This is a genomic window from Bradyrhizobium sp. WSM3983 (assembly GCF_000473045.1).
GTDB lineage: Bacteria > Pseudomonadota > Alphaproteobacteria > Rhizobiales > Xanthobacteraceae > Bradyrhizobium.
In genome coordinates this window covers 55466-113136 of the sequence record NZ_AXAY01000016.1, presented here as the reverse complement: position 1 = coordinate 113136, position 57671 = coordinate 55466, and the positions used below count along the sequence as shown (strand labels likewise).

At 64.1% G+C, this 57671-nt stretch carries 45 protein-coding genes, 2 tRNA genes and 1 pseudogene (2 of these 48 running past the window's edge); 22 read left to right on the top strand and 26 right to left on the bottom strand.

The features are described 5' to 3' along the window. Positions 1–395, top strand: the 3' portion of a protein-coding gene (gene mobA / locus YUA_RS44770) for a molybdenum cofactor guanylyltransferase MobA (RefSeq protein ID WP_051383339.1). The gene continues 280 nt to the left of window position 1, outside the view; only the last 395 of its 675 coding nucleotides appear in the window; its start codon lies beyond the left edge, outside the window; the stop codon is at positions 393–395. 158 nt (positions 396–553) lie between these two features. Here mobA and YUA_RS0123110 read toward each other — a convergent pair whose 3' ends face one another. Genes YUA_RS0123110 through YUA_RS0123100 form a run of 3 tightly spaced genes read right to left on the bottom strand, consistent with a single transcriptional unit; the run spans position 554 to position 4512 of the window. Beyond that, positions 554–2503 carry a molybdopterin biosynthesis protein gene (locus YUA_RS0123110; RefSeq protein ID WP_027532836.1) on the bottom strand — a complete coding sequence of 650 codons (1950 nt, stop codon included), beginning with the start codon at positions 2501–2503 and terminating at the stop codon, positions 554–556. A 13-nt stretch (positions 2504–2516) separates the two neighbouring features. Continuing rightward, complete coding sequence (locus YUA_RS0123105; protein WP_027532835.1) at positions 2517–3623, bottom strand: molybdopterin-binding protein; 1107 nt, start codon at positions 3621–3623, stop codon at positions 2517–2519. A 55-nt stretch (positions 3624–3678) separates the two neighbouring features. Continuing rightward, positions 3679–4512 (bottom strand): extracellular solute-binding protein, encoded by an 834-nt coding sequence (locus YUA_RS0123100; protein ID WP_027532834.1) that lies wholly within the window; start codon positions 4510–4512, stop codon positions 3679–3681. A gap of 29 nt (positions 4513–4541) precedes the next feature. Between YUA_RS0123100 and YUA_RS50105 the strand changes: the two genes are divergently transcribed. The 3 genes from YUA_RS50105 to YUA_RS0123090 all read left to right on the top strand — a co-directional run bounded on the left by YUA_RS50105 (position 4542) and on the right by YUA_RS0123090 (position 7106). Next, complete coding sequence (locus YUA_RS50105; protein ID WP_156947197.1) at positions 4542–4856, top strand: hypothetical protein; 315 nt, start codon at positions 4542–4544, stop codon at positions 4854–4856. A gap of 38 nt (positions 4857–4894) precedes the next feature. Next, on the top strand, positions 4895–5788 hold the full coding sequence (locus YUA_RS0123095) for a helix-turn-helix transcriptional regulator (RefSeq protein WP_027532833.1): 894 nt from the start codon (positions 4895–4897) through the stop codon (positions 5786–5788). Positions 5789–5891: 103 nt separating this feature from the next. Continuing rightward, positions 5892–7106, top strand: a complete 1215-nt coding sequence (locus YUA_RS0123090; RefSeq protein WP_027532832.1) for an ABC transporter substrate-binding protein — start codon at positions 5892–5894, stop codon at positions 7104–7106. A gap of 70 nt (positions 7107–7176) precedes the next feature. Here YUA_RS0123090 and YUA_RS0123085 read toward each other — a convergent pair whose 3' ends face one another. Continuing rightward, on the bottom strand, positions 7177–8139 hold the full coding sequence (locus YUA_RS0123085) for a TAXI family TRAP transporter solute-binding subunit (RefSeq protein WP_027532831.1): 963 nt from the start codon (positions 8137–8139) through the stop codon (positions 7177–7179). A gap of 107 nt (positions 8140–8246) precedes the next feature. Between YUA_RS0123085 and YUA_RS0123080 the strand changes: the two genes are divergently transcribed. The 3 genes from YUA_RS0123080 (at position 8247) to YUA_RS0123070 (ending at position 11101) form a co-directional block, all read left to right on the top strand. Beyond that, entirely contained in the window at positions 8247–9224 is a 978-nt protein-coding gene (locus tag YUA_RS0123080) for a tripartite tricarboxylate transporter substrate binding protein (protein WP_027532830.1), read from the top strand. A gap of 308 nt (positions 9225–9532) precedes the next feature. Continuing rightward, a tRNA-Ile gene (locus tag YUA_RS0123075) sits at positions 9533–9608 on the top strand. Positions 9609–9760: 152 nt separating this feature from the next. Next, positions 9761–11101, top strand: a complete 1341-nt coding sequence (locus YUA_RS0123070; protein WP_027532829.1) for a hypothetical protein — start codon at positions 9761–9763, stop codon at positions 11099–11101. A 275-nt stretch (positions 11102–11376) separates the two neighbouring features. Here the strand turns inward: YUA_RS0123070 and YUA_RS0123065 are convergent, their stop codons facing one another. The 3 genes from YUA_RS0123065 to YUA_RS0123055 all read right to left on the bottom strand — a co-directional run bounded on the left by YUA_RS0123065 (position 11377) and on the right by YUA_RS0123055 (position 13244). Further along, positions 11377–12513 (bottom strand): hypothetical protein, encoded by a 1137-nt coding sequence (locus tag YUA_RS0123065; RefSeq protein ID WP_027532828.1) that lies wholly within the window; start codon positions 12511–12513, stop codon positions 11377–11379. Between the two features lie 69 nt (positions 12514–12582). After that, entirely contained in the window at positions 12583–12903 is a 321-nt protein-coding gene (locus YUA_RS0123060) for a helix-turn-helix domain-containing protein (RefSeq protein WP_084292809.1), read from the bottom strand. A gap of 11 nt (positions 12904–12914) precedes the next feature. Then, on the bottom strand, positions 12915–13244 hold the full coding sequence (locus YUA_RS0123055; protein ID WP_245285233.1) for a type II toxin-antitoxin system RelE/ParE family toxin: 330 nt from the start codon (positions 13242–13244) through the stop codon (positions 12915–12917). 733 nt (positions 13245–13977) lie between these two features. On the opposite strand from YUA_RS0123055, the gene YUA_RS52675 reads away from it, so the two are divergent. The 4 genes from YUA_RS52675 to YUA_RS0123035 all read left to right on the top strand — a co-directional run bounded on the left by YUA_RS52675 (position 13978) and on the right by YUA_RS0123035 (position 16744). Continuing rightward, positions 13978–14757, top strand: a complete 780-nt coding sequence (locus YUA_RS52675) for a hypothetical protein (protein ID WP_063627813.1) — start codon at positions 13978–13980, stop codon at positions 14755–14757. Between the two features lie 65 nt (positions 14758–14822). Next, positions 14823–14937: transfer RNA gene (locus YUA_RS50100), tRNA-OTHER, on the top strand. Positions 14938–15068: 131 nt separating this feature from the next. Then, a complete protein-coding gene (locus YUA_RS52350; RefSeq protein WP_256374932.1) occupies positions 15069–15197 on the top strand; it encodes a hypothetical protein in 129 nt (42 codons plus the stop codon). Between the two features lie 518 nt (positions 15198–15715). Beyond that, positions 15716–16744 carry a hypothetical protein gene (locus tag YUA_RS0123035; RefSeq protein WP_027532825.1) on the top strand — a complete coding sequence of 343 codons (1029 nt, stop codon included), beginning with the start codon at positions 15716–15718 and terminating at the stop codon, positions 16742–16744. Between the two features lie 48 nt (positions 16745–16792). Here YUA_RS0123035 and YUA_RS0123030 read toward each other — a convergent pair whose 3' ends face one another. The 5 genes from YUA_RS0123030 to YUA_RS0123010 are packed head-to-tail and all read right to left on the bottom strand — an operon-like array spanning position 16793 to position 22076. Further along, on the bottom strand, positions 16793–17908 hold the full coding sequence (locus YUA_RS0123030; RefSeq protein ID WP_245285232.1) for a Gfo/Idh/MocA family protein: 1116 nt from the start codon (positions 17906–17908) through the stop codon (positions 16793–16795). A 3-nt stretch (positions 17909–17911) separates the two neighbouring features. Then, the gene (locus YUA_RS0123025) at positions 17912–18919 is read right to left on the bottom strand and encodes a Gfo/Idh/MocA family protein (RefSeq protein ID WP_027532823.1); all 1008 of its coding nucleotides are present in this window, start codon (positions 18917–18919) and stop codon (positions 17912–17914) included. Between the two features lie 49 nt (positions 18920–18968). Next, positions 18969–19841, bottom strand: a complete 873-nt coding sequence (locus tag YUA_RS0123020) for a carbohydrate ABC transporter permease (RefSeq protein ID WP_035971673.1) — start codon at positions 19839–19841, stop codon at positions 18969–18971. Next, positions 19834–20766, bottom strand: a complete 933-nt coding sequence (locus YUA_RS0123015; protein ID WP_051383343.1) for a carbohydrate ABC transporter permease — start codon at positions 20764–20766, stop codon at positions 19834–19836. The genes YUA_RS0123020 and YUA_RS0123015 overlap by 8 nt, the downstream gene beginning before the upstream one ends. Before the next feature lie 17 nt (positions 20767–20783). Then, complete coding sequence (locus YUA_RS0123010) at positions 20784–22076, bottom strand: ABC transporter substrate-binding protein (RefSeq protein WP_027532820.1); 1293 nt, start codon at positions 22074–22076, stop codon at positions 20784–20786. Positions 22077–22125: 49 nt separating this feature from the next. Between YUA_RS0123010 and YUA_RS52670 the strand changes: the two are divergent. Next, positions 22126–22803 (top strand): annotated as a pseudogene (locus YUA_RS52670) (tetratricopeptide repeat protein); the annotation flags it as partial. A gap of 288 nt (positions 22804–23091) precedes the next feature. Then, positions 23092–25416, top strand: a complete 2325-nt coding sequence (locus tag YUA_RS47020; RefSeq protein WP_245285230.1) for a tetratricopeptide repeat protein — start codon at positions 23092–23094, stop codon at positions 25414–25416. Here YUA_RS47020 and YUA_RS0123000 read toward each other — a convergent pair. From YUA_RS0123000 to YUA_RS0122985, 4 genes are all read right to left on the bottom strand, one after another. Continuing rightward, positions 25413–26210, bottom strand: coding sequence for an adenylate/guanylate cyclase domain-containing protein (locus YUA_RS0123000; protein WP_027532819.1), 798 nt, complete (start codon positions 26208–26210; stop codon positions 25413–25415). The genes YUA_RS47020 and YUA_RS0123000 overlap by 4 nt on opposite strands. A gap of 113 nt (positions 26211–26323) precedes the next feature. After that, positions 26324–27520, bottom strand: coding sequence for an adenylate/guanylate cyclase domain-containing protein (locus YUA_RS0122995; protein WP_027532818.1), 1197 nt, complete (start codon positions 27518–27520; stop codon positions 26324–26326). Positions 27521–27625: 105 nt separating this feature from the next. Then, positions 27626–28210: a HutD family protein gene (locus YUA_RS0122990; protein ID WP_027532817.1), complete on the bottom strand. Its 585-nt coding sequence runs from the start codon at positions 28208–28210 to the stop codon at positions 27626–27628. Positions 28211–28303: 93 nt separating this feature from the next. Next, positions 28304–30403 carry an adenylate/guanylate cyclase domain-containing protein gene (locus tag YUA_RS0122985; RefSeq protein WP_027532816.1) on the bottom strand — a complete coding sequence of 700 codons (2100 nt, stop codon included), beginning with the start codon at positions 30401–30403 and terminating at the stop codon, positions 28304–28306. Between the two features lie 310 nt (positions 30404–30713). On the opposite strand from YUA_RS0122985, the gene YUA_RS0122980 reads away from it, so the two are divergent. The 5 genes from YUA_RS0122980 (at position 30714) to YUA_RS0122960 (ending at position 34161) form a co-directional block, all read left to right on the top strand. Continuing rightward, positions 30714–31019, top strand: coding sequence for a DUF2282 domain-containing protein (locus YUA_RS0122980; protein ID WP_027532815.1), 306 nt, complete (start codon positions 30714–30716; stop codon positions 31017–31019). A gap of 46 nt (positions 31020–31065) precedes the next feature. Continuing rightward, a complete protein-coding gene (locus YUA_RS0122975; protein WP_027532814.1) occupies positions 31066–31983 on the top strand; it encodes a DUF692 domain-containing protein in 918 nt (305 codons plus the stop codon). Then, positions 31973–32749 (top strand): DNA-binding domain-containing protein, encoded by a 777-nt coding sequence (locus YUA_RS0122970; RefSeq protein WP_027532813.1) that lies wholly within the window; start codon positions 31973–31975, stop codon positions 32747–32749. Before YUA_RS0122975 ends, YUA_RS0122970 begins: the two co-directional genes overlap by 11 nt. After that, on the top strand, positions 32749–33258 hold the full coding sequence (locus YUA_RS0122965) for a DoxX family protein (RefSeq protein ID WP_027532812.1): 510 nt from the start codon (positions 32749–32751) through the stop codon (positions 33256–33258). The genes YUA_RS0122970 and YUA_RS0122965 overlap by 1 nt, the downstream gene beginning before the upstream one ends. 90 nt (positions 33259–33348) lie before the next feature. Further along, positions 33349–34161: a class I SAM-dependent methyltransferase gene (locus YUA_RS0122960; RefSeq protein ID WP_027532811.1), complete on the top strand. Its 813-nt coding sequence runs from the start codon at positions 33349–33351 to the stop codon at positions 34159–34161. Here YUA_RS0122960 and YUA_RS0122955 read toward each other — a convergent pair whose 3' ends face one another. From YUA_RS0122955 to YUA_RS0122920, 8 genes are all read right to left on the bottom strand, one after another. Next, complete coding sequence (locus tag YUA_RS0122955; protein ID WP_027532810.1) at positions 34162–35733, bottom strand: L,D-transpeptidase; 1572 nt, start codon at positions 35731–35733, stop codon at positions 34162–34164. It abuts the gene before it with no gap. Positions 35734–35993: 260 nt separating this feature from the next. Beyond that, the gene (locus YUA_RS0122950) at positions 35994–37181 is read right to left on the bottom strand and encodes a CaiB/BaiF CoA-transferase family protein (protein ID WP_027532809.1); all 1188 of its coding nucleotides are present in this window, start codon (positions 37179–37181) and stop codon (positions 35994–35996) included. Between the two features lie 138 nt (positions 37182–37319). Then, positions 37320–38015, bottom strand: coding sequence for an ABC transporter ATP-binding protein (locus YUA_RS0122945; RefSeq protein WP_027532808.1), 696 nt, complete (start codon positions 38013–38015; stop codon positions 37320–37322). Then, positions 38015–38764 (bottom strand): ABC transporter ATP-binding protein, encoded by a 750-nt coding sequence (locus tag YUA_RS0122940; RefSeq protein ID WP_027532807.1) that lies wholly within the window; start codon positions 38762–38764, stop codon positions 38015–38017. Before YUA_RS0122940 ends, YUA_RS0122945 begins: the two co-directional genes overlap by 1 nt. Continuing rightward, the gene (locus tag YUA_RS0122935) at positions 38761–40053 is read right to left on the bottom strand and encodes a branched-chain amino acid ABC transporter permease (protein ID WP_027532806.1); all 1293 of its coding nucleotides are present in this window, start codon (positions 40051–40053) and stop codon (positions 38761–38763) included. Before YUA_RS0122935 ends, YUA_RS0122940 begins: the two co-directional genes overlap by 4 nt. Beyond that, positions 40050–40997 carry a branched-chain amino acid ABC transporter permease gene (locus YUA_RS0122930; protein ID WP_027532805.1) on the bottom strand — a complete coding sequence of 316 codons (948 nt, stop codon included), beginning with the start codon at positions 40995–40997 and terminating at the stop codon, positions 40050–40052. The genes YUA_RS0122935 and YUA_RS0122930 overlap by 4 nt, the downstream gene beginning before the upstream one ends. Positions 40998–41116: 119 nt before the next feature. Beyond that, on the bottom strand, positions 41117–42349 hold the full coding sequence (locus YUA_RS0122925) for a branched-chain amino acid ABC transporter substrate-binding protein (protein ID WP_027532804.1): 1233 nt from the start codon (positions 42347–42349) through the stop codon (positions 41117–41119). 255 nt (positions 42350–42604) lie between these two features. Beyond that, a complete protein-coding gene (locus YUA_RS0122920) occupies positions 42605–44041 on the bottom strand; it encodes a lipopolysaccharide biosynthesis protein (RefSeq protein WP_027532803.1) in 1437 nt (478 codons plus the stop codon). A gap of 304 nt (positions 44042–44345) precedes the next feature. Between YUA_RS0122920 and YUA_RS0122910 the strand changes: the two genes are divergently transcribed. Together YUA_RS0122910 and YUA_RS0122905 are read left to right on the top strand one after the other, a co-directional pair. Beyond that, entirely contained in the window at positions 44346–45428 is a 1083-nt protein-coding gene (locus tag YUA_RS0122910) for a glycosyltransferase (RefSeq protein ID WP_027532802.1), read from the top strand. A gap of 100 nt (positions 45429–45528) precedes the next feature. Continuing rightward, positions 45529–46596, top strand: coding sequence for an endo-1,4-beta-xylanase (locus YUA_RS0122905; RefSeq protein ID WP_027532801.1), 1068 nt, complete (start codon positions 45529–45531; stop codon positions 46594–46596). Between the two features lie 3 nt (positions 46597–46599). Here YUA_RS0122905 and YUA_RS0122900 read toward each other — a convergent pair whose 3' ends face one another. Further along, positions 46600–47397, bottom strand: coding sequence for a protein-L-isoaspartate O-methyltransferase (locus tag YUA_RS0122900; RefSeq protein WP_027532800.1), 798 nt, complete (start codon positions 47395–47397; stop codon positions 46600–46602). Continuing rightward, complete coding sequence (locus YUA_RS0122895; protein ID WP_027532799.1) at positions 47394–50858, bottom strand: AAA family ATPase; 3465 nt, start codon at positions 50856–50858, stop codon at positions 47394–47396. Before YUA_RS0122895 ends, YUA_RS0122900 begins: the two co-directional genes overlap by 4 nt. Positions 50859–50993: 135 nt before the next feature. On the opposite strand from YUA_RS0122895, the gene YUA_RS0122890 reads away from it, so the two are divergent. Together YUA_RS0122890 and YUA_RS51145 are read left to right on the top strand one after the other, a co-directional pair. Next, positions 50994–57431, top strand: a complete 6438-nt coding sequence (locus YUA_RS0122890; RefSeq protein ID WP_027532798.1) for a non-ribosomal peptide synthetase — start codon at positions 50994–50996, stop codon at positions 57429–57431. 146 nt (positions 57432–57577) lie between these two features. Next, positions 57578–57671 carry the 5' portion of a hypothetical protein gene (locus tag YUA_RS51145; protein WP_198029491.1) on the top strand. It continues 71 nt past the right edge of the window, so only the first 94 of its 165 coding nucleotides appear in the window; the start codon lies at positions 57578–57580; its stop codon lies beyond the right edge, outside the window.

Below are 57671 nucleotides of genomic sequence, written 5' to 3'. Positions count from 1 at the left end.
CGAACCGGCCCGACATCGAATGGGTGCTCAGCGCCGCCGGCGACTGTCCGTTCCTGCCACGCGATCTCGTCGCGCGCCTGCACGAGGCACGAGCGCGACAGAACGCGCAGCTCGCAGTCGCGGCTTCAGGCGACCAGTCGCATCCGGTGATCGGCCTGTGGCGCGTCGCCTTGCGCGCTGAGCTGCGTCACGCGCTGGTCGTCGAGGATCTCCGCAAGATCGATCGCTGGACCGCGCGCTACCCGCTCGCGACGGTGACGTGGCCGGCCGAGCCGCTCGATCCGTTCTTCAACGCCAACACGGTCGAGGACATCGCCGAGGCCGAGCGGCTCGCGGCACTGGATGACGCGGCTCAATCAAGCTCAAGCCGCCAGTGCACCGACCAGGCGTCGTAGCCGTAAACCCAGCTCGTATGGGTCCGCTCATGCGCCTGAGGGCCGCAGCGGTCGCAAGCCCGCCCATGCCGGCACCGACGATCGCAACCGAAAGCGGCCCTAGCATCGCGTCCCCCACCCTTTCTGTCGCGCGGCTTGAATGCCACGTCGTCTGTCGTCTACGCGGGCCGGAAGCCCGCCCGCTCCAGTGCCGCTCTCGCCTCGTCCGAGCCGAGTGCGTCGAGAAACGCCTGCACGGCCGGCCGCTGCTTTCGTGCCGTCACCAAGGCAAAGTCATAATGCTCCTCCGCGAGCGGAATGAAACCGAGGCCGACCGCATGGGCGACCGGCGCAATGGTCATGCCCCAATCGGCGCGGTGCTGCGCGACGGCCGCCGCAACCGCGTTGTGCGAACGCGGCTGGTTCCAATAACCTTCCGGACGCGCGCCGCCGAGCAGCCGGTCGATCAGGATACGCGTTCCGGCGCCCTGATTGCGGTTGACCATGATGCAGGTGGCATCGGCGAGCGCAGCCGCGACCGCCTCCTTCGCGCCGAGCCCCTCGAAACGTCTGTCGCCGTCGCGAAAGACGATGCCCTGCATCCGCCGCCAGCCCGGCACGAGTTCGAGCCCCTCGGCGAGGTAAGGCGCGTTGTAAGTCTCGCTCTCGTCGTCGAACAGATGGATCGGTGCGAGATCGCACTCGCCGCGCTTCGCTGCCGCAAGCCCGCCAAGGCTGCCGACGGCGATCGAGCGCACGGTCAGGCCCGCATGCGCGAGCGGTGCGGTGACGAGGTCGAGGCCGGTACAGTGACTGCCGACGATGACGAGATCGGGCACCCGCACATGCGGGGTGAACAGCGTCACCTCGGCGCCGGTGCCGGCCGGCATCTGGTCGGCGAGCGCTTCGATGCGCAGAAAGCCGTCGGCCTGGGCGAACGACGTGATCGCGCCAGAACCCTTGCCGGAGGGATAGGCGATCAGACCGTCCTTGCCCTCGACCAGCGAGACCATGATGAATTCGGTGCGGCCGAGCTCGGAGGCGATGCGCACCGGCACGGTCGCGCTCACCTTGGTATCGGAGCGCGGTGGCAGGCCGGCCATCTTGCGCAGCGCCGGCACGACCACGTCGTGGAAGGTGAACATCGCCGAGGTCGGAAAGCCCGGCAGGATCACCACCGGCTTGCCGTCGCACATTGCAAGACACAGTGGCTTGCCTGGCTTGAGCGCAACGCCATGCGCGATGATGCCGGGCTGGCCGAGCCGGCCGATGATGCGATGGGACAGATCGCCCGCGCCTTTCGACGTGCCGCCGGAGAGCACCAGCATGTCGGCATCCGCCAGCGCGTGGCGCATCGCGGCTTCGAGCTTGGCTTCGTCGTCGGGAATCGCACCAAGGAAGATCGCCTCACCACCATTCTCGTCGATCGCGGCTGCGACGATGGCGCCATTGGTGTCGTAGATCGCGGCCGGCGCAAGAGCCTCGCCGGGCTGCACCAGCTCGTCGCCGGTGGAGATCACGGCAACACGCGGCTTCCGCGCAACTCTCACCTCGGCGATGCCACAGGCCGCCAGCATGCCGATCTCGCGCGAGCCGATGATCGTGCCGGCGCGCAGCAGCGCCTCGCCGCGCGCGATGTCGGATCCGGCATAGGACACGAATTGCCCCGGCGAGACCGCGCGACGGACCTCGAGCGCATCGGAGCCGGCCGGCTGAGTGTGCTCGACCATGACCACAGCATCGGCGCCTCGCGGCAACGGGCCGCCAGTGGCGATTGGCGTTGCGGTCCCGACTGCGACTTGCAGCTTAGGCGCGATGCCGCAGTGAATGGTCTCGCCGTTCAGCGCGAGCCGCGCGGGCGCGCCTTCACCAGCGGCGGAAAGATCCGCCGAGCGGACGGCAAAACCATCAACATTGGAGCGGTCGAACGGCGGCACGTCGATCGGTGCGGTGATGTCCTCGGCGAGTGCCGTGCCGAGCGCATCGGCAAGCTTGCGCCGCTCGCTCGGGATCGCGCGCGGAAATAGGGCCGCCGCGAAGCGCGCCAGCGCCTCCTCACGCGAGAGGATATTGAGGAATTGCTCCTGTTCGAGCGCGCTGCGATCTCGCGCTTTTGGGATCATCGTCATGCCGGAACCCATATCATTCCCGCATCAAATAAGCACCGACCGGCTCGCTCGCCGCAAATCCCTCGTGGCTGGCGGGAATGAGCAGCCATGCATCCGCTCTGGCAATGGCGTGGAGCGGCCATTCACCGACTGCAAGCGGCATCCACGTTTTATGTTCCTCGGCCAGCAGAGCGACCTCGGCAATGCCGACGCTGGAAGCAATCTTGCGCGCAAGTGGCAAGGTCACCGTGCGGCGCGGCTGCCGCGCCGACAATCGATCGATGAGTGGAAGCACCAGCGCGAACCAAACCGCGAGCGCCGGACCGGGCGCCCCGGGCAAGGCAGCGACGGGAACTTTTCCGAGCCGCCCAACGGCTGCGGTGCGTCCAGGCTGGAGCGCAAGGCCATGGGCGAACTCCGCCCCTCGCTGGGCCAGCGCAGTCACCGCGACATCCGCGCGACCGACGCCGCTGCCGCCGATCGTCAGCAGGAGATCGCAGGCGGAGACATCAAGCGCCTCCGCGATCGATACTGCATCGCGTGTGCTGGCTTCATGCGCGACCACATCCAATCCTGCCGCGCGCGCGAGGTCGGTGATCATCTGCATCGTCGTTGTTGCGCCCGGCACGTTGACGATGCGCAGCCGCGGTCGCCTGACGCTCAGCTTTTCTGTACCGGCGACACGCGCAAGCAAGAGGGCCGCCGCACCAACGGGATATCCCGCTGTGGCCACGGGCGCGCTTTCGGCCACGTCACTACCGCTACGCCCGACGCCTTGTCCCGGAAGGCCCTCCGCCAGCACCAGAGCGAGCGCGCCCGACACTTCGACCGCACCGGCATCGAGCACGCAATCGCATCCTGCCGGCATCGCGTCACCTGCGTCGACCCACGCGGGAGGCTCGGTCAGAGGCAGCGGCGAATAGGAGGACGCACCGACGAGATCGTTGGCGCGCAACGCCCAGCCATCGACGGCGGCGATGTCGCACGGCGGATAGGCTGATAGCAACGGCACTCCGGCGGCGGTACAGCCGGCCGCTTCCGCCAACGGCAATTCGATCGGCATGACCGGATCAACGCCGCGCAGCAGCGCGGCGAGCGCGGTCTCGAGCGGCGTCAGCGAGGGCGGCAGGCGCTGGGTCATGCCTCATGATGGATCACGCATCGCGCGGTTTGGCAACCGCTGGTGCCTCGACCAATCAGCCGCCCGGCTTGTCCGCATTCGGAAAGAACACCTGTTGCCCGTCGACCTTGTAGCCGGCGATCGCCGCTTGCCCCTCCGGCGAGGTCAACCAGTCGATGAAGGTCTGGCCCAGTTCCTTCCTGACGTTCGGATGCTTCTCCGGGTTCACCAGCATCACACCGTATTGGTTGAGCAGCCGCTTGTCGCCCTCGACGACGATGTCGAGATCGCCACGATCCCTGAAGGCGATCCAGCTGGCTCGGTCCGCGAGCACATAGGCATTCGCCGTGCGTGCCGTGTCGAGGGCGGCGGTCATGCCCTGCCCGCTCTCGCGATACCAGGCGCCCTTGGTACTGGCGATGTCGATGCCGGCGACGATCCACAGTGCAAGTTCCGCTGCGTGGGTGCCGGATCGATCGCCACGCGTTATGAACGGTGCACCCTTGGCCTCGATCGCCTTCAGCGCCGTTGCGATGTCCTTGCCCTTCACGCCGGCAGGATCGCTCTTCGGCCCGATCAGCACGAAGTCGTTGTACATGACGTCGTAGCGTTTCGTGGCAAAACCGTCGGCGACGAATTTCTCTTCCTGCGGCCGGGCATGCATCAACACGACGTCGACCTCGCCCCGTCGTGCTACGTCGAGCACCTCGTTGCTGCGGCGCGCGATCACCGTCACCTCGACACCGGTCTTGTTGCGGAAGATCGGCAGCAGATAGTCGAGCAGGCCGGAATCCTGCGTCAATGTCGTCGAGGCCAGGACAATCGCACGCTCCTCGGCAGACGAGGCCGCGATGCCCCCGGTGAGGCCGCAGAGAAGCGCAAATGCAACGGTCAGTCGGCGAACGGCCATGACGGGTTCCCATTGAAGATGACGCGATCATGATGATCGATTGCGCCGCACTCGTGACGGAGTTGAGCGAGCGGAAGCAACATGAGATAGAGCTCGGCTTCATCTGCTACCGAGAGGCAAGCTCACGACGTGTCGGTGACCGCGCTGACGCGAATTATTCGGGATATTTCGGCAATCAATCAACCGGCACGTTGCAATCATGCCGCAAGGCCCGCGCCATTCGAGCCTCGCAAGATCGTCAACCAAAACCAAAACACGTGTCAGGATGTGTTGCAAAGCAACGAGATCATCGGGCATGGTTCGCGCGGACAAAAAATCGAAGTGCAGAATTCCACCTGCGTTGAACGTCAAAAAGAAGCAAGAATTTGCATAGGAATGCAGGATGGAATTCCTGACGACCAGCGAAGCCGCGGACTATCTCCGTCTCGGCGAACGCAAGCTCTACGAACTCGTCACCAACGGCGCGATCCCCTGTACCAAGGTGACCGGCAAATGGCTCTTCCCGCGGCATGAGCTCGATCTCTGGGTGCTGTCGGGAATGGCGCGTCCGGCCGGCATGCTGACCGCGGAGCCGCCGCCGGTCGTGGGCGGCAGCCAGGACGAGCTGCTGGACTGGAGCCTGCGTGAATCCGGTTCGGGCCTGGGATCGATGACCGAAGGCAGCGCGCGCGGGCTCGAGCGCCTGCAGCGCGATGAAGTTATGGCGGTCGCGGTGCACTTCCACAGCCTCGACGCCGAGGGCAATCTCGCCTCCGACGCCAGCGCGACGGCGCTGCGGGACGCGCCGGACCTGCATGACGCGCTGCTGATCGCCTTCGTGCGCCGCGAGCAGGGTCTCGTGCTGCCCCCGGGCAATCCGAAACGGCTGCGCGGTCTCTCCGACGTGCTCGCGCTCGGCTCGCGGATGGCGATGCGGCAACAGGGCACGGGCGCGCAGATGCTGCTCGACGTGCTGCTGACGCGCGCGGGGGCCTCGGCGCGCGATTTGCGCCGAGTGGAGACCCCTGCCCTCACCGGGCCGGATTTCGCCGAAATGGTCCGCGCCGGACAAGCCGATTGCGGCGTTGCGACGCGCGCGGCGGCGCGCTCGGCGGGCCTCGATTTCGTACCGCTGGTCTGGGAGAATTTTGACCTCGCGATGCGGCAGCGCAGCTATTTCCGCCCGGCCATGCAGGCCCTGATCCGGTTCCTCAGCGAACGGCGGCTGCTCCAGCGGGCCGAGGAGCTCACCGGCTACGATGCCTCGCCCGCCGGGCAGATCCGTTTCGCCGCCTGAGATTGACGCCCACCCCTGAATAGTTGCAAAAGAAACCAATTCAGCCGGGCCGTACCCGGGACAAGCAACGCCGGCCAACGAGCCGGATCAGGGGAGGACAAGCGTGAATCCAGCGAGATTTGGACTGCCGGTCGCGGCCGCCTTGGCGGCGGCGCTGCTGGCGGGCACCGCAATGGCGCAGGTGTCCGACGATATCGTCAAGATCGGCGTGCTCACCGACATGAACGGCCCGGCCTCGGCACCGACCGGCCAAGGCTCGGTGACGGCGGCGCAGATGGCGATCGACGATTTCGGCGGCACCGTGCTCGGCAAGCCGATCAGCATCGTGATCGGCGACCACCAGCTCAAGGCCGATGTCGGCGGCGCGATCGCGCGGCGCTGGTACGACGTCGACCAGGTCGATCTGATCGTCGACGTGCCGGTCTCGGCCGTCGGCCTCGCGGTGCAGAACGTCGCTAACGAGAAGAAGCGGCTGTTCATCACCCACTCCACCGGCACCGCCGACTTCCATGGCAAGTTCTGCTCGCCCTACGCGATGCAGTGGGTGTTCGACACCCGCGCGCTCGCGGTCGGCACCGCGGATGCCGTGGTCAAGCGCGGCGGCGACAGCTGGTTCTTCATCACCGACGACTACGCTTTCGGCCATTCGCTGGAACGCGACGCCTCCACCGTCATCACCGCCAATGGCGGCAAGGTGCTGGGCTCGGTACGGCCACCGCTGGCAACGCCGGACCTCTCGTCCTTCGTGCTGCAGGCGCAGGCCTCCAAGGCCAAGATCATCGGCATCGCGGCCGGCCCACCCAACAACATGAACGAGATCAAGACCGGCTCTGAATTCGGCGTGTTCAAGGGCGGCCAGCAGATGGCCGCGCTGCTCGCGCTGATCACCGACATTCACGGCCTCGGCCTGCAGGCAGCGCAAGGGCTGTTGCTGACGACGTCGTTCTACTGGGACATGGACGACAAGACGCGCGCATGGTCGAAGCGCTATTTCGCCAAGATGAACAAGATGCCGTCGATGTGGCAGGCCGGCGTCTATTCCAGCGTGATGCACTATCTCAACGCCATCAAGGCGGCCGGCACCGACGATCCGCTCAAGGTCGCGACGAAAATGCGCGAGACGCCGGTCGAGGATTTCTTCGCCCGCAACGGTCGCTTACGCGATGACAATCTGATGGTGCACGACCTCTGGCTGGTGCAGGTGAAGACGCCGGAGGAGAGCAAATACCCGTGGGACTATTACAAGATCCTCACCACCATTTCCGGCGACAAGGCGTTCGGGCCGCCGGACCCGGCGTGTGCGATGGTGAAGAAGTGAGATAAGCGAGTGGCGAATCGGGAGTAGCGAATGGGACTAGCTCCATTCGCTATTCACCACTCGCCATTCGCTACTTCACAACGCCAATCTCGCGAAAATACTTCATCACGCCCGGATGAATCAGTTCCGGCTTCGGCGCGGCGGCGATCGTGTTCGCCGCGGTGGTCTCGCAGGCCTGCGCGAGCTTCTTGCAGAATGTCGCCTCGGCGCCGTGCAGCGTCGTCGCGAGACGATAGGCGACATCGTCGGGCAGATCCTCGCGCGTCAGCACAAAGCTCCAGGAGCCGAGCGAGGCGATCGGCTCGGACTGTTTTGGATAGGAGCCGGCCGGCACGGTCAGCGGTTTCAGGAATGCGTGCTTGGCGCGGATGCGCGCGATCTCGTCAGCGCTCGGAGCGATGAAGCGCGCGCCCGATGCGCTCGATGCGACCGCCGCAAATCCGGGCCAGCCGATGCCCGCGCCCCAGAGTGCTGCGACGCGGCCATCCTCGACCATGGCGGGGCCGTCGCCAGCGCGGTCGAGATAGATCGCCTTGAAATCCTCGTCCTGCTTCAGGCCGAGGCCATCGAGCACATAGCGCGCCAGGATCGGCAGGCCCGAGCCTTTGGCGCCGAACGCGACCGGCTGGCCGACGAGATCAGGAATCGTCTTGTAGGGACTGTCCGCCCGCACCACGAACATGCCGGGGTTGGAATAGATCGCGGTCAAGATCTTCAGCGCGACCTTCGTCCGCCCGATGCCGGCGAAAGCTTCATAGGCCGGCTCGCCCGCCACCAGCGCGAGATCGAGCTCGCCCTTCTCCAGCAGCGGAATGTTCTCGTTGCTGCCCTTGGTGTTGCGCGGGGCGATGGTCAGCGACGCATCCGCCGCATTCATCACCTCCGCAAAGGCGTTGCCATAGAGCGGGAAGCCGCCGCCCGGCGTCGCGGTCCCGAGGCTGAGCGTCGTGGTGGAAATGGCGTTGCCTCCGGTTTGAGCGGTGGCGGGGCTGAATAGCAGCGCCGCACTGAGAAGGATGATCGCGAATCTCATGGTCGGTCCCGGCGGACCCGCGTCAACACCGACTTGCGGCGATGTAGGCAGCGGGCGTTTTTTGTGAAAGCATGCGGCCCAACGACAATAGAACAATGGGAGGCGTCATGTTGCGAATTTTGCGTAGCACTGTTTTCGGGCTGGTTTTTCTTCTCGGTCTTTTCACAGCCTCCCCTCCCGCCTCCGCCGCCGACTACCCCAACCGTCCCGTGCACTGGATGATCGGCTTTGCCGCCGGCGGCCCGGTCGACATCGTCGCCCGCATCATGGCGCAAGCGCTCTCGGATCGCCTCGGCCAGCAGTTCATCGTCGAGAACCGCGCCGGCTCCGGCGGCAACATCGCGGCCGCCGCCGCGATCAATGCGCCCGCCGACGGTTACACGCTGCTGTTCGTCGCGCCCAACAACGCGATCTCGACCTCGCTCTACAAGAAGCTGCCGTTCGACTTCCTGCGCGACACCACCCCGGTCGCCAGCATCATGCAGCTCACCAACATGCTGGTCGTCTCCAACGCGATGCCGGTGAAGACGGTTCAGGAGTTCATCGACTATTGCAAGGCCAATCCCGGCCAGATCTCGTTCGCCTCGTCCGGCAACGGCACCTCGGTGCACATGTCTGCGGAGCTGTTCAAGGCGATGACCAAATGCGACATGCAGCACGTGCCCTATCGGGGCTCGGCCTTGGCCTTCCCCGACATCATCTCCAACAAGGTGCAGCTGATCTTCGACAATTTGCCCTCGGCGCTCGAGCAGTCGCGCGGCGGCAATGTCCGCGCCATCGGCGTCACCTCACCGCAGCGCTGGCCGAGCGTGCCTGACGTGCCGGCGATCGCCGAGACCGTGCCCGGCTTCGAATCGGTCGGCTTCTACGGCATCTCCGCGCCGAAGGGCACGCCGCCCGAAATCGTCGAGATCCTGAACAAGGCCGTCGGCGAAGCGCTGAAGGACCCGAAGGTGGCGGCGCGGCTGACCGAGAACGGCGGCATCCCCAAGCCGATGACGCCAGCCGAGTTCGGTAAGCTCGTCGCTAACGAGACGGACAAGTGGCGCAAGGTGGTGGAGTTCGCCGGGGTCTCGGTGGACTGAGTGGGCGACGGAGGGGGACCTCCGGGTCCCCTCCGGTCAAAACTCGAAAACAACCCCATGCACGGTAGAAAAGTCTGCGATTCCCGCGGGTTACGGAAACGAAAATCAGCGCGTCGCGGATAACGGTTGACACGTCGGGCAAAACAGGAGCATAACGGCATCATCGCAAAATTCGGTAATTCGGAATACTTCGATGGCAGCGCCGACGTCTTCGGTTCGCCAGACCCGGCATTGCACCTCCGCCCCCGGCCCTGTAAACGAACCGCGCACCGTTGCCGGCCGCAGCTTCCCGCGGCCGTCTCGCGGCGGGGCCTGTAGCTCAATGGTTAGAGCCGGCCGCTCATAACGGTCTGGTTGCAGGTTCGAGTCCTGCCGGGCCCACCACGCCGTTTGGCGCGGCCCTTCGGACCACGTGGTTATGTCCAACACACGCGACGCCCCGCAGCGTTCAGACGCGGCCCCTCCGGAGCGGCTTTCGTATCCCCACAGGTTGCGCTACTCTAAGATACTTCACGAAAATTGTAGCGAGCAACCTGATGTCAATTCCGATAGCATCGACGTCCACAGCACTAGCCTTGCCAAACTCAACCGCCCTTACCGGCCAGATGTTGAATGATCTAACGAAGGCGCTCGGCGTCGCCCGAACATCGCTCGCTAGCGACACGCAGATTGCTCACGCCTGGTCAAACCTACCGCGGCTACTGGAAAAAATTCCCCCGCATCACAGAAACGAGACGATGGTGCGAATGTGCGTGGCCGTCTCAACGGGCCTATTTGATGCCGCTATCAATTATATCTGGAATTCGGCGGTAACCGAACTTCGCGATAAAGTCCGAAGTTTTGGGTTGACGGTCGTACATCACGTTACAGGAAATACGTTTGACGAAGACTCGCTGCTTGACCTCAAGGATGCGGATCTACTGAACCTCTGCTTAAAACTGAATTTGATATCGGAAGATGGATTCTTCTTCCTTGATCAATGTCGGGCCACACGAAATAATTTTTCGGCCGCTCACCCGTCAATGGGGACATTAGACGAGGATGAGTTCCTCAATTTTCTGAGCCGCTGCGCTAAGCACGCGTTATCGAACGAATATAACGCGCGCGGTGTGGACATCCCGGCCTTCATCGCCGCGATCAAGGCGTCCAGCTTCACCCAAGAGCAACTCAACACCTGGATTCAACGTTTGCAGCAAACGTTCGACGCCCAACGCAACGCTCTTTTCGGAACTTTTCACGGAATCTACTGTGACCCTGCATCTGGTGAGGAAGCCCGTCAAAACGCGATAAAGGTGTTCGCGCCGTTCAAGACCACACTTTCTCCCAGAGTTCAGTCCGACCTGATAGATCGCCACCAAGAATATAAGGCGAAAGGCGACGACAAGAGAAGCAAAGCGTCTTTGCAGTTCTTTGAGAACCTCGGCCTGCTAGCACTGCTCGGCGACGCCGAACTGCACGCGATTTTTACTACCGCAAGCTCAAATTTGCTTACGGTCCACAATGCGATGAATAATTTTTACAACGAGCCCCCCTTCGCTCGACGGTTAGCTGAGATTATGAACGGCAGTGCCGTGCCGGCCAGCGCCCAATACGCCGTGGTCGAGGCGGTAACAACGTGCGCCATCGGAAATCCCTATGGCGTTTCGAACGCTGCAGTTCCTTCGTACGATAGGATGATCCGGTCCTTTTCGCCGAATGAAGTCGCGATACTACTAAATTTTGGATCTCAGCCGAAAACGGTTATCGGACAGCGGATAAATAATTACCCAAGTTGCCGCAAACGGTTTGCGGCGCTCACATCAATGATCGCTGCGAGCAGCGTGCCAACTCAGTCGAAGGCGCAGTACGATTTTTGGGCCGCCGAGGCGAAGAAGTAACGACAGAAGGGCACCGATGAAGGGGAAGATGACTGACCGGCCATACGAGGGTACGGTGACACCCATTAGGATTACGGTGACAGTGGCTGGTTGTGGTGACAGTGCACTCAATTTCGGCCTTGGTACCATCTTGCGGGCGTGATCACGACGTTCGCAAGTAGTCTCAGGTCGGCGCCACACGGCAACGATCGCAGGTGCCGTCAATTGAATGCACTCCGTAGTCCGGCGTACCTGGAGCGAAGCCAAAGCGAAGACGGACTGTCCCGCAAACTGCGTCAATCAGTTCTCTCGCCATCGCCGCGTCCAAGCTTGTTCAGCCGCTCAATGAACTTGCTCTTTTTCTCGTGGCGCGCCCGGATCGCGCGGACACGGCTGCTGAAGTCATCCTGAGATCCCTCTTCTTCGGCCAGCGCCTGAAGATCGGAAAGAAGGGCCATCGCTTGGTCATAGCCGGCCGGGTTGCGACGTTCGATCCCATCCTCGATCTCGCGCCAGACGTTCGCGCCGCGTTGCTTGAGCGCCTTCAACCGCACGCGGCGCGCCTTCTCGGCCTCCGCCACCTGGCGCCGCCGCTCCGTTTCGCGGCGTTCGGCGTCGGCACGTTCACGCGCTTCCCTGATCTTCAGCGCACGCATTCGCAGGATGCCGGCTGTACGGCGTGTCGCCGGCGCCTGGGCTTTGTCACGAAGCCTGCCTCTGAGCTCGACGCCCACATACGGATCTCCGTCGACAACGCGCAGCAGTAGCTTCGTTTTCTCATGGTCGGGAATCGTCGCCAACGACGTCTGCAAATCGTCCCTGGATATTGCACCATCATTTGCGCCAACCTCGGCAGCCGCCGCGACGAGATCCCGGTCGATGTAGAAAAAATCGGCAAACGCTTCGAGCGGGCCAGTCAGCGGAGCTATCCCCGGCAGCGGTTCGACGTCCTCGTCGGGGACATATTCATCCTGAACCGCCGACAACCAAAGCAGATAGAACAGCCTGAGATCTCCCGACAACACATCGTTTCGCAGCGGCGCGAGCCCGGCAAGCCGACCCGAGCCATCATCCCAGTCGTCGGCGCCCTCTTCGTCACGTTGAATATCGACGACCAAATTATCTCCGGAGTTCCATACCCGAACGCAATCGACCTCGCGAATAATGCCGTCGATGTCGCCGCATTTCACCAACCGCGCCGGCATACGGAGCATCAGCCGCTGCGTGCCCCAATTCGCCACATAGAGATGGAGATCGAACCAGTTCTCCATGAACTTGCAGGGGTCACCCTTGAGGTCCCCCCATTCGTAGTGATTGCTGAAACTCGTCGCGGTGATCCGCGCCCGGGACGAGATGGCCCGCAGAGCATCCTGCGCCGCATTATCGAGCGGTCGATCGATCGCCTGAAATTCGTAATACTGATATTCGCTCATGCGGGTTGCTTGCTAGACGTCATCCGATCCTACATGGACTGCACGCATTCGACAGCAGAGCGCCGCCTCTCAAACCAGCTCCAGCCGCAACGACCGCCCGACCATGCGCGCGGCGCGTTGAAGCGTGGTCAGCGTGACATTGCCGTCCTTGGGGTCGAGCAGGCGCCCAATCTGGCTGCGCGAGGTCTTCATGCGCTGGGCCAGGTTGTTGCGCGATATGTTCTTCTCCTTCATCGCCTGCTCGATCTGCCACGCGAGGACTTCCTTGACGGCGATGGCCTCGAACTCGTCGCGCTTGCCTTCCTCGCCGAGGACATCATCGAGCGTGGTGAGCTTGGCGGTGGAGCGGATGACTTTCTTCTTTCTGACCACATCGTTCTTCCCGGCCATGTCGGTCTCCTTCATTTTTCAAATTCACGGTTTCTGCGGCGTGCCAGGGCCAAGTCATCCGCCGGGGTCTTCTGGGTCTTCTTGATGAACCCGTGAAGGACCAGAATGCGGCCCTGCTGCACGCTGAACAGGACGCGAGCGATCCGGCTGCTTGGCAGCGACGTGCGCACCTCCCACAAGCCGTCACCCAGCGCGCGGCAAAGCGGCATGCCCACTGGCCAGCGGTATTGAACGCGCATGAGGTCGAGCCCCACGGCTTGACGATCGGCATCGTCCAGGCTTCGCAGCCAGTCCCTCACGACTTCCGCCCCGCCACGCGTGCGGTAGAACACGACGGGCATCTTTTGGGGACCGCTAGCCGACATACCGCCCCATATAATGAACATGTACCATATAATGGACAATTCTGCAATAGCATTCCGACTTCCGTCCGCTCATCGAGCGTATCAGGCAGCCGCGCCAATTTCGCACCGGAAATAATGCGAACGAAACGCAACGAATGCGACCAAAAGCAAACAGAGACATAGCAAAATCAACGAACCCAACCTTATCCTCCCGCTCATAACGGTCTGGTTGCAGGTTCGAGTCCTGCCGGGCCCACCAATGGATTCAGGGTTATTGGGTTTCGTTGCACCACCTCTTGGGCAGCCGCACCAGAAACGCCTCGCCTCCCATGCCCACCGCCATACGTTGGCAATCCGCAACCTACAGCGTCACAGACACCCTGCCACAGCCTCTCGAGGCGAATCGTAGATTCGGACATTACGGTGAATGTGCGCTAAACCCTTCGTCCGGCGCTACAGCGACACTGAATTGCCTCGCCCGGATCGGGGCCGAAACTGCGTCGCTCGCCTGCGTGTCTAGATTCGGTTCTTTGTCGATCGTGTTTTGACGGGGTTACGGTGACAGTGCACTCAATTATCCCGGCCCGCGCTCGTGGACTCGAAAAGCAAGCCCGCTGCACTCAATGATCTGATCCGGCTTTTTGAGCGCCTCAAAAGCGTCGTTTCCGCAGACATTTCAGATATTGCAGTTAGAGGCTCCAAGCTATATATTTCCTTCGAAGGATCTCGCATGACCACCCACGTCCTGCAATTCGTCGAGTTCTCGGACCAGGACCGCAAGGCGGCCAAGGCCTTCGACAAGCTCGGCAAGGGCGATCGGGTCGAGGTCCGGGTCCGACGCAAGTCGGGCGGGGATCAGATCGTCAGGTTGCCGCTGAAGGCCGCGGCGCTGCTTGAGACGGCACTTGGCCATCTCCTCCAGGGAGAGCGCGTCGCCATCCTCGCCGAGGATCAGGAACTCAGTCCGAACGACGCGGCAGATATCCTTGGAATCTCGCGACCTCTCGTCGTCCATCGAATGGACGTCAGCGATCTGCCTTTCCGATATGTCGGCAAGCACCGCCGCGCGAAGCTCAAGGATGTATTGGCGCTAAAGTCGCGGATCGACGCCCAACGGGTGGCGGCGGAGGCACTCACCGGGAACACCAGAGACCTCGCTCAGCGCCATGGCGCAAGCCCAGCGAAGAAATCGAAGAGCGTCGGACGCGCTTCAAACCGCGGCTCCGCGCCGAAGGACGTTGATCAACTCGTTCTCGGGACAACCAACGCCCCGTACCGCCGGACGATCAGCTCAGCTGACCTTGTGGCTCGCCTCACATCGAGAGATTGGCAAAATTGGCTCGCACATGTCGTCACATTCTTCACGGAGGTACGACCTGAACTTGTCTTAAGGTTCGCCCGGCTTCACGCTATTCCCGTTCGAGATTTGGTTGCCGCTTATCGATCGATGAAGTCGGCCACTGGCGAAACCAACCCTGCATTGGAGAGCGCATTTGAGCGGCTGGCTTAGGCTGCTTGGTCGAACGCTCGATGGGCTTTCCGCCCTGGAGCAGCAGGGCCGGCCGGTGCCCGACTGGGTGCTAGGTGGCGGCACGGCCCTGATGCTCTACGCCAATCATCGATTCAGCCGGCCGTTTTCCTCCCGCTCATAACGGTCCGGTTGCAGGTTCGAGTCCTGCCGGGCCCACCACGCTTCGCCCTTCGGGCTATGCGTGTCCGGCGTAGCTGGAGCGAAGCGGAAGCGAAGACGGACTATCGCCCTCGCCGGGCACAGCCCATACTAAGCATCCGTTGACCGCTCTCTCGCGGCAGGAGAATTCCATGGTCAGTGAAAAAGGTCCGAACATAAAGAAGAAACAGAAATGCAAAAACTGTGAGGGCAAGGGCTTGCTCAAGAAGGGCGACAAGGTGGTGAAGTGCCAGCGCTGCAAAGGCACGGGGGTTCGGTGATTTTATATTCGATCGGCGAGGCTGGACCCTGCCGAAGACGTCAATTTTCGATCTTCCCGGCGCTCACCGGATTTAACAGCCCGGCGTCCCGGTCATGAAGCCGGGCTGGCCAAGGCTGGCGGCCAGGGCCTGCCACGGCCGCGCAAGGAGTTCGGCGCGTATCTGCAGCGCGCACTGCGGCGTTAGCCCGCGGCAGATTCCCAGCGCGCGTTTGCCTTAACAAGAATGGTTACTCAGTCATTGACGCTCCGCAGGATTCCCCGCGTCATCGCCCCTTCGTACTGGAGCACGCCGCTGCGTCGGGCCTCGAAGTGGTGATCGAGCAGCGCCAGCCAAGTTGGTGAATCTGCCGCGGTTTATTAACGACGCAGTGCGAATTGGCTGCCACGGAAGGCCGTCTTTGATAATTTGCGGATACAAGCGCCACGCACCCAACGGGCCGCTTCCCTTGGACAGCAAATTCAGGCGCGAGCTGTTCACGGACGTGATCAACCAGTTCACCGGCAAGGAGAGATGAGATGCAGGTTAGATCCGCGCTTCAGATCAATTTGCATCCGCTGGACGTACGCCATGCGGTCCACACACTTCCGCATCAGCTCGACGTATGGGGCGATCAGGTCGATCGGATCGTATTCACGGTTGACACCAAGCAGAGCAAGAGCGGCCGCTACAGCGGTCATGCCTACGACGAGTGCCGCGGACGCCTGTTTGCAATCCTGGAGGCAATCGCGCGACAGTCGCCTAAGGCGGAAATTGCCGAGGTTGACTATTCGCCGGCGGCGCTCGAGGCCGTGCGGCAGCGCTATTTCTCGACAAGCCGCGCTTATCCGGAAAAAGCCTTCGATGGCGGACCGTTCCATGCCTATTTCTACGGCCTGCTGAAGACGGACGCGGACTATGTGGTGCATATGGACAGCGACATGCTGTTCGGCGGCGGCAGCCAGGTCTGGCTGGAGGAGGCGATCGGCTGGCTGAAGACGACGCCGGATGCGCTGTTCGCCGGACCACTTCCTGGTCCGCCCCGCGCTGACGGCACACTCGGCGATTTGCATGGAGCGTTCCCGGGGTTGACCGGTATCCGACCGCCCGAGCGGCTAGCCGCCGCCTACCCGGCTTACCGCTTTCGCAGCGTGAGCACGCGCATCTTCGTTCTTGATCAAAACCGGTTCGATGCGGCGGTCGGGGCGCTGGACCTGGTGCGTCCGAATCTCCGTCGCCGGATCCGCTCAAGATTGTTCCGCCAGTCGCCGCTGTCGATGCCGGCCGAGGAGATCATCACCGCGGCCATGATGCGCAAGGGACTTTCCCGAATCGACTTTCTCGGTTCAGGAGCCGGGATCTACTCGCTCCATCCACCGTATCGCTCGGACGCATTCTATCGGGAATTGCCACACTTGATCGCACGCGTCGTGGCCGGTGCGATACCGGAAGCCCAGCGGGGCGACTATGATGTCAATTCAAGCATGTTCGACTGGACGGAGGCACTTCGGCAGAAGACCGTCAGTCGCCGCCTTGCCCGCGCCGCACGCACGCTGCTGTCGAGCTAAGCGTCGCAGTTCGGGCGAAGGTAAGTCCAAAAGGAAGCTTTCCGAGCCTCACCGCCCCGCCGCGGTCGCTGCTCCCGGGCGCCACCCGCCATATTTCGGATGCTCCTTGCCGATCGGCAGCGCCACTGCCGTGCCGGTTTCCGCGGCGTGATAGAGCGCTGTGATCAGCTCCAGCGAACGCCGCGCGTCCTGGAGCGTCACAGGCAACGGCCCGTTGGTTTCCAGCGCCTGATGATAGGCCGCCATCAAGCCTTCGAACCGCGATGGCACGAACGTAAAACCTTCCAGCGCCTTGGCGATCCGCGCCTCGGCTTCGGGCGAGGTGGCGATGATCTGCCAGGGATCGTCGCCGGGGGCATAAGGCGCAAGCGAGCTCTCAAGGGTGACGTGCTCGAAGCACAGCCGAAGGCGGCTGATTTCCAGGGCCGAGCCCAGCGTCGCGGCCAACGAGGCCAGCGCGCCGCTTTCCATCACAAGGCTCGCCACCGCGCAGTCTTCGACCTCGATGTCATTGACGCGCGTTGCGGCGCGCGCAAACACCGAAACGACGTCGCCCATCAGCCAGGTCAGGATGTCGTGGGCGTGGATGGCGTGGGTGAGCAGCGCGCCGCCCAATTCGGTCTCGAAGCGGCCACGCCACGGCACCGAATAGTATTTGGCGCCGCGCAGCCAGGCGGTCTCGACGGTCGCGAGATACGGCTTGCCGGCGAGGCCAAGTTCGACAATGCGCCGCGCCTTCTGCAGGCCATTGCCGAAGCGATATTGGAACACCGGCATGATGCGCCCGCGCGCCCCGGTCTCGGCAGCGGTGAGTTGGTCGATCTCGTGCAGCGAGCCGACAAGCGGTTTTTCGCAGATCACCTGCTTGCCGGCGGCGAGCGCCGCCATGACTTGCGGAAAGTGCAGCGTTGGCGGTGTGCAGATATCGACGATGTCGATGTCGCCCATGGCCAGCACCTCGTCGAACGAGGTGGTCCGGCGCGGCACCGAGAACTCATCGCCGACGGTGGTGAGGCGCTCCTGGCTGAGGTCGCAGATCACCTGCAAATCGAACTGATCGGGCAAGCGCGCATAGCCCTCGGCGATATGGCTGCGGCCGATGCCGCAGCCGATAACGGCGACCGTCTTGGGTTTCGACTTGAGTTTCGACATAGGTTTCAACATGGCTTACGCCCTTCCTTCCGCCATCGCCTGTGCGGTGAGCGCCAGCTCCATGGCCTTGAAGCAGCGCGCCTGCGGAATCGCGGTCTCGGTGCGATCGAGTACGTCGGAGATCAGCTGGCGGCCATAGGGCAATTCGACACCGGAGCAGTCGATCCGGTGGACCCCCTCGCGGTCGACCATGATGAGATGATCGATGCCGGGCTGCCCGGCGACGTCGATATATTTGCGCAGCTCCATGTACCCCTCGGTGCCCAGAATGGTGATCCGGCCGTCACCCCAATTGGGCAGACCGTCGGGGGTGAACCAGTCGACGCGGACGTAGCCGGTGACGTCACCGGTCCGCAGCAGCATTTCACCGAAATCCTGCAATTGCGGCCGGTCCGGATTGGCGCGGTTGGCGACCGTCGCGCTAACGACCTTGGCATCGAGCGCGTCCGCGAAAAACAGGAACTGTTCACACTGATGCGAGGCGATGTCGGTCAACACGCCGCCGGTGCGTTCGCGCGAATAAAACCACTCGGGCCGCGGCAGATTTTTCAGTTTGTGCGGGCCGAGCCCGACGGTGTTGATGACCTTGCCGATGGCGCCGGCCGCGATCAGTTCGCCGGCTTTCACGGTGGAACGGGTCTCGAAATGCTCGGAGTAGCAGATCGAATAGATCCGCTTGGTCTCGGCCTGGACCCGGCGCACCTCGGCCAATTGTTCCAGCGAGGTCATGCCCGGCTTGTCACTCATGTAGTCCTTGCCGTGGCGCATCACGTCGACGCCGAGCGGAGCGCGGTCGGCGGGGATGCCGGACGAGAGGATCAGTGCGATGGTCTTGTCCTCGAGCAATCGCGCCCGCTCGGCCACGCGCGGCGCTTGCGGATATTTCGCCGCAAAAGCCTGGGCCAGGTCGTCCTCGGGAGCATGAAAGCCGACCAGCTCGGCGCCGGCGCGCAGCAGGCAATCGACCTGGCCATAGATGTGGGCGTGATTGATGCCGATCGCGGCGAAACGCAGTTTGCTCATGATTTTTCTTCCTTGGTTTGCAGTCCATGCAGGGATGCGTCCGATGCCGTCAACCCTTCAGCCCGGTGGTGGCGATGCCGTCGATCAGCAGACGCTGGAACAGCAGGAAGAAGACGAACAGCGGCAGCAGCGTCAGTGTCGACATGGCGAACAGGGCGCTCCAGTCGGATTTGCCGGTGGAATCGACGAAGCTGCGCAAGCCGAGCTGGACGGTGTAGGAATTCATGTCGTTGAGATAGATCAGCGGCCCGAAGAAATCGTCCCACGTCCAGATGAAGGTGAAGACCGCGGCCGTGGCAAGCGCCGGCACCGATAGCGGCAGGATCACGATCCAGTAGATGCGCCACGGCCCGCAGCCGTCGATCATCGCGGCCTCATCGAGTTCGCGCGGGATAGAGCGGAAGAACTGCACCAACAGGAAGATGAAGAAAGCGTCCACCGCCAGGAATTTCGGCACGATCAGCGGCAGGAAGGTGTCGACCCAGTCGAGATTGAGAAACAGGATGTACTGCGGGATCAACGTCACGTGATACGGCAGCATCAAGGTGCCGAGCATCAGCGCGAACCAGAATTTCTGACCGCGGAATTTCAATCGGGCGAATGCGTACGCCGCGAGCGAGCACGACATCACGTTGCCGACCACGCTGCACAGCGAAACCACGAGCGAGTTCAGGAAGAACTTTCCGAAGGTCACCTGCAGCCCGGACCAGCCGCGCCAGTAGGCGGCGAGGCTGAAGTTGCGCGGCCATAGCGAGGTGTTGCCAAAGATGTCGCTGTCCGGCTTGAACGAACTCGCCAGCATCCACAACAGCGGATACAGCATGGCGATCGAGGCGAGGCACAGCACGACATGATAGATCAGCGCGCGGCCGCGTCGATTGCGAGGGTGCGAAATCTCATCCGATGTTGCGAGATCAACCATCGTAATGCACCCAGTAGCGCGATGACAGGAAGGAGAGCGCGGTGAAGGCCGCGATGATCACCACCAGCACCCAGGCCAGCGCGGAGGCATAGCCCATGCGGAAATAGGCAAAGGCCTCCTGGTAAAGATAGAGCGTATAGAACAGCGTCGCGTCGATCGGGCCGCCGGTGCCCCCGCTGATGATGAAGGCCGGCGTAAACGCCTTGAAGGCGTCGATGGTTTGCACCACGACGTTGAAGAAAACCACCGGCGTCAGCAGCGGCAGCGTGATCCGCCAGAACTGCTGATTGCGGCTGGCGCCATCGATCTCAGCAGCCTCATAGACATCCTTCGGAATTTGGCGCAGGCCGGCGAGAAAGATGATCATCGGCGAGCCGAACTGCCACACGCTCAGCGCCACCAAGGTATAGAGGGCGGTGTCGGGATTGGAGATCCAGCTCGGTCCATGAATGCCCACGAGCTTCAGCGCCTGGTTGAGCAGGCCGTCACCGGCGAACAACTGGCGCCAGAGCACCGAGACGGCGACGCTGGCGCCGATCAGCGACGGCAGATAGAATATCGCCCGGTACAGCGGCAGGCCGCGGAGGCCGCGGTTCAGGATCATGGCCACCAGGAGCGCGAAGGTGAGCTTGAGCGGTACTGCCAGCGCCACATAGATGAAGGTGACGTGCATCGCCGCGCTGAACTTGGGATCGCTGGTCGCGATGCGCACATAGTTGGCGGCGCCGACCCAGCGTGGGTTGCTCAACAGGTCGTAATCCGTGAACGACAGATACAGCGAGACCAGCGCCGGTCCCAGCGTGAGCCCGAAAAACCCGATGAGCCAGGGCGCGAGAAACAGATAGCCCGTGGCACTATCGCGCCAGGACAATTCAGGCGCTCGTGCAGCTGGCCGGGCCGGCCTGGATGTCGCAGCGTCGATCAGCGTGTCCGCCACCGCTTCTATCCGCGGGCAAGTACGGCGGACGCCTCGGCGACAAACTGCTTTGCGCCGTCGGCGGGCGTCAGACGGCCGAAACCGACCTGCTCATTGACGCGCCGCAGCACGCTCTGGATCTCGCCCGCGCCGCGCGGTGGTGGAGGCGGCAACGGCCCAACCTTGTCGCTGACCAGGCTGATGTAGTCGACCATGGCGCGGCTGAGGTCGTCGAGCGTCGGCGTCACGAGGTTGCGCACCGCGGATGACGGCGGCACGCCGCGTTCGACACCGAGCACCTTGCCGGCCTCGGCGTCGGCGACGAAGTAACTGACCAGCTGAACCGCCGCCTCGGCTTGTTTCGACTGCGCCGAGACGCTCCACATCATGGCCGGCTTCAAATACTGGCCGGGTTTCGCGCCTTTTCCTCCATCGGGATAAGTGGAGAGGCCGAGCTTGCTCTTGTTGATGGCCTGGAAGCCGACCAGTTGGTTGGAGTGGGCAAACGCCATGGCAACCTTGCCGAACGACAACAGGTTCGAGTCGATCTCGCCGCGGTCGAGCGCCTGGGTATCCGGCGCGGCACTGGCGCCGCGTTTACGCAGCTCGCTCCAGAACGCGAACCACTCGGTCATGTCCTTTTCGTCGTAGCCGACCTTGCCTTCCGGGGTGTACAGCGACTTGCCGCGTTGGGCGAGCCAGACCTCGAGGAGCGGCTCGTTACGACCGCCGTCCTCCATGCCCGTAAAGCCGTCACGCTTGGCGGCCTTGGTGATCTCGGCGGCGAGATCGCCGATCTCGCTCCACGTCATGTTCCAGACCGGCTCTTTCAGGCCAAGACTCTGGATCAGCGCCTTGTCGTAGACCATCGCCGTGGAATTGAGGCCGAGGCTGACGCCGTAGATCTTGCCATCGACCTTGCCGCTGTCGACCGCGGCCGGGCTGAAATCCGTCAGGTTGAGGGCTTTGGGCACGTAAGCGTCGAGCGGCAACAGGGCGCCCCGCCGGGCATATTCGAAGATGTAGCGGTAATCCATCTGCAGCACGTCGGCTGCATTGCGACCGGCGGTTTGCGTCGCCAGCCGCGCCCAGTAGTCGGTCCAGCCCAGCGACTCGCCGGCGATCGTCACCTCCGGATGGCTACTCAGGTAGAGCTGGTTGACCTTGTCGGTGCGCTCCGCCCGTTCCTTGGCGCCCCACCAGAACATGCGCAGCCGCAACTCCCGCGCCACAGCCGGCAAGCCGCCGAGGCTCGCCAATGTTGCACCGCCGATACCGGCTCCGATCAATGAACGACGCGAAAGCGCAAAGTCGCTCATGACTTGTCCTCCCTGACCTCGTGTCGATCAAGGCGCGTGTGACCGGCCGATGACACCAGTTAACCGCTTGCCAATGCACGAGTTGCGCTACGTGCTTCTTTTTTGCAAGCGACCGAAGGTAGCGGCGCCAGGTCGACTTTGTCAAACGCGAGCTCGGCAGATGATCGGCAGCGCGACTGGCCTGATGGCGGGCAGATCGGCGGCGGCCGCAACTCCTTCGGAGGCGTCAGGCCGCGCCAGCTTCACACCAGCTCCGCACCAGAAATTGCCGCAACGGGACGTCGTCCCCTTTTCTGGTCACCACATGAACCGTCAAGAACGCCGAGCCGCGGCCAAACAATCCCAGAAGGTCGCGCCGCAAAATCTGGCGGCCGCCAAGAGTCTGGAGGCTGCGAAGCAGGGCCAGGCGCTGTTCAATCTCGGCCGGTATGAAGAAGCCGTGGAATGCTTCAACATCTTCGCCAGGCTCAATCCGAATGTCGCTCCGCTGTATCAGACGCGCGGACTTTGCCTGCAGCGGTTGGGCCGGTTCGAGGAGGCGCAGGCCGACTTCGAGCGATCGATTGCGCTGAACCCAGGCGAGGCGGAGACGCACAAGAACCTCGGTACGCTTCATTCGAGATTTGGCCGGATGGAGCAGGCCTTCGCGAGCTTCGATCGCGCGCTCGCACTTCGCCCGAATTTTTCCGCAGCACTCAACGAAAAGGCGCGGGCGCTGTGGAGCCTGCAATTGCTGGATGAGGCTTTCGCGGCCTTCCACAAATCGCAGGCCCTCGAGCCAGGCAATGCGGACACGATCTGGAATCTCGCGCTGCTGCAGATGCTGACCGGAGATTTCGAGCGGGGCTTATCGGGACGCGAGGCGCGCTGGAAGGCGTCGTCTCTCGGCCTCATCGATCGCGGATTTTCTCAAGCTCTCTGGCTTCGTGACCAGCCGCTCGAAGGCAAGACCATCTTGCTTCATGCCGACGAGGCGCTCGGCGATTCAATTCAGTTTGCGCGCTATGCGCCGCTCGTGGCCGCGCTCGGCGCCCGGGTCATCCTGGAGGTCAAGCCTGCGGTCCAGTCGCTGCTGGCTGGCGTGGGTGGCGTCGCACATTGTATCGACCGATCGTCGACGCCGTCGCTGGCGTTCGACCTGCACTGTCCTCTCGGAAGCCTGCCGCTGGCGTTCGGGACGCGGCTCGACACGATCCCGTTCGCGCAAGGCTTCCTTCCCGCGCCCCCGGCGGAGCACGTGAAGGCGTGGCAGGACCGTCTTGACGCCCGGTTTGGTCCCCGCACGCGCTTCCGCGTCGGTCTGGTCTGGTCGGGGGATCCGGGTCACAAGAACGATCACAATCGATCGATATCACTGCACGCGCTTGCGCCGCTGCTGGATTGCGATGTCCAGTTCATCTCCTTGCAAAAAGGCATCAGGGATCAGGACCGCGCCTTCCTCCGCGAACGCGAGGATATCGTCGACCTGACGGAGCAGCTTACGGATTTCAGCGAGACGGCGGCGCTGGTCTCCTGTCTCGATCTGGTGATCTCGGTCGATACCAGCGTCGTTCACCTCACAGGCGGGCTAGGCGTTCCGGTCTGGACCATGCTGCCCTTCAACCCGGATTGGCGCTGGCTGCTCAACCGCGACGACAGCCCGTGGTACCAGTCCATGAAGCTGTTCAGGCAGCCGAAGCGCGACGACTGGGCCAGCGTCGTGGACAGCGTTCGGCGCGAGCTGGAGGCCCTGGTGTCCGCGCGGCGGGCGGACCCACGGCCGCACCAGAGCGAGGCCTTGCCCCTCAAACGAGAGGATGCGCTCGTCTCGAATTACCTCGGCCATCAGCTCTGGCAGCTCAAGCGCACGGACGAGGCTCTGCTGCTCTTCCAGCAGGCGCTGGTACTCAATCCGCAATATTTGGAGGCCGCGGAGAATTGCGGCAGGCTGCTGCTCGATCTCGGTCGGCACGCGGAAGCCCTGGAATGCCTGGACGCCGCCGCGACATTGAATCCAAACTCCGCAGCCCTGTACCGGATCCGCGGCATTTGCCTCCAGGAAGCGAACCGGTTCGCGGACGCGGAGGCCGACTTCGAGAAATCCATTGCGCTGGACGCAAGCGTGGCGGAAACGCACAACAATCTCGGCTTGCTGCATTGGAAGCTTGGCCGAACCGATCAAGCCTTTGCGTGCATCGATCGCGCGCTCGCACTCCGTCCGGATTTTGCCGCAGCGCTTGCCAACAAGGCATGGATGTTGCTGGATCTGCAATTGCTGGATCAGGCGTCCGCGGCCTTCCGCAAATCCCTGGCGATCGACCCGAACCGTGCGTCGACGATTTTCAGTTTCGCGCTGCTTCAGCTGCTGACCGGAGATTTCGAACGGGGCTGGGCGGGACGCGAGGCGCGCTGGAAAGCGTCGTCTCTCGGCCTCGCCGATCTCGGCTTTGCCCAACCGCGTTGGCGTGGCGAGCAGCCGATCAAAGGCAAGACCATCTTGCTCTATTGCGACGAGGGATTGGGCGACTCCATCCAGTTTGCGCGCTATGTGCCGATGGTGGCCGCGCTCGGGGCGCGAGTCATCCTGGGGGTCCGGCCTCCGATCCAGCAGCTTTTGGCTGGTATCGCCGGGGTCGCAGAATACACCTCCCGAGAAGCTGCGGCGTCGCTAGCGTTCGACCTGCACTGCCCTCTTGGCAGCCTGCCGCTGGCGTTCGGCACCCGGCTCGATACGATCCCGTCCGCGCAAGGCTTCCTTCCTGCGCCCCCGGCGGCGCGCATGAAGGCGTGGCAAGAACGGCTTGAAGAACGGCTTGAAGACCGGCTTGAAGACCGGCTTGGCCCCCGCACGCGCTTCCGCGTCGGTCTGGTCTGGTCGGGAGATCCAGGTCACAAGAACGATCACAACCGGTCGATCGCCCTGCGCACGCTTGCGCCTCTCCTGGATTGCGACGTCCAGTTCGTCTCCTTGCAAAAAGGTATGAGGGATCAGGACCGCGACTTCCTCGGCGAGCGCAAGGACATCCTCGATCTGACCGCGCAGCTTACGGATTTCAGCGAAACGGCGGCGCTGGTTTCCTGCCTCGATCTGGTGATCTCGGTCGACACCAGCGTCGTTCATCTCGCCGGCGCGCTCGGCGCGCCGGTCTGGACGATGTTGCCGTTCAACCCGGATTGGCGCTGGCTGCTCAACCGCGACGACAGCCCGTGGTATTCGTCCATGCGGCTGTTCAGGCAGCCGAAAAGAGGCGACTGGGCCAGCGTCATCGAGCGCGTTCGGCGCGAACTGGAGAGCATGGTGTCGGCGCGGCGCAACCACGACAGGGCGAAGGTTGAGCCGGCACCTGCCCTCGCGCCCTAACTCTCCACCCGATACAGCCGCCACCGTGCCGGCACGCCCTTGAGCTGATGGCTGCCGTGATCCCTGAGGCGGATCTCGGATTGCGCCGCGAGCAGATCCTTCACCGCGCTCGAGACCAGGACTTCGCCGGCGCGCGCTTTGGCGGCGACACGGGTGCCGATGTGGAAGGCGAGACCGACCATTTCGCCGCCACTCATCGTGTATTCGCCCGCGTGCAGGCCGACCCTGATATCGAGCCCCAGCGTGCGCACGGCCTCTCGGATTGCGGTCGCGCAATTGATGCCGGCGGCCGGCGCCTTGAACGTCGCGAGCACGCCGTCACCGGTCGTCACGACCTCCTTGCCGCGTGAACTTTTTAGCTCTTTGCGGACCGCCGCGTAATAGAGGCTCACCACCTTGCTCCAGCGCGCGTCGCCGAGCTTGGCGGCTTTCGCGGTGGAGCCGACGATGTCGACGATCAGGATGGTGGCGAGCGCGTGCTTGAGATCGGCGCTTCCATCGGCGGATTTGCGCCGGGTCGCGATGGCACCACTCAACGGTTCATAATCATGGCTGCGCCGCCGCGCGATCGCGGATTTGGTGTAGTCCTGCGCGCGCTGTGCCGTGCCGCAACGAACTGTCTTCTCCTGCGGCACGTGCGTCCAGTAAACCTTGCGCTTGGCACCGGCGCCCTGGACCTCTACGGCGCCCCATTTCAGGAACACTGCCGAGCCGACGCGCCGCACGCACCACGCCTTCGACGTGTATCCGGATACGTTCGACTGATGGATTCCTATGCGAAGGAATTTGGGCATGAACGCGGCCAACCGAAGCAACGCCTGGACTAGTTGAGGTCAAGCGTAATCGTACGCTCCCGCGTTGGCAACAGGACTTGCAGATTGGCGACGGCGCTCGCGTCAGTTGCCGATCAAGTCGTGGGATACGCAAACAACTCGATCGGATCGCTGAAGCCCCGCACCTCGTGTTTGCCGACGTGCTCGAGCTCGAACTCGCGCTCCACCAGCTCCGCAAAATCGCGCGACAGCAGCACGGTTTTCTTCAGCTGCTTGGTCAGAGCTTCGAGCCGCGAGGCCATGTTGACGGCGGGACCGATCACGGTGAAGTCGAGCCGGCTGGACGAGCCAATATTGCCGTACATGACGTCGCCGACATGAACGCCGATGCCGTAGTTCAGCGGCGCGCGGCCGGTGCCCTTGTTCCGCTCGTTCAGCGCGGCCATGGCCTGGCGGGCCTCGGTGACGGCGCGCAGCAGATTGGCGCAGGCGTTGGGCTGGCTGAGCGGGAAGATCGCCAGCAGGCCATCGCCGATGAATTTCAGGATCTCCCCGCCATGCCGCGTGATCGGATCTGACATCGCGTCGAAATAATCGTTGAGCAGATCGATGACGTCGTCGCGCGGCCAGTTGTCAGAGATCTTCGTGAAATCGCGCAGGTCGCAGATCATGATCGCGGCGCGCACCGTCGTGCCGGTGCCGCGCCGGGTGGCGCCGGCAAGGATCAGCTCGCCGGCATGGGAGCCGACATAGGTCTCCAGCAGCGTGCGCGCCAGGCGGTTCTTGATGCGGATCTCGCTGACCAGCGCCAGCACCGGCAACACTTTCTTCAGCGCCGCGATATGCGAATCGTCGAAACCGCCGGGCCGATCGGTGGCGAAGGTGACGAGATGGCGCTTGCCGAGGGTGTGATAGAGCGGCCAGGCCACGTAGTCGCTCAGGCCCTTGGCCCGCATCTCGTCATAAAGCGCGTGCTTGCGGCCGAGCGCCGGATCCTGCTCCAGATTCTCGCGGATCTCGGTCGCACCATCCTGCATTTCGTTGGCGGGACTGCCGATAAATTCGGACCGCTCCCTGACATCGAAATCGACCCGCCCGATCTCGGCCTCGCGCATGCCGTCGGACCACATGAAACGCGCGCCCAGCCATTGCGGATGCTGGATGCGGACGTGAAGCGTCGACCGCTTGAGCGGAATGCCGGCCTGTTGGAGGCGGATGCACATCTCGGCAAAGATGTTGTCGATGAAGCGCTGGTCGTGCGTGCCGTTGGTCAGCCAGTCGACGACGCCGTCGGCCTGTGTGGCAGCGGGATTCTTGTCTGGCGCGTTCATATCCTGGCCTTCAGCGGCGATCTGCATCTCCGCAGATATCGTGCTCCGCATCGGCCACGTCAACCTAGCCAGTTGCACGGATTGTGCGCATTCGCACGATCGCGTCTAGCCGACGAGCCGGATCGACCCCAGCACGGCCAGCCCCGAAACGAACGTCAGCCCGGACGCCGCGCTCAGCTCGACCTGCAGCGTGCTGCCGCCGGGGATGACAAATTCCTCGCTATTGAGACGAATGCCGCAATCGCCGGACACCGCGTAGACCAGATGCGTGCCGGCGGGCAATGGCCGCTCGCCGGGCTCCCTGAGCGCCAAAAGCTCGATCTCCGCCGCACCGCGCCGCGCCATCAGATTGACGACCTCGACCGGGCCCGCTTCGAGCTCGGTCACGATCTCCATCTCGCCGGTGAAGCGGACGGTCGTGAACGGCTCGCGCTCGTCGAATTCCTGCCCAGCCGCTTTCAGCACCAGCCCGCGCCCGCCGATCAGCATCTGCAGGCGATCGATGCCCGGCATGTGGGAGAACGGCCCGGCCGCCACGATCGGCGTGGAGGCGAAACGCCACAGCAGGCTGTCCCAATCCTTCACCAACGCGCCCGGCCGATGCGCATCCGCGATATCGGTAAAAATGCCGCCGCCGTTCTTCCAGGGCGAGCGGGTGTAGTCTTCGGATTTCAGCAGCGTGGTTTTCATGTGTGCGAGCGTCCGGTCGTGGATCACCCGCGCATCATTAATCGTCTCGCGCCTTGGCGTCGAGGTGCAGCCTGGGGGCGCGAGACGCCGCCGCTATTTCGACGTCAATGCCGCCACGGGCCGCCAGGCGGGATCGGGCGCGACGGCCGCGAGCTGCCGGCAGCGGTCACGCATCAGCTCGGCGGGGCGATCATGGCCGCGCTGTTTCAAGACGGTTTCGAAGTCAGCGAGCGCGGCCTTAAATCGGCGTGCGCGATAGTTGGCGAGGCCGCGCTCGTAGTCCGCGATCCAGTCGACCGGCGTCTCACCGTCGATTGCGTCCTCGTTCGCGATCCCGATCAACTCGTGAACGCAGAGCCCCTCCTCCCGTCCGTAGACCGCGATACTGTCGACCTCGCGCGTGACGACGGCACCGCGCGCCAGACGCTCGGTCGTCTCGCCGATCAGGATCTGCGTTCCATAGGATTTGTTGGCGCCTTCGAGCCGACTCGCGACGTTCACGGCATCGCCGATTACAGTGTAGTTCAACCGCAACTCCGAACCGATATTGCCGACCAGCATGCGGCCGGAATTGATGCCGATCCGGATCTGGAGCGGCTGACCAAGATCGTCGGCCAAGCCGGACTGCTCTATCGCCCTGCGGCAAGCGAGCGCGGCACGGCAGCATCGCGCGGCATGATCTGCCTGCGGCTGCGGCGCGCCCCAGAACGCCATCACGGCGTCGCCGATGAACTTGTCAATGGTGCCGCCATTGGCGACGATGATCTCCGACGTGACATCGAGATAGCGCGACAGCAGCGGCACCACACGATCGCCAAGACGCTCGGACAGCCCGGTGAAGCCGGCAATGTCGATGAACATCACGCTGAGCTCCTGGATACTTCCGCCGGGCCTTGCCTCGACGCCCTGACGCAGCAGTGCGCGGACGAGATCGGCCGGGATGAACTTGCGGAAGGCGGAGAGGCCGGCGGCCATCTCTGCGATCGCGCCCGACAGGCTCGCGATCTCCTTGAGCCGTGATGGATGGCGGCGGACCTGCTCCAGCGCGAAGGCTTCGACATGGCGAAGCTCGCCGACGACGCGCGACAGCGGTGCGGCAATGACCGAACGCGCAAGCATCGCCGAAGCCAATGCCGCGAGCACTGCCCCGACGGCCAGGCCGAGGATCAGGTGTCGCAGCGTCGTCTCGACCGGACCGAGGAACTCGGCCTCCGGGATGACAGTTGCCAGCGACCAGCCGGGAAACGGCAATGGCGTCAGCGCGACTTCATAGGCCGCGCCTTGCGAGGTGAGCCGGCTTCGCCAAGCTTCCTTGCGGCCGGCCTCGCCCGCTTTCACGCGCGCCGTCTGCGCGAGCGGCAACAGCGCGGTATCGCCCTTCGCGGAATGCAGTTCGTCGGCATCCTTGTCCGGTGCGGCGACGAGCTCCCCGCTGTCATCGATGATGAAAGCCGTTCCGGTGCGCCCGACCTCGAGCTGGGACAGGAAGCGCGCAAGCCGGGTGTACTCGATGATGACGGCAAGCACGCCCTGCCGCTCCTGATAGACGTCGATCGGGCCGGCAAAGGCGATCGATGGCCGCTGGCCAGTCGGATGGTCCATGACCCTGAACCATTGCGGCTCGTCCGCAGTGAGCCCGGCCTTGAACCAGGCCTGATCGGCGACGCGGAATCCGGTCGGCTCGAAGCGGCGATTGGCGAATTCGATATCGCCGGGCACCACGTCATATTCATCGACGCGGCGCTGGCCCGGATGATCGGTCAGGGAAATCTCCATCATCTCCAGGCGCCGGTCGCCGAGCTTGTGCGCGGCGAAGAACGAGCCATCGGGCCAGCCGAAGGCGACCCAGGAGATCGTCGCCTGCGATTGCAGCTGCGACAGGAACACGAATTCGCGCTTGTCGGCCTCGCGGGTGTCGAGCACGTTCTGGAGAAACAGGGTGCGGATTGCAGTGTGCGCGGCACGCGCCTCATCGACGATGGCGGCGACCTCCTTGCGAACTGCTGCCACGATCTGCTCGTTGATCGTGGAGGCAAGCTGCCGGCTGGTCGCCTCTGCCGTCCGCCACCACAACAGGCTGGAGAAGGCGGCCGTCAGCAGGATCGCGGCCAGCACCAGCGCGGAAACGGCGAGACGGATGCTGACCGTCAGCCTTGCGAGCGCCTGAAGCCGTCGTCCGTGATCGCCGTTCATCGTGTTTCTGCCCTCGGACCAAGCATGGTCCTGACAACGCTCTACGCGGCCCACCGCTGTTCGTTACGTCTGGCAGGCCTGACGAGCGACCGCCAATGCCCTACCGCTAACGTCTCGATAGCGCCGAGGCATTGGATTTGGCGGCCCGCTTGCCTGCTAATCCCGGCCCAAGCGCACGGCCTGTGCGCCCTCACCCAACGGTCTCACGGACTCGTGAGCAGCCCCGACGGTAACGCGGGTTGTGGACGAGCCGAACGAGACAATGCGCGTTTCGCTTGCCAAGCGATGCCATCTCAAAAGGAGAAACTCGATGTCTGCCAAACTTGCTGTCACCACGCTCGTTCTCGCGGGCGCCATGTCGACCGCCCTCGCGACATTGGCCACCGCTGCGCCGCTGACCAAGGCCGAGGCCGATGCCGCCGTCGCCGCCAAGAAGGAGAAGTGCTTCGGCGTCGCGCTGAAGGGCCAGAACGACTGCGCCGCCGGGCCGGGCACGACCTGCCAGGGCACCTCGACCACCGACTTCCAGGGCAACGCCTGGAAGTTCGTGCAGGGCGGAACCTGCGCCAGCATCGACCTGCCGAATGGCAAGAAGGGCTCACTCAAGCCGGTCTGAGGTTCCGAACCAGCACATCGCCAAACAGGGAAAGCGGAGGAGCGACATGAACGCGACAATCGGACCTGTCCCGTCCACAGCCATGCCCCTCCGCTTTCCGATTCCCGTCGGCGGCGTCGCCGGCACCAGCTTCAAGCACGAGCACCTCGCGGCGATCCTCGCCGACGGCCCGCAGGCCGGCTTCTTTGAGGTTCATGCCGAGAATTACATGGGCGCGGGCGGACCGCCGCACCGTGCGCTGGAAGCGATCCGGCGCGATCATCCGCTTTCGCTGCACGGCGTCTGCATGTCGATCGGCGGACCGCAGCCGCTCGACAAGGCGCACCTGGCGCGCTTCCGCGGCCTGGCGGCGCGCTACCAACCGGCCATGGTGTCCGAGCATCTGGCCTGGTCGACGCATGAGACCAGCTTCTTCAACGATCTGCTGCCGCTGCCCTACACCGAAGCGACGCTGCGCCACGTCTGCGATCACATCGACGAGATGCAGGAGGCGATCCGGCGTCCGATCCTGCTGGAAAACCCGTCGACCTATCTCGCATTCGCTGAGACGACGATGAGCGAGACCGACTTCATCCGCAGCGTCGCGGGGCGCACCGGATGCGGCTTGCTGCTCGACATCAACAACGTCTTCGTATCCGCGACCAATCATGGATTTTCGGCGCTCGACTATCTCGCCGATTTTCCGCTGTCGTGCATTGGCGAGATTCATCTCGCCGGGCACGACGAGCAGGCGGACGACGATGGTGAGCCGCTTCTGATCGACAGCCACGACGGCCCGGTCGCGGACGCCGTGTGGAAGCTTTACGAGATCGTTATCGAGCGCTGCGGCCCGGTGCCCACGCTGATCGAGTGGGACTCCAGGATTCCGGATTGGCCGGTCCTGAAAGCCGAAGCCGCCGCTGCACAGGCGATCCTTGATCGCCGCGAAATGGCGGAACTGGCAGGGGACCGTCATGCCGCCTGAGCCCGTCACCTTTGCCGCGGCCTTCGCGCCGGCATTGCTGGATCCCATGCGCGCCGCGCCGCCGGTCGTGACCGGGCCGAACGGCAGGGCGGTTGGAAAGCGCTACGACGTCTATCGCAACAATGTCACGGTGAGCCTGATCGATGCGCTCGCCGCGATCTATCCGGCGGTGCAGCGCATCACCGGCACCGACTTCTTCCGCGCGATGGCGCGCTTCCATGTTCGCAGCTACCCGCCGACCTCGCCGCTGCTGTTCGAATATGGCCGCGACTTTCCCAGCTTCGTTGCGCGGTACGAGCACGCTCAGATCATGCCATGGCTCGCCGACGTTGCCCGCGTTGAACGAGCCTGGCTCGATGCCTACCACGCGCGCGATGCGGCGCCTCTCGCACCCGCACATCTCGCTGCGGCAGCGCCGGAGCGATTGGCCGATCTCGTGTTCACACCGCACCCGGCCACGCAGATCGTTCGCTCGGAATTTTCCGCGGTGACGATCTTTGCCGCCAACCGCGATGGCGCGCCCGTGAGCCGTGTCGACGCCTCGACGTCGGAGGACGCGCTGATCACGCGGCCCGGGTTCGATGTCATCGTGCGGCACCTGCCTCCTGGCGGCGCGGCCTTCGCGGCCCGCCTGATGGAGGCCCGACCGCTCGGCGAGGCCGCGGCGTCGGCACTGGACGCATCGCCCGACTTCGACATCGCCGCCAACATCGCCGGCCTGATCGAGGCCGGTGCATTCACCTCAATTGCCTTCGGAGACGCATGATGATCACGGACCAACGCTTGTCGGCAAGTGGCAGCCTGCCGTCACTCGGGCTCCTCGTCGAGAGAGCCAATCATCTGGTGCAGACAATTGCCGCCCCCTCGCTGGTTCAGCTCGTGCTGCGTCTGGCGCTGGCCGTGCCATTCTGGCGCTCGGGCATCCTCAAATGGGGCGGCTTCCTCAAGCTGAATGACACAGCGGTGACGCTGTTCAGCGACGAGTTCATGCTCCACCTGCCCGGAGGCCCCTATCACTTTCCGGCGCCGACAGTGATGGCCTTCCTGTCGGGATGCGGCGAGATCATGTTTCCGGTCCTGCTGGTCCTCGGCCTCGGCACGCGGTTTGCCGGGCTCGGGCTGCTGTTCATGACGCTGATCGTCGAGCTCACCGTGCCCGATGGCTGGCCGATCCATATCACCTGGGCGGCGATGGCGCTCGCCATCATGGCGTACGGGCCGGGGCGCGTCTCGTTCGACCATCTGATCGGCCGGATGTTCTCGCCCGAACGATAAACGACCACGGGGTCTGAGACGACCCCACGCCGATTTCAGAGCGGTCAATCCGTGCTATCCTCGGACGTCCAAACCTTCAGCGAGGCATGCATGTCCAGCACCGACAAGGTTTTCGCCGGCTCGGTCCCAAGACTCTACGACGAATATCTGGTGCCGCTGATCTTCTCAGTCTATGCCGACGACCTGGCGAGACGCATCGCTGCGCTATCGCCCTCCGACTTGCTCGAGATCGCCGCAGGCACCGGCGCCGTGACGCGAGCCGTGGCAGCGCTGCTCCCTGCCGGCGTCCGCTATGTTGCGACCGACCTCAACGAGCCGATGCTTGCGGTGGCCAAGCACCGTCAGGGTGAAGACCCCCGCATGTCCTGGCAACAGGCGGATGCACTGGCTCTGCCCTTCGAGGATTCCGCGTTCGACGTCATCTGCTGCCAGTTCGGCGCCATGTTCTTTCCGGATCGCAGCAAGGGTTATGCGGAAGCGAAACGGGTGTTGAAGCCTGATGGCACGTACCTGTTCAGTGTCTGGGACCGTATCGAGGATAATGTGTTCGCGGATGACGCGACCGTCACGCTCGGCAAGATGTTTCCCGACAATCCGCCACTGTTTATGGCGCGGACGCCGCACGGCTATCACGACAAGGCCGTCATCAAGGCCGATCTCGAACGCGCGGGCTTCAAGGGCATATCGATCGAGACGCTGACAGCGATCAGTCAGGGGCCCTCGGCGGAATATGTCGCAATCGCATACTGCCAGGGAACGCCGCTGCGCGGCGAGATCGAGGCCAGGGATGCGAGCAAGCTTGAGGCCGCAACCGATGCCGTCGCGCAAGCCATCCGGAAACGCCACGGATCCGGACCGGTCGAGGCGAAGATTCAGGCCCTGGTGATCACGGCACGGCCATGATTACCAGAAGCTCCGCTGCACCGGCTGCGTCGATTGATAGTACTGGTATTGGCCGCCGCGCCGGCGCGGATTGACCGGCTGCGGGTTGGGATCGCGCTGCCCAAAGAAGAAGAAGCCGTTGCCGCCGAAGCCACCGCCGTTGCCCCAGCCATCGTCGCTGGCCATTTCCACCGGCGGTGCGGTCGGCTTGCGGGTGATGAAGCCACCTTGCGGATGATTGCTCAGGACCGCAACGAACTCGGTGCGGTAGTTGGTCTCGGCGCTCAGCGGCTCGTCCGAGATGATGATCGACGAGCGCGGCAATGCCGTCGGCCCGATGCGATCCCACACCTCCTGCGGGATGGTGACGCGGTCGAGCGCGTCCTTGGCGTTGTCGCCCTCGTCGATGGTGACGACACTCCAGCGCAGGCCGGTGTCGTTCTTCGCCATCGCCGTGAAGATGTGCGTACCGAGCGGCTGGTCGGGATTGCGGATGGTGACGGGAACCTCGATGCTGGTGTCGAACACCTCGCCGCCGCCATCCGGCGCCGGCTTGTGGGTGTTGCGCCGGACATAGAGCTTCTGCGTTGCGCGGCTGATGTAGACCGAGACCGGCTCGAGCGCGAGCTTGGCATCGGTCGCAGCCTTCACGGCATCGGCCTTCCTGGCCGAGGCAACCTTGGCGGCCTCTTTTGTGGCGGCAACCGCATCGCGCTTCGGCTGTGCCGCGGCCTTGGCGGCGTCCAACTGGGTCGCCGCATCCGCCGCCTTGGTCGCGGCCTTCTGCTTCAGCTCGTCGGCCTTTGCCTTGGCCTGGTCGTTCTTGGCATTGGCAATCAGCTTGTCGGCATAGGCATTCTCGGCGTCGGCGCGGGCCTTCTGCTGCTCCAGCTTGCGCAGGGAAGCCGGCAGCGATTGTGCGTCCTTCGCCGCCGCAGCCGCGGCCTTCTTGGCGTCATCAGCCACGCGCACGGCCTCCTCCGCCTCGACGGAGAGCCTGTCGGCACGGCTCGGTACCGCCGCAATGGCCTCCTTGCTCGGCACGAACAGCGAGGGATGCGAGAAATCGACCGGAGCGGCGTCGTTCGGCGAGATGATCACCCGCATGCCGATATCGGTCTTGTCGAACAGGCCCTCGGCGAAGTTGAAGGGCATGCGTACGCAGCCGTGCGAGGCGGCATAGCCGGGCAGTGGTCCGCCATGCAGCGCGATGCCGTTCCAGGTGATGCGCTGCATGTTCGGCATCCAGGCATCGTCATACATCGTCGAATGGTGGTCCTTGTCTTTCTCGACAACGGCGAAGACGCCCGCCGGCGTCTCGCGTCCGGTCGTGCCGGTCGAGACCGGCGCGCGCAGGATCCAGCCCTCGGAATCGTAGAACGTGACCTGCTGGCTCTTGATCGACACGATCGCCATGATCGGCTCGCCCGCTTCGCGCTGCGCCACCGCCTCGGCGGTCTGGCGCGGCTGCTTGGCGGCAAGGGCTTCACTCGGGGCGGCCAGCACGACCGCCGCGGCGAACATCACAATTCCGGGAGCCCCCCAACGCCGCATCGCTCCATTGGATTGCGCCGTCGTCAGTCGGTCTTTCATGCCATTCCCCGGTTGCCTGTCCGCACTTGGTCCGTCATCGATCAGATTGCGATCTTTGGATTAAGAAATCGCAGCCACCATCCGTTCCGTTTCCGGCGATATTCGGTCCGTTCCGGCGACGAAACTCTCATATACGACGGTCCGTGCGGGCGAAAGGGCGGTTCGCGGCCGGGGCTGGCCTGGAGCTGACGGGCGCGCTGCGGCGGAATGTCCGTCCTCGGAGGCGGGAACAGGATGTGACCGGAATCACAGAGAGTGCGTCAGGCGCCGACTGCCCTGTTCGCGACGAGTGATTCGATCTCGGCGTCGCTCAAGCCTGCTTCGCGCAACACCTCGCGCGAATGCTCGCCGAGGCGCGGCGGCATACGATGGATGCCGGCCGGGCTTTCGGAGAACTTTGTCGCCGGGCGCGCCTGGCGAATGCGTCCTTCCGTGGGATGATCAATGTCCGCAAACAGTCCGACGGCAGCGAGATGCGGCTGATCGCCGATCTCGGTGAGTCGGGCGAAGGCGGTGTGCGGCACATCCAGCCGCAGCAATAGCTCCTCCCACTCCGCCGTGGTGCGGGTCGGTCCGATCTCGCTCATGCGATCGTAGACCTTGTCGATGTTCTGGGAGCGAAGCACGGGATCGCGCACCCCTAGTTCTTCGATCAGTTCGGGGCGGCCAACGGCGTCGAAGAAGGCGCTCCAATTGTCGCCGGAATAGGGCAACATGGTCAGCCAGCCATCCTTGGTCTGCACCGGGCGCCGGTTTTTCATCCGCTTGTAGCCGGTCGGGCCGATCGGCGGATCGAATGCGTGGCCGCCCAGCATCTCGGTGCTATTGAAGCCGGCGATCGTCTCCAGCATCGGCACCTCGACCATCTGGCCCTGCCCGGTGCGCTCGCGCCGGAACAGCGCGGCGGACACTGCACCGACCATCGCTATCGCGCAGATCTTGTCGCCGATCAGGCTCGGAACGAATTCCGGCTCCTCATCCGATCCGATCGATGATGCGAGGCCAGACGCCGCCTGGATGATCTCGTCAAAGGCGGGGCGTGCCGCCCACGGACCATCCTGGCCAAAGCCTGTCGCGGCTGCATAGATCAGCCGCGGGTTGAGTTTCGCACAGGCTTCATAGCCGAAGCCGAGCCGCGCCATCGCCGCCGGCCGCACATTGGTGACGAGCGCATCGACTGTCGGGATCAGTTTTGCCAGCGCCGCCTTGCCGTCCGGATGCTTCAAATCGAGCGCAAGGCTGCGCTTGTTGCGGTTGACCGCCATGAACTGGCCGCTCATGCCGCGGTTCCGGAACACGCCGGTGTAGCGCCAGGTATCGCCCGACGGCGGCTCGATCTTGATGACATCGGCGCCCCAATCGCCGAGCATTTGCGCGGCGTAGGGTCCGAACAGCACGCTCGTCAGATCGAGAACGCGGATGCCGCTGAGGGGGCCGGTTGGTGCCATCGTCTCTTCACTGTAGTTGGAGGAAGCATTCACGGGCAGGCGCAGGCGGGCGAGGCCAGCGCCCAGCCCCGCCTGTCACAATACATCGAGACTACTTACCGAGGACGTCGCCGAACAGCTCCCAGGACTTTGCGAGCGTCAGACCTCGAGCCATTCCTGCCGCACAGCGGCATTGGCCTTGAGCGCGTCCGGCGTGCCCTCGAACACGACGCGGCCGTGGCCCATGATGTAGACGCGCTTTGAAATTCGCATCGCGATCGACAGTTTTTGCTCGACGAGGAGAATGGCGACGCCGGCTTGCGCGATCCGCGCGATGAGATCACCGACCTGCTGCACGATCAGCGGCGCGAGACCTTCGGTGGGCTCGTCGATCATGATCAGATCGGGATCGCCCATCAGCGTCCGGCACGTCGTCAGCATCTGCTTTTCGCCGCCGGACAGCACGCCCGCGGCCGTATCGGCGCGCGCGGCGAGATTGGGGAACATGTCGAGCATGTCCTGGAGCCGCCATTTGCCGGGACGGCGCGTGTCCTTGATGCCAAGCACGAGATTTTGGCGAACCGTCAGGCTCGGGAAGATGTCGCGATGCTCGGGCACATAGCCGAGGCCAAGGCGCGCGATCTTGTAGCTGGGGAGGCCTGCGATGTCCTTGCCCTTGAAGCGGATGGTGCCTTGCGGGGCGACCTCGCCCATGATCGCCTTGACCGTGGTGGAGCGGCCGACACCGTTGCGCCCGAGCAGGCTCACGACCTCGCCGGCGGCGACGTTGAGATCGATGCCCTGGAGGATGTGGCTCTTGCCGTAATAGGCGTGGAGATCCCTGACCTCGAGCATCAGTGCGCTTCCTCGCCGAGATAGGCTTCCTTGACCTTGGGATCGCGCCGGATCTCTTCCGGCGTGCCCGAGGCGATGATGTGGCCGTAGACCAAGACCGAGATACGGTCGGCAAGGCCGAACACGACGCTCATGTCGTGCTCGACGATCACGAGCGTCTTGCCCTCGGTCAGCCGCCGGATCAGCGAGACCGCGCGGTCGGTTTCGGCGTGGCTCATGCCGGCGGTCGGTTCGTCCAGCATGACGACGGTAGCACCGCTCGCGATGGTGATGCCGATCTCGAGTTCGCGCTGCTCGGCATAGGTCAGAAGACCCGCCGGAACGTCGCGCCGGTGCGTCAGATGAATATCGTCGAGGATCTGCGCCGTGCGCTCGCGCACTTCGGGCAGGCTGTCGACGTTCTTCCAGAACGCGTAGCGATGTCCTGTTGCCCACAGCACGGCGCAGCGCACGTTCTCCCAGACGGTCATGCGCGCGAACACATTGGTGACCTGGAACGAGCGCGACAGGCCGCGGCGGTTGATCTCGAATGGCCGCAGGCCTGAGATCAGATCGCCGTTCAGCTTCACCTCGCCCGAGGTCGGCGCGATATGACCGCTGATCAGGTTGAACGTGGTGGACTTGCCGGCGCCGTTCGGGCCGATGATGGCGTGACGTTCACCCTTGGCGACGCTGAGATTGAGGTCGCGGATGATGCCGACATTGCCGAATCGCTTCTCGACGGCGCGGACTTCGATGGCTGCGGTCATGCGAGATATCCCCGGTCACGCGCCACCGTGGCAGCCCGATCCCACGCCTCCGCGATCCGCCGCCAGGTCAGCCGCGCGACGAACGCGCCACCGACAACAAGAATCGCAGCCGCGATCCATGTCACCGGCGATGTCGGATTGAAGGCATTGCCGAACAGGTTGATTGCGTCGCCGCCGGAGAAACGCGCGACGGTCTCGATCGTCAGGATCACGCCGCAGGCCAGCGCAATCGTCGGCACGATCGCGACGAGATAGGACGGGATCACCGTCCACAGCGTCCCGGCGCGGATCAGCGGCCGATGCATCATCAACAGGCCGGCGATGCCGCCCGGCGCATACATCACGATGCCGATGAAGATGATGCCGAAATAGAGCTGCCAGGCCGTGGTGAGGTTGGTCAGCCCGAGCTGGAGATACGTGACCAGGATCGCGCCGAGGATCGGGCCGAAGAAAAACGCGGTGCCGCCGATGAAGGTCGAGAACAGCACGAGACCCGACTGGATGGCGCCGAGATAGGCGGAGTTCGCGATCTCGAAATTGATCGCGGCAAGGCCACCGGCGATGCCGGCGAAGAAGCCGGCAAAGCAGAAGGCGATGTAACGGACGACGTGCGGATCGTAGCCGATGAACTGGACGCGCTCCGGATTGTCGCGGACCGCATTGCAGATCCGTCCGAGCGGCGTCCGCGTCAGCGCGTACATCGCGATCGCCGACAGCACCAGCCAGAACGCGATCAGATAATAGACCTGAAGCTGCGGGCCGAACGACCAGCCGAGCATCTTCGGCAGCGCGGTGCGGTCCGTGGTGATGCCGGACTCACCGCCAAACACCGAGCGCAGGATCAGCGAGGAGGACGCCACCAATTCGCCAATGCCGAGCGAGATCATCGCAAACACCGTGCCGGCGCGCTTGGTCATGACCCAGCCGATGATCATCGCGAAGACAAGACCGCCTAGCCCGCCGAACAACGGGATGAAAGGCAGCGGGATCGGCCAGCCGTGCGACACCACCGCATTCATCATGTGACAGGCTGCGAATCCGCCGAGGCCGTATTGCACGGCGTGACCGAACGACAGCAGGCCGGTCTGGCCGAACAGGATGTTGTAGGACAGCGCGAACACGATCGCGATGCCGATCAGACTGAACGAGGTCAGCGAGCCGCCCGAAGAGAAGATCATCGGCAGGACGATCAGCACGGCGATGCCGATCAGCCAGACGCCGTAGAAGCGCAGGCTTCCACCGGCAGGATCCGCCGCCATCTTGGAGGTCGAGGTCGTAGCCGTATTCATGACTCGCGCGTCCCCATCAGGCCCATGGGGCGTACGATCAGAATGATGACCAGCAGAAGATAAGGAATGATCGGGGCGACCTGCGCGATCGTGACGTTCCAGATGTCGGTGAGAACGGACGGCCCAGCCGACGGATCGAGCGGCCCGAAGGCGCTCGCCAGCGAGCCATCGAGCGCCACGGCGAAGGTCTGGACCAGTCCGATCACGAGTGACGCGACGAAGGCCCCCGATAAGGAGCCGAGACCGCCAAACACGATGACCACGAACAGGATTGGCCCGAGCGAAGCGGCCATGTCGGACTGGGTCACCAGGGCAGGACCTGCAATGACGCCCGCAAGGGCGGCCAGCGCGCTGCCGACCCCGAACACGGCCATGAAGATGCGCCCGACATTGTGGCCGAGATGCCCGACCATGTGAGGATGCGTCAGCGCCGCCTGCACGATGAGGCCGACCCGGGTGCGCTTGAGCACGATCAGGAGCGCCACGAAAATGATGACCGACACGGCCAGCATGAAGATCTTGTAGGCAGGATAGTTGGTCGAGAAGATCGTGAAGGCCGGAAAATCCAGCAGCGCCGGCACGCGATAGTCGAGTGGGCTCTTGCCCCAGATCATCGAGACGATCTCTTCGATCGCGAACGCCAGACCAAACGTCAGTAGCAGCTCGGCGACATGGCCGTGCTTGTGCGTGTTGCGCAGGCCGTAGCGCTCCACGGCCATACCGATGGCGCCGACCAGAAGCGGCGCCAGCACCAGCGCCGGCCAGAAGCCGATCCACTTCGTGAGCTGGAAGCCGAAGAAGGCGCCGAGCATGTAGAAGCTGGCATGGGCGAAGTTGAGTACGCCCATCATGCTGAAGATGACGGTCAGCCCGCTCGACAGCAGGAAGAGCAGCATGCCGAACAGCACACCGTTCAGGGTTGAGATGACAATGAGTTCAAGCACAGCACACTCGTAGCTTTCCGGGGCCTGATGGCCCCGGTGAATATCGCCCAATCAAAAGTAGTCCAGCCGCCGTCTCCCCGCGGCCAATGATGGTCGCGGGAAAACGACAGATGTCGTGATTACGGCCGCGTCATCTTGCAGGTCGTGGAGACCATGGCCTGCGGCGTATCGACCTTGGAGACCAGGTGCCAGCCCCAGCCGGTGTTTTCCTCGTCGAACGGCTCGCTCTCGGTCAGCTTGCCGAAGGAGGAGATGTAGATCGGCTGCAAGAACTGATGATCGTCCCTGCGCATGATACCCTCGCCACCATCCAGGACCCCGAACTTCAGGTCCTCGAGCGCCGCCGCGACCTTCACGGGATCGATCGAGTTCGCTTTCTCGGCCGCAGCCTTGAACATGCGCATCTCGTTGACTGCGCGCGGGTACCAGAGCGACAAATTGACCTTGGCGCGGAAGGCCTTCTCGTAGTCCATCGCGCCCTTGTTGCCGGAGTTGGCAAAGCCTTCGGTAATCTGGAAGACCTGATGATCGAGGCCGGTCTGCTTGACGGCAGTGGGACCGCCGGCGCCGCCGGCATAATAAGTATACCAGTTGACCTTCAGTCCGGCATCGGCCGCGGCCTTGAGCAGCAACGCAAAATCCTGGCCCCAATTGCCGGTGACGACGCTGTCGGCGCCGGACGCCTTGATCTTGGCGATGTACGGCGAGAAGTCCGTGACCTTGAGCAGCGGATGCAGTTCGTCGCCGACGATCTGGATGTCGGGACGCTTGGCGCCGAGCATCTTGCGCGCATCAGAGCGCACAGACTGGCCGAACGAATAGTCCTGGTTGATCAGATACACCTTCTTAATGGAGGCGGTGTCCTTCATGTAGTTGGTGAGCGCTTCCATCTTGATGTCGGAGCTCGCATCCCAGCGGAAATGCCAATAGCTGCACTTCTCGTTGGTCAGGCTCGGATCGACGGCGGCGTAGTTGAAGTACAGGACTTCCTTGCCGGGGTTGCGCGAGTTGTTCTTGGTCACGAAATCCGACAGCGCCGCGCCGACCGACGAGCCATTGCCCTGGGTGATGTAGTGGACCCCGGCGTCGATCGCCTTCTGGGCCTGCACCAGGCTCTCCTGCGGATTGGTCTTGTTGTCGAGCGGGACGATCTCGATTTTGTGGCCGAGGATGCCGCCCTTGGCGTTGAGCTCGTCGGCCAGATACTGGAATGTCTTCAAACCGCCCTCACCGACGCTGGCACCGCCGCCAGAAAGCGGATCGATGTAGCCGATCTTGAGGGTGTCCTCGGCCGACGCTGCATGACCAAGCATCGGGGTGATCACGGCAATGGCCAAAGTGAGCTTGCGCATTATTTCGTTTCCTCGCTGGCTATCGACTTTAGTCGATGGGATTTTTTGCGCTTGTTGCAGCGCAATTTTCAGAGTCTTAATGAGCAGAACGAACTTTGATTTTCAAGCGCAACAAGACATGGCTCCGGCCGCCGCTATGAAATGTGATGCGGCTGCCCATCTCGTCCGCAGCATTCCGCGACAAGGAATAGAACGCAAGGGGAAACTTGTGCGCGGCAGGCGTCGCTTTGGACCAGGCTGCGCTTCGTCAGGCGGTCAGACGCCCAGCGCCTTGCGGTTGAATGTCCGCAGGAAGCGCACCGACAGAGACCGCACGTTCGCGACATTCAGCAGCCACGCCGCGGCAACGTAAGCGAGACCGCCTGCAACGCTCACGATGATCAGCGCCACAATCCCGGTGCCGCTGACCTGCGACCGTGCGACGAAGATCGCCCCCGCCATGGCCGCGGCCGATGCCGCAACGCCGGCGAGCCTGACGACATCGAACGGCACGGGATGGGCGCGGTGCATCAGCGCGACGGCAACGACGAAGCCGATCACCTCGGTTGCGAGCGTCGCCAGCGCCGCGCCATAAATGCCGTAGCCCGCGACCAGCGCGAACATCAGTGCCACGCTCACGATCAGCGTCAGGAACGACTGCGCCGCCAGCATGAAGGGCCGCTCGGCGAGCTGGAAGCTGATCTGGACGTAGAACTGATTGGTAATGCCGAAGAAGCGGGCGAGCACCAACGTCGGCAGCAGCGCGGACACGCCGGCGCGAAAATCGATACCGACCAGCGTGCCGGCGACCTGATCGGCGGCGAGCGCAAGCCAGACCGCGACGGGCGCAACGACGACGAGCAGCAGTTCGAGGCTCTCGGTCAGCCGCTCCCGCGTGGTGTCGTTGTTCTTCTCCGACAGCGAGCGGAACACCAGCGGCACGGTGGCCGCGGCGACGCTGCCCGCGATCATGACCATGAATTGGCGCGGCAGGTCGGCGGCAACGCCGAAAATGCCGGCGGCATCCTTGCCGAGCAGCCAGGCAACGACGAGCCGGTCGCTGGCCGAGTAGACTGCGACCGAGAGGCCGGCCAGCGTCAGCGGCAGGCCATAGCGCGCCAGCTGCATGAACTGGCTGCGCTGGAAACTTGAGATCTTGGTGCGATCGCCGACGAGATTGAGAATGATGCCGGTCAGCGAGCCCAGGCCGAACGCCGCAAGCAGGCCCATGCCGCCCCAGCCGAGCCAGATCCCAAGCAGACCGAAGCCGACGCTCGACACGCTGCGCACGATCGAGATCGCCGCGAAGCGATAGGGCCGCAGCTTGGCGCGCTCGAACTCCTGGCCGACATCGACCGCGTTCGACATGATCGCGACGAACATGCTGGCAAGCACCAGCTCGACACTGACATCGCTGCGGAACAGGAACACCAGCGGGGTCGCAGCGCACATGGCGACGACGGTCAGCGCGAAGGCGACCATCGCCGTGCCGCGAAAATCCACCTCTCCCGACATCGCCTGATAGCGCGAGACCGACAGCTTGATCCAGACGAAGAAGATCGCGCCCAGAATGCCGGCGATGCTCATGCCGACGACATAGACGCCGTACTCCGCCGGCGTCAGCAGCCGCGTGTAGGCGGTGACCGCGAAGAAGCCCACCGCCGCAGGCAGGATATGGGCGACGAGATAGATGGAGAAATGGCGATTCAGCATGCGTGCACGGGATTGGCGGCCTTGAAATCGAGCGGCCGTTAATCAGTTGGACCTTGGCTTGACAATCGAAGGCTTGGCAATCGAAGGCTTGGCAATCGAAGGCTTGGCGATCGGACTGCGACGCAGCATCTCCCAAGAGTGTCACATAAGTCTGCAAATCGGACCGCGAATGAGCCGGCCCCACCGGTTTCGCGCGTTAGCGTTAAATTTGCCCTGTCCTTGAACGGGCCGCCGTGATCACCGAAAAGAAACCATGATTTCAAGACGTCGCCAGACCTCCAGTTAATGCGTGGACGTGACTAAGATGGACGTTGCCGAACATATACGGGCCAATCCCGCCTCCCTGCCCCATGGCGGGGCGGATGCGTCCCTGGTTCCAGCAGCCCCCGGGGACGAGCGGATGACGCTCAACCTGTTCTTCGAGGAGCGGGATGACCGCTGGTTTCCCGGCGACCGCCACGTCCGGCCGCTGCTGCGGCGGATGCTGCTCGGAAAATCCTGGATCAGCGGCCAGCGGCGCGTGTTCCTCAATCTCTGTGCCGGGCTCGACCGGGTCGGGATCCGCTATCGCGTCAACGATTACGGATACATTCGCAAGCACCCCGAGGAGCTCGCCTGCATCATCGGGCGTCCCTTCGTGCTCGACTGGTTCGCCTGGCAGAACCCGCTTCTGCTCGGGGTCGCCATGTACAACCATCCGGTGGATGCACCGGAGCATCTGAAGGACCTGCACACCAGGACCATGCTGGTGCCTTGCAACTGGTATGCGGAGATGTGCCGGCCGTATTGGCCGCATGTCGAGGTCTGGCCGGTCGGCATCGAAACCGATTTGTGGACTGAGAGCGCCGCCGAGCAGAAGAGCATCGACGTGCTGCTCTACGACAAGGTGCGCTGGGAGCACGACCGCTACGCGAGTGGGCTGATCGAACCGATCCGCAGGCATCTTGAAGCGAGCGGCCGCTCGGTCGAAGTGATCCGCTACGGCCATTACAAGGAGGACGACTACAAGGCGGCGCTGGCACGCAGCCGCAGCATGGTCTTCCTCTGCGAGCACGAGAGCCAGGGCATCGCCTGCCAGCAGGCGCTATCGAGCGGCGTGCCCGTGTTCGCCTGGGATCGCGGCGGGCCCTGGCAGGACCCGGAGTATTTTCCGGACAAGGTGAGATACGAAGGCGGCGTATCGTCGGTGCCCTATTTCGATGCACGTTGCGGCAGCACGTTTATCGACGCGAACGGCTTCGCCTCCGGCTGGAGCGACTTCTGGTCGCAGGTGATCGCGGGCGACTTCGAACCTCGCGATTATGTGATGGACAATCTCACGCTCGAAAAGGGCGCGCTTCACTATTGCGGCATCGCTGAAGCGGTGATGCAGCGTCAGGCGCGCTGACAACACCGTTCGCGAAAGTTAACCCAACAACAGGAAACCGCGGCGTCGCAAGGCGCCGCTTGGTACATTGGCGCGTTGGTTCCGAAAGGACGGTCGCCACGTGATGAAGCTCGACAGACGCGAATTTTTCCTCGGCAGCGCCGCAACGCTCGCGGCGGGCGCATCGGCGTCAACACTGCCGGTGTCGAAACTTGCCCAGCGCCGTCCGGGCTATGGTGCCGCCGCCACGCTCTGGGACCTGCAAGCCGATCCGCGGCTCGGCGAGGCCATCAGCACCTATTGCACCCAGGTGGTGCCGGTGCTCGAGCTGAAATGGCCGATGCTGCGACCCGACGCGCACACATTCGCCTTCGAACGCGCCGATGCCATCTATGATTTCGCCCAGAAGAACGACCTGACCATGCGCGGCCACACGCTCGCCTGGTATCATGACATTCCGGACTGGACCAAGCAGATCAAGGATTCGAAGGGCGTCGAGCGTGCCTACGTCGATCACATCAACACCGTCGTGTCCTATTACAAGGACAAGCTGACCTCTTGGGACGTCGTCAACGAGCCCATACCCGACAATCCCAAAGGCGTTACCGACCGGCGCGACACGTTCTGGACGCAGCATCTCGGCGACCGCTGGATTCCGCTAGCCTTCCGCACCGCGGCCGCAGCCGATCCGTACGTCAAGCTCGCGATCAACGAATACGATATCGAGTCGGCGAAGGATTCGTTCATCGGCAAGCGCGCGGCCTACCGCAATCTCATCATGAGTCTGCTCGACCAGGGCGTGCCGCTGCACGCGGTCGGGCTGCAATCGCATCTGCATGCCGAGCTCGAGATCGACACCCATGGGCTCGCCGAATTCGTCACCGAACTGCGGTCGTGGGGCCTCGATGTCTACATCACCGAGCTCGACGTCGACGATCAGAAGCTGACGGGAAGTCCTTCGGAGCGCGATGCCATCGTCGCCAAATGCGTCGACGATCTCCTGACGGCGATCTCGACCAGCGGACCGGTGCGCTCAATCCTGACCTGGGGCATTTCCGATCGCTACAGCTGGATCAACGGCATGTTTGGCCGCAAGGACAAGCAGCCCAACCGTCCCCTGCCGCTCGACGGCGAGTTCAAGCCAAAGCCGTTCATGGACGTGATCAGCAAGTTCACAAAGGACGTGTGACTTCTAGTGCGGGTCCGACGGCAGTCCCTGCGCGATGCCGCGAAAGCGCAGCGGCGCCAGCGCCGACGCCCGCTGCCACCAGTCGGCGACGCGGTCATCGAGCGCCGTCACTCCGCGGCCGTGGCCGGGAAAGATCCGGATCTGCTGCACAGCCTCGGCCTCGAACCCCTTGCCCTTGCGCGTGATCTTGAGGGCAGCACCTTCGCGGTCCCGCTGCGTCAGCGGCACCAGCAGGCGGCCGCGCGGGCGGAGCGATTGAAGCCAGAGCGGATGCGGATGCGAGAAGCCGGCATGCACGATGATGACGTCGGCCGGCTCGCCGATGTCGCGGCAACCATCGTCGTTGATAATTTCGACATTATGATAGGTGCGAAGATAGGCCGCGGCGCGCGCCGCAAGCCGCGCGTCGCATTCGATCGCCCGCACCCTGCCCTTCGGGCCGACGATCTCTGACAGGATCGCCGAGAAATAACCGAGCCCGCAACCGATCTGGACCACGCGGTCCTTCTCACCGACGTCGAGCACATCGATGAAGTGCGCCCACAGGCTCGGCAATCCGGTGTCGAGCCTGCGGCGCGTGTCGATGGCGACCAGCACATTGTCGTAGAGATGGACGGGCTCGGCGTCAGGCGTCAGCCGGTAGCTGCGGGCTGCCTCGCTCTTGATGCGCCAGGGCCCCTTCGGCAGAAAATTTTCGCGCGGCACCGCCGCCAGGGCTGCAAGCAGACGCGGCGAGGACAGTCGTTCCCGCTTCGCGATCAGCTCGACATAGCGCGCACGGGCGGCGGACAGATCGCTCATCTCACCGGGTCGGCCGGCTGACGAACGGGCGTGTCCCCACCGAGCTCGTGCACGAGTTGCATGGCCTGCTTCAGATCGTGCGCCAGGAATCCTTCGTTGAACTTGCCGACGATCGGCAGGAGCAAAAGGCTCGCATGTTCGCGCTTGCCGCAATCGTGCGACAGCCGCGCGAGGCTGACGGCGGTGCGCAGCTCCCAGGACAACGCGCCCTGCTTGCGCGCCGTCTCCAGCGACAGTTCGAACAAATCTTCGGCCTCCTGCACCGAGACCGGATTGCCGTCCGACAAGGTGATCTCGCCTTGCAGGCGATAGACCTCGGCAAGGTAAGAGTGATCGCCGGTCCGTCTTGCGGTCGCGAGCGCACCGTCCAGCGCGCGCAATGCGGCGTCGCGCATGCCGACCTTGGCATAGGCCTCCGCGAGCAGGCAGCGGAACCAACAGCCGGCGAGCCAGGAATCCATCGCCTCATATTCGTCGAGGCCGAAGCGCATCTGGCTGATGCCTTCGTCGGCCTCGCCGAGCTGGGCCAGCGCCCAGCCGCGCAGGATCGCGGCCTGCTGCTTCCAGTGCAGGAAATTGTGCTCGGTGGCGATGATCATGGCGCGGTTGGCATGGTCGCGGGTGCCCTCGATATCGCGCAGATGCTGGCAGAGATAGGCGCCGAACACCAATGCGAAGGCGAGCGAGAAGGGATGGCGGATCTTTTCCGCATGCAGGATCGCCTGCTCGCTGTGCTGGCGTGCCGCGTCGGGCTGGCCGAGGAACCAGAGGAGATAGCCGAGATAGGACAGCGAAACGACGCCGGGATCGGTGCCGTGACGCTCCATCAGGTCGGAGTGCAAATCGGGGCTGTAGAGATTGATGCAGCGGTGCAGATGATGCTGCGCGGCGGCGAAGCGCCCGCGATAGAGCATGGTCATCGCGATCGAGCGGTGCGCCTCGATCAGATAGCCGGTCTGCTGCGCCGGCTCCGCGCGCTCGTTGAGCCGTTCGCGCTTGGCGAATTTCAACAGCTCGACGCTGAGATCATGCGCGCGGGTGAGATCGGCGCGGATGAAATGGCACACCCAGAGCCCGCGGGTGGCGGCAAAGGCCTTTTCGTCGTCGTCGAGCTGCTGGCCGAGTTCGAGGGCGCGGATGTAGTTCTCCTCGACCTCCTGCACCGCATAGCCCTTGGCAGCGATCAGCGCGTTGCCGAGCGCGATCCGCAGCTCAAGCTCCATCTCGTCGGCGCCCTGCATGCGGGCGTTGGCCTGCACGACGCTCAAGCCCCGGCGCAGATGGCCGATCGCCTCGAGATTGGCGCCGCTCTTGGCCGCCTGCTTGCCGGCCTTGAGCCAGAAGCTCGCCGCGCCCTCGCTCTGGCCGGACTCGGTCATATGATGGGCGAGCAGCTCCGGCTCGCGCTCGGTCTTCTCCGGATACATCTCGGCGAGCACTTGCGCGATGCTCGCATGCAGCTTGCGCCGCTCGCTATGCAACAGGCTGGCATGCGCCGCATTCTGGATCATCACATGCTTGAAGGAATAGAGCGCATCGGGCGGATGGCCGCGGCGCGTGATCAGGCCGGCCTCCTCCAGATGCGTCAGCGCCGCCTCGATCTGCTCCGCCGGCGTGTTCGCGACCGCGTGCAGGGTCTCGTATGAGAACTCGCGGCCGATCGTGGCGCCGATCTGCGCGATCCGCTTGAACGGCCCCATCCGGTCCAGACGCGCCATCAGCGAATCCGTCAGCGTCGCGGGGATCGCGAGTTGCCGCCATGGGCCCGACAGCACATAGCGGCCATGCCGCTCGGTGAGGAGGTTGGATTCGAGAACCGTCTTGGTCAGCTCCTCCAGGAACAGCGGCACGCCGTCGGTCTTGACGATGATCTCCTCGACGACCTCCTTGGGCAGCTCGCGCCCGGCGACGCGCTCGACCAGCGTCGCGCGCAACGGCCGGCTCAGCCGGTTCAGCACGAGGGTGGTGATGTGCGAATGCGCGTTCCAGCTCGGCTGGAATTCGGAGCGCGCGGTGATGATGGCAAGGATCGGCCGGTTCTGCACCCGGTCGACCAGGAGATCGACCACCTCGCGCGAGGTCGGATCGATCCAGTGCAGATCTTCAAAGGCCATCACCAGCGGCATCTCGCGTGCGAGGCCCAGGAAGTGGTTGATCAGCGCCGCGACGGTCGCGTCCTTCTGTTGCTGCGGCGACAGATCGAGCGGCGGGTAGCGCTCCCCGGTCGGGATCGAGAGCAGCGCGGCGAACAGCGGCGTGATCTGCTCGATGTCGCCGTGAGCGGCGGCAATCGCATTCTCCAGGCTCTCCAGCGACAGTGCGGACACATCCTCGCGATCGAGACCGAGGGAGAATTTGAGCTGCTCGACGAACGGATAGAAAGCAGTGGAGGTGTAGTAGGGCGAGCATTGGAACGAAACCTGTCCGTGCCGGTCGCCTGATATCCGCTCGAAGATTTCCTGGATGATGCGCGACTTGCCGATGCCGGGTTCGCCGAACTTGACGACGACCTGGCCGTCGCCCTCCTTGACCTGCTGCCAACGCCCCATCAGCAGCGCGATTTCCTCCTCGCGATTGACCAGCGGGGTCAGCCGCGTGCCCATGGCGGCCGCAAAGCGCGTCTCGACGCGCGTGGCGCGCACGACATGCCAGGCCTGGGTCTTCTCCGAGATGCCCTTCAACGCATGGGCGCCGAGATTGCGGTAATCGAACTTCCCCTTCAGCAACGACTGTGTCGAGGAGGAGATCACCACGCCGTTGGGCGGCGCCAGCGCCTGCAGACGCGCGGCCAGATTGACGGTCTCGCCGACCGCGGAATCACGCTCTTCGGTGCCCTGGCCGACGAGGTCGCCGACCACGACGAGGCCGGTCGCGATGCCGATGCGAACGGCGGGCGCGTGGCTGAGCGCGCCGCGCGGCTCGATCGCGCGCGCCGTCGAGAGCACCCGCACGATCTCGAGCCCGGCGCGCACCGAGCGCTCGGCATCGTCCTCATGCGCGGTCGGGTAGCCGAAATAGACCAGAATGCCGTCGCCGACGAAGCGGGCGGCAAAGCCTTCGTAATGCTTGACCACGCGCACGCAGGTCTCGCGGAAGCTCGCGATCATGTCGCGCACGTCTTCCGGATCGAACTGGGCGGAGAGCGCGGTGGAATCCACCATGTCGCAGAACATGGTGGTGAGCTGACGCCGCTCGGCGCCGACCTCGGTGCGGATCGGCGGGTGCGCTGGCGCGACCGGCGCCTCTGCGGTCTCGGCCTGGAACAGCGACGCGGTCGCCCGCTGCAGCCGCTTGCGATCGCCGAGCGGCAATCCAAGCTCGGCAAGGTCAGCCTCGGTCAGGTCCCCCATGACGTCGAGATCAAGGCGATGTTGCGCGAACAGATCGGTGTAGTGGCCGAGACCGATGCCTTCGAGCCAGCGCTTCAACCCGACTTCCGTTCCCGGCTCTTTCTCCAGCATGGTGATCCCGCTCGACAATCCCCCCGCCGAAGGGCTTAAGGTCCCTCAACCACAGATTTTGGGGCCAAAACTTCACCTCAGACTGGACGCGTTCCCTAACTCCAGGGAAGAATAGCCCAATCAGATCAAAAGGGAATGGCATTGTCCGAGGTTGCACCGGGGGCGGGAGAGGGATCGGACGGCATCCGTGCCGAAACCGAGACCTTTGCCCACATCGGCAGTCTTCTCGCCTTCCACGCGCGAACAACGCCAGAAGCGCCCGCCCTGCTCGCCCCTGGCCGGCCGCCCCTGATCTATGGCGCGCTCGGCGCTGGGATCGCGCATCTGGTCCAAACGCTGCGCGGGCGCGGCATTGCACCTGGCGACCGGATTGCCGTTGCACTGCCGCGCGGCGCCGACAGCGCGCTGGCTCTCATCGCGGTCGCATCAAGCTGTGCCTGCGTCCCCGTCAATCCCGACCTGACAGCGGATGAACTGCAACGCTATTTCAGTGAATTGAAGCTGACTGCGCTCGTCACCCGAGCCGACATGAACTCGCCAAGTCGTGACGTCGCCAGGGCGCTCGATATCGCGGTGATCGACTTCGTGCCCGGACCGGAGGCGAACCTCGGCGGCTGCGAACTTATCGGGCCGGCGGTCGGTCCGGCCTGCGCGAACGGCGCCGCCAGCGCCGAGGACGATGCGTTCATCCTCCTGACGTCAGGCACGGCGGCGCGACCGAAAATGGTGCCGCTGACGCACCGCAATGTTTGTCTTTCCGCGCAAAATGCCGGCCGCGCGCTGTCGCTCACATCGCATGATCGCCTGCTGAATGCCCTGCCGCTGTTTCACGCCCATGGCCTGATCTCCGGTCTGCTGACCGCGCTTGCCGCAGGCTCCAGCGTGATTGTGACCGGCGGCTTCGACGCGCCGTCGTTCTTCGGCTGGATGCGGGATCTGCAGCCAACCTGGTACACGGCGGTGCCGACCATTCATCGCGCGCTGCTGACGGCCGCGGAAGCCAACCCGGAGCGCGGCCGTTCGTCATCGCTGCGCGTGATCCGCTCGGCCTCGGCCTCGCTGGCGCCTGCGATCCTCAACGGGCTGGAGGCGACGTTCGGCGTCCCCGTGCTCGAGACCTACGGCATGACCGAAGCGGCCTCGCAGATTGCTGCCAATCCGTTCGAGCTACGCAAGATCGGATCGGTCGGCCGCGCCGCGGGTCCTGAGATCGCGATCATGGACGGGACAGGCCGCGAGCTTGCAAGCGGCGCTTATGGCGAGATCATGCTGCGCGGACCGAACATGAGCCGCGGCTATTATAATGACGAGGCGGCGACGCAGGCCGCGTTTCGCAACGGCTGGTTCCGGACCGGCGATCTCGGCTATCTCGACGCCGACGGCTATCTCTTCATCGTCGGCCGCATCAAGGACGTCATCAACCGCGGCGGTCAGAAGGTATCGCCGCTCGAGGTGGAAGAGGTGCTGCTGGCCCACCCGTCGGTGCTGGAAGCCGGGATCTTCGCGATTCCTCACGCAAAGCTCGGCGAGAACGTCGCCGCAGTCGTCGTGCTACGGGCGAATTCCGAGGTGACCTCCGACCAGCTGCGCCAGTTCGCACGCAAGCGACTTGCGGCCTACAAGGTGCCGAGCCTGATCCGCAGCGTGGCGGCGCTGCCGAAAGGCGCCAGCGGCAAGGTCAAGCGCAACGCGCTGGCCGGGCTGATTTCGGCGTCCCGTGATGACGACGAGACGCTGCTGCCGCGCAACGCGCTGGAGACCCAGCTTGCCGAGATCTGGGCCAATCTGCTGGAGCTTCCGCAAGTCGGCGTCGATCAGGATGTCTTTGCGCTCGGCGCCGATTCGCTCGCGGTCACGCAGATGCGCTCGCGCCTGCGCGAGCGCTTCAACGTCGACTTTTCGTTCGAGGACATTTTTGATTGCGCCACGGTCGGCGCTCTTGCCGCCCGGCTCGAGACCACGACGCATCGCGATGCGACGCTGCCGGCGTGGCGCCAGGCGGCTTCCGAAGGAGACGCGCCGCTGTCGTTCCAGCAGCAGCGGATGTATGTGCTGTCGCGGCTCGATCCGACGCGCTACAACTACAACGTGGTCGAGGTCGCGCTGCTCAAGGGCGAGGTCGACATCGCCGCGCTTCAGGCGGGCTTGGCTGCGATCTGCGCGCGCCATGAAGCGCTGCGCTCGGTCTTCGTCGAGCGCGAGGGCGAGCCTGTGCAGCGCGCGCTTGAGACACCACCGCGGTTCGAGCGGATCAAGCTAAGACCCTGTCCACCGCACCGGCGGGCTGCGGTCGTCAAGCGCGAGGCGCTCAAGCTCGCGCAATACCCGTTTGATCTCGCCCGCGAACCACCACTGAAGGTCACGCTGCTCTCGTTCGACAGGTCCAGCCATGCGCTCGTCGTCAATGTCCATCACCTCGTCACCGATGGCTGGTCGCAGCGGCTGTTCTGGGAGGCACTGGCCGCCGCATATTCCACCGCGCGCAAGGGAAGCACGGCGGCGCTACCCTCACCCGCCTTCCAATATCGCGACTTTGCGCGCTGGCAGCAGGGCTGGGCGCAGACACCGGCGGCAAAGGAGCAGCTCGATTACTGGCGGGCACAGCTCGACGGTGTCACCACGCTGCCGCTGCGGACCGACAGGCCCCGGCCGGAGATCTGGAGCGGTCACGGCGCCCGTCACTATTTCGAATTCTCAAAAACCCTGTCGGCCGACATTCGCGTGCTGAGCCAGGACCAGGGCGTGACGCCTTTCATGGCGCTGCTCGCGGTGTTCCAGTGTTTGCTGTTCCGCCATACCGGACATCAGGATGTCGCGACGGGCTCGCTGATCGCGAACCGCAACCAGATCGAGAGCGAGCGCCTGATCGGGCTGTTTGCGAACACGCTGATCCTGCGCAACGATTTCGACGGCGACCCGACCTTCGGCGAGATGTTGCGGCGGGTGCGGCAGGTCACGCTCGATGCCTATCGCAACCAGGACCTTCCGATCGAGGAAGTCCTGCGCGCGTTGCAGATCGCGCGCAGGACCGACGGCAATCCGCTGTTCCGGATCATGTTCATCCTGCAGAACGCATCGATCGAGGCGGCGCGCTTCCCCGGCCTCTCGACGCGGCGGCTGGAGATCGATCCGAGGGTCGCGCGCTTTGATATCACGCTGGAGCTGGTCGAGGCCGAGGGCCGCTTCACCGGTTTCTTCGAATACGCCACCGATCTGTTCGACGCGGTGACGATCGAGGGCATGGCGAATCAATTCAAGACCCTGCTCAAGGCCGTCATCGCCAATCCCGAGCGGCGCATCTCGCGGCTGCCGCTGCTAACCGACGCCGAACGCCTGCGGCTGCCGACAAAAGGCCGGCCTGCCAATTTCACCACGCGCGGCAATCTCTGCGAACGCTTCGAGCGGCAGGCGAAGAAGACGCCAAATGCGATTGCCACATCCGACGGACGTCTGTCCCTGAGCTATCGCGAGCTGGCTCGCCGCAGCCAGGCGATCGCGCGATGGCTCACGCGCGAAGGCGTCGGCGCCGAGAGCGTAGTCGCCTTGTTCGCGGATCGCGGAGCAGACCTGCTCGCCGCAATGATTGGCGTGCAGCGCGCCGGCGCGGCCTTCCTGAACCTCGATCCCGAGCAGCCCCCGGCGAGGCTCGCAACCATCCTCGGATCAAGCTGCGCAAGCATGCTGCTGACGGGGCGCGCGCAGTCCGCCAAGGTCGACGCGCTGCTCGAGCCGCTGGTCGCGCGCATCCAGGTCGCCGAGCTCGAGGACGCAATCGCGCTGGAATCGACCAAGCCGGCCCGCCCGGCACGGCGCGCAAGCGCGAGCCTTGCCTATCTCATCTATACGTCCGGCTCCTCCGGCGCGCCGAAGGGCGTCATGATCGAGCAGCGCGGGCTGTCGAACCATCTGGCGTCGCTCATTTCCGAGCTCGGCCTCACAGCCGGGGACGTGATCGCGCAGACCGCGCCGCAGAGCTTTGTGATCTCGGTCTGGCAATTCCTCGCCGGTCCGATGGCCGGTGCGCGCGTCCACGTCTGCGGCAATTCGATCGTACAGGATCCGATGCTGCTCGCGCGAGAGATCGAACGCGAGGGCATTACAGTGCTCGAGATCGTCCCCTCGCTGCTCCGCGTGATCCTCGAACGTCTCGACGAGGCCCCGATGCTGCGGGCCTTTGCGAAGCTGCGGCTCCTGATCTCGACTGGCGAGCCGCTACCGGCCGATCTTTGCCGCGCCTGGTTCGCCCGCTGCGCGAGGGTGCCGCTGATCAACGCCTATGGCGCCTCGGAATGCTCTGATGACGTCTCCCTGCACCGGCTGACCAGGGCGCCGGACACGGCGACGACCAATGTCCCGGTCGGCGCGCCACTGCCCAACACCCAGCTCTACGTGCTCGATCCGAATCTGGAGCCGCAGCCGATCGGCGTGGTCGGCGAGCTCTGCATCGGCGGCGCCGGCGTCGGCCGCGGCTATGTCAACGATCCCGCCGAGAGCCGGCAGCGCTTCATCCCCGATCCGTTCGCGCGCGAGGCAAGCGCACGGCTGTATCGCACCGGCGACCTCGCCCGCCGCCGCGCCGACGGGACGATCGAGTGCCTCGGCCGCGCCGACCTTCAGGTCAAGGTCCGCGGCTACCGCATCGAGCTGAAGGAGATCGAGGCTGCGCTCGCCGATCATGCCGGCGTACGGGCCTGCATGGTCGAGCCGCGCCGCGACGCCAATGGCGATGTCAGGCTGATCGCCCATGTCGTTGCCAGGGCCAGCAGCCAGATCAGCGCCAGCGAATTGCGCGACTTCCTCAAAGGCCGGCTGGCTGTTCATGCGATGCCGTCGGCGTTCCTCTTTCTGGATCAGGTTCCGCTCAATGCCCACGGCAAGCTCGATCGCTCCGCCTTGCTGGGGCCCGTGCAACAGGAGACCGCTGGGACGGAAGCCCCCGTGCCGGCCCGCCGCTTCACCGAAAAAGTGCTGTCCGACATCTGGATCGATCTGCTGAAGGTCGAGAGCCTCGGTGTCACCGACAATTTCTTCGACCTCGGCGGCCATTCGCTGCTGGCGGGCCAGGCGATGGCGCGCGTGGCCCGTGCGCTCGGGGTATCGCTGCCGATCAAGACCATCTTCGAGGCGCCGACGATCGAAGATCTCGCCCGGCGGGTCGACGAGGCCGTGGCCACGAAACCGCAAAAACCCGCGGCCGGCGTCCCACGTCTCGCCGACAGCGGACCTCCCACGCTGTCGATCGCGCAGGACCAGATGATGCGAATCGAGCAGAACCTGCCCGATCTGCCGCTGTTCAACCTGCCCTTCGCCTTCCACCTCGAAGGCCCGATCGATCCGCGCACGCTGGCGCAGGCCATCGACGACATCGTGCGCCGCCACGAATCGTTGCGGACGGCGTTCGGCTGGAACGGCGAGGAGCCGGTCAGCCGCATCATCGCGCCCGCCACGCTCGGTCCGGTCCTGACCGTCGAGACCATCGGCGACGGGCGGCCCCACAACAACAAGCGACGCAAAGCCCTCGAACTCAGGAAGATCGAGCTCCTGATCGCGCAGGAGACCTATGCCCCGGTCGACGCCGTCCGGGCGCCGCTGCTGCGGGCGCGGCTGCTGCGGCTGCACGCCGAGGATCATATCCTGCTGCTGACGCTGCATCATGCCATCGCCGATGGCTGGTCGATCGGCGTGCTGTTCGAGGAATTGTCCAACCGTTATGCCGCACTGGCAGGCCATCCGTCAGTGCCCTTGCCAAAGATGCCGCTCGCGTTCTCCGACGTCGCACGCTGGCAGTGCTGGTGGTGCGGCACCGAGGCGGCCCGCCGGCAGGCCGCCGACTGGGCCGAGAATTTGCGCGGTGCGGTCCCCCTGTTTGAGGGTGAAGCGCGGCCGGGGGCGCCGACCGGCCATCATCCGCTTAGCCTGGAGCGCGACCTGGTCGCCCGGCTCACGGCCTATGCGCGCCAGCACAACGCCACGCTGTTCATGTGTCTGCTCACCGGCCTCAAGGCCTTGTTGCTGACGCGGACAGGACGCACGGACATCTCGGTCGCGACCGCGATGGCCAATCGCGCCCAGCCGGACACCGAGGGGATCGTGGGTCCGTTCGAGAACACGGTGATCGTCCGCAGCCGAATCACGCCGGAGCTGTCGTTCACGCAGGCCTTGGCGCGGGTGCGTCAGGCCGTGCTCGAGGCGCATACCCGGCAGGAGCTGCCGTTCAACATCCTGGCCGACCATCTGGAGCAGGAGTGCATCGATCCGGCATCGCTGCTCCAGGTCTACTTCACTCTGCAAAATCCGCTGCGCCAGCCGCTCGACCTGCCAAATGTCGCGGTGCGATCGATCGGAGACGTCGCACGCGAGGGCCAGCCGGTGCTGCCGATCGACCAAACCTGGCTGTCGCTGATGCTCAAGGAGCGCCCGACCGGAATCACCGGTTCATGCAATTACAAGGGCGATTTGCTCGACGGCGGCATGGTCGGTACGTGGATGGAAGATCTCGTCGCGCTGCTGGGGGCCGCAATCACCCAGCCCAATGCGCCACTCGGCCGCTTGCTCGATCGCAGGGCGGCATGACCGGCTGTTCAGAACGGGCAAATACGGGTTCACTCGCCGAAGCTGTGAATGAACAAGTTGCATCTTGATTATTTGGCGCTCGCCGCGCAAGATTATTCCTGCGTTTTTGATTTGGACGATTATTTTCAACCGGGGGAGTGCTTATTATGGGTTTCATCAAATTTACCAAGGGTACCTCGCTGAGTGACAAGGACCGCAAGTCGCTTCAGAAGCTTCTTACCGTCGAGAAGAAGAAGCTCC

Coding starts and splice junctions, on each gene's coding strand:
- YUA_RS0123110 (WP_027532836.1), bottom strand. CDS start 2,503: ATGACGATGATCCCAAAAGCGCGAGATCGCAGCGCGCTCGAACAGGAG.
- YUA_RS0123105 (WP_027532835.1), bottom strand. CDS start 3,623: ATGACCCAGCGCCTGCCGCCCTCGCTGACGCCGCTCGAGACCGCGCTC.
- YUA_RS0123100 (WP_027532834.1), bottom strand. CDS start 4,512: ATGGCCGTTCGCCGACTGACCGTTGCATTTGCGCTTCTCTGCGGCCTC.
- YUA_RS50105 (WP_156947197.1), top strand. CDS start 4,542: ATGATGATCGATTGCGCCGCACTCGTGACGGAGTTGAGCGAGCGGAAG.
- YUA_RS0123095 (WP_027532833.1), top strand. CDS start 4,895: ATGGAATTCCTGACGACCAGCGAAGCCGCGGACTATCTCCGTCTCGGC.
- YUA_RS0123085 (WP_027532831.1), bottom strand. CDS start 8,139: ATGAGATTCGCGATCATCCTTCTCAGTGCGGCGCTGCTATTCAGCCCC.
- YUA_RS0123080 (WP_027532830.1), top strand. CDS start 8,247: ATGTTGCGAATTTTGCGTAGCACTGTTTTCGGGCTGGTTTTTCTTCTC.
- YUA_RS0123070 (WP_027532829.1), top strand. CDS start 9,761: ATGTCAATTCCGATAGCATCGACGTCCACAGCACTAGCCTTGCCAAAC.
- YUA_RS0123065 (WP_027532828.1), bottom strand. CDS start 12,513: ATGAGCGAATATCAGTATTACGAATTTCAGGCGATCGATCGACCGCTC.
- YUA_RS0123060 (WP_084292809.1), bottom strand. CDS start 12,903: ATGGCCGGGAAGAACGATGTGGTCAGAAAGAAGAAAGTCATCCGCTCC.
- YUA_RS0123055 (WP_245285233.1), bottom strand. CDS start 13,244: ATGCCCGTCGTGTTCTACCGCACGCGTGGCGGGGCGGAAGTCGTGAGG.
- YUA_RS52675 (WP_063627813.1), top strand. CDS start 13,978: ATGACCACCCACGTCCTGCAATTCGTCGAGTTCTCGGACCAGGACCGC.
- YUA_RS52350 (WP_256374932.1), top strand. CDS start 15,069: ATGGTCAGTGAAAAAGGTCCGAACATAAAGAAGAAACAGAAATGCAAA.
- YUA_RS0123035 (WP_027532825.1), top strand. CDS start 15,716: ATGCAGGTTAGATCCGCGCTTCAGATCAATTTGCATCCGCTGGACGTA.
- YUA_RS0123030 (WP_245285232.1), bottom strand. CDS start 17,908: ATGTTGAAACCTATGTCGAAACTCAAGTCGAAACCCAAGACGGTCGCC.
- YUA_RS0123025 (WP_027532823.1), bottom strand. CDS start 18,919: ATGAGCAAACTGCGTTTCGCCGCGATCGGCATCAATCACGCCCACATC.
- YUA_RS0123020 (WP_035971673.1), bottom strand. CDS start 19,841: ATGGTTGATCTCGCAACATCGGATGAGATTTCGCACCCTCGCAATCGA.
- YUA_RS0123010 (WP_027532820.1), bottom strand. CDS start 22,076: ATGAGCGACTTTGCGCTTTCGCGTCGTTCATTGATCGGAGCCGGTATC.
- YUA_RS0123000 (WP_027532819.1), bottom strand. CDS start 26,210: ATGCCCAAATTCCTTCGCATAGGAATCCATCAGTCGAACGTATCCGGA.
- YUA_RS0122995 (WP_027532818.1), bottom strand. CDS start 27,520: ATGAACGCGCCAGACAAGAATCCCGCTGCCACACAGGCCGACGGCGTC.
- YUA_RS0122990 (WP_027532817.1), bottom strand. CDS start 28,210: ATGAAAACCACGCTGCTGAAATCCGAAGACTACACCCGCTCGCCCTGG.
- YUA_RS0122985 (WP_027532816.1), bottom strand. CDS start 30,403: ATGAACGGCGATCACGGACGACGGCTTCAGGCGCTCGCAAGGCTGACG.
- YUA_RS0122980 (WP_027532815.1), top strand. CDS start 30,714: ATGTCTGCCAAACTTGCTGTCACCACGCTCGTTCTCGCGGGCGCCATG.
- YUA_RS0122975 (WP_027532814.1), top strand. CDS start 31,066: ATGAACGCGACAATCGGACCTGTCCCGTCCACAGCCATGCCCCTCCGC.
- YUA_RS0122970 (WP_027532813.1), top strand. CDS start 31,973: ATGCCGCCTGAGCCCGTCACCTTTGCCGCGGCCTTCGCGCCGGCATTG.
- YUA_RS0122965 (WP_027532812.1), top strand. CDS start 32,749: ATGATCACGGACCAACGCTTGTCGGCAAGTGGCAGCCTGCCGTCACTC.
- YUA_RS0122960 (WP_027532811.1), top strand. CDS start 33,349: ATGTCCAGCACCGACAAGGTTTTCGCCGGCTCGGTCCCAAGACTCTAC.
- YUA_RS0122955 (WP_027532810.1), bottom strand. CDS start 35,733: ATGAAAGACCGACTGACGACGGCGCAATCCAATGGAGCGATGCGGCGT.
- YUA_RS0122950 (WP_027532809.1), bottom strand. CDS start 37,181: ATGGCACCAACCGGCCCCCTCAGCGGCATCCGCGTTCTCGATCTGACG.
- YUA_RS0122945 (WP_027532808.1), bottom strand. CDS start 38,015: ATGCTCGAGGTCAGGGATCTCCACGCCTATTACGGCAAGAGCCACATC.
- YUA_RS0122940 (WP_027532807.1), bottom strand. CDS start 38,764: ATGACCGCAGCCATCGAAGTCCGCGCCGTCGAGAAGCGATTCGGCAAT.
- YUA_RS0122935 (WP_027532806.1), bottom strand. CDS start 40,053: ATGAATACGGCTACGACCTCGACCTCCAAGATGGCGGCGGATCCTGCC.
- YUA_RS0122925 (WP_027532804.1), bottom strand. CDS start 42,349: ATGCGCAAGCTCACTTTGGCCATTGCCGTGATCACCCCGATGCTTGGT.
- YUA_RS0122920 (WP_027532803.1), bottom strand. CDS start 44,041: ATGCTGAATCGCCATTTCTCCATCTATCTCGTCGCCCATATCCTGCCT.
- YUA_RS0122910 (WP_027532802.1), top strand. CDS start 44,346: ATGGACGTTGCCGAACATATACGGGCCAATCCCGCCTCCCTGCCCCAT.
- YUA_RS0122900 (WP_027532800.1), bottom strand. CDS start 47,397: ATGAGCGATCTGTCCGCCGCCCGTGCGCGCTATGTCGAGCTGATCGCG.
- YUA_RS0122895 (WP_027532799.1), bottom strand. CDS start 50,858: ATGCTGGAGAAAGAGCCGGGAACGGAAGTCGGGTTGAAGCGCTGGCTC.
- YUA_RS0122890 (WP_027532798.1), top strand. CDS start 50,994: ATGGCATTGTCCGAGGTTGCACCGGGGGCGGGAGAGGGATCGGACGGC.